This is a genomic window from Faecalimonas umbilicata, assembly GCF_004346095.1.
In the GTDB taxonomy this organism is placed as follows: Bacteria; Bacillota; Clostridia; order Lachnospirales; family Lachnospiraceae; genus Faecalimonas; species Faecalimonas umbilicata.
The window spans coordinates 1-57,671 of the sequence record NZ_SLZV01000015.1; the positions used below are offsets into that span (position 1 = coordinate 1).

The window sequence follows — 57,671 nt, forward strand, 5'->3', positions numbered from 1 at the left end:
AAATAAAACAAATCTAATACAAATGCTTGATTTTACAGTGTTTGTACACATTTCTAAATGCATAAAAATAGTTCAAGTTAAAAGAAGAATTCCCGGTAGAAAAAAACACAAAAGAAATCAGAAAAAATGCTTGAAATCAGTAGAATCTTATGGTATAGTATTGACTTGTGATATATTGTTGTTTGCAGACAAGCGTCCGCGAACGATATTTCCTTGTTCCTGACAAGGTTCAGGGACCAAGAGACCATAAGGAGGTGCAAGAACATGAACAAGTATGAATTAGCTGTTGTAGTCAGCGCAAAAGTTGAAGATGACGTTAGAGCAGGAGTAATCGAAAAAGTAAAAGAGCTTATCGCTCGTTTCGGTGGAAATGTGACAGACGTTGATGAATGGGGTAAGAAAAGATTAGCTTACGAAATTCAGAAAATGAAAGAAGGATATTACTATTTCATCCACTTCGAATCTGATTCTACTGTTCCAGCAGAGCTTGAGAGCAGAATGCGTATCATGGAAAACGTTATCAGATTCTTATGCGTAAAACAAGAAGCATAGAGAAAAGAGGATAAATCGTATGAATAAAGTAATTTTGATGGGACGTCTGACAAGAGATCCAGAAGTGAGATATTCACAAGGTGACAGCGCAACTGCTGTTGCAAGATATACATTAGCAGTAGACCGCCGCTTTAAACGTGACGGAGAGGCAAGTGCCGACTTTATCAACTGCGTAGTTTTCGGAAAATCAGCAGAGTTTGCAGAGAGATATTTCCGCCAGGGATTAAAGGTTGTTGTAAGTGGTCGTATTCAGACAGGAAGTTACACAAACAGAGATGGTGTGAAAGTTTACACGACAGATGTTGTTGTAGAAGATCAGGAATTTGCTGAGAGCAAAGCTGCAAGCGAAAGCAGCATGGGAAGCTACCGTCAGGCAAGTCCAAGTCCATCACCAGCTCCAAGTGCAGATATTGGAGATGGGTTCATGAACATTCCAGATGGAATTGATGAAGAATTACCATTCAGTTAGACGATACAATGAGTAGATTTGTATAAATATAGGAGGTAATACCACAATGGCTTACGATAAAGGTAACAAAGCTGATTCTCCAATGAAGAGAAGAGGCGGACGCAGAAGAAAAAAAGTTTGTGTATTCTGCGGTAAAGAAAACAACGAAATCGATTACAAAGACGTAGCAAAATTAAGAAAATATGTTTCTGAAAGAGGAAAAATTCTTCCAAGAAGAATCACAGGAAACTGTGCAAAACATCAGAGAGCTCTTACAGTAGCAATCAAGAGAGCAAGACATATCGCTTTAATGCCATACGTTCAGGACTAAGAAATGCAGAGGCTAAAATCTCAGAAAAGAGGTTTTGGTCTCTTTTTTTGTCTATTTGTCAAAGGCTGGGGAGAAAGAAGCTCCCTTGCAGTTCGGTGTAAAAGTACATTTTGTATGAGATCGAGCAGCTTTCCCAGGTTTGTATTATCTAAATAATATTCGCTATTGAAATGAATGACAGATAAGTCTATAATAAATCCATATAACTCAAAAAAATCAGACAACTGCAAAATGTACAGGAGGTACTGCGTATGGTGAAATTATATAATCAAGGAGTGTATCTGTTAAATGGGTCAGAGATTGTGCCAGATGGAGCAGATGCTGTAAGGGAGATAGAAGGCAAGGTGGGACATGCTGTTTCCAAAGAGGAAGCGGCAAAGGAGACGATTGCATACCGCATTCTGAAGGAACACAATACGTCTCCGGATATGGAGCACCTCAGAATCAAATTTGATAAACTGACTTCGCACGACATCACTTTTGTGGGAATTATTCAGACGGCAAGAGCATCGGGACTGGAACGGTTTCCGATACCGTATGTGTTGACGAATTGTCATAACAGTCTGTGTGCGGTCGGTGGGACGATCAATGAAGATGATCATATGTTTGGACTGACCTGCGCGAAGAAGTATGGAGGAGTGTATGTTCCACCGCATCAGGCGGTAATCCATCAGTATGCAAGGGAAATGCTTGCAGGCGGAGGCAAGATGATCCTCGGCTCTGACAGCCATACACGCTATGGTGCGCTCGGTACAATGGCAATTGGCGAAGGAGGACCGGAGCTTGTCAAGCAGCTGCTGAATAAAACATATGACATCCGCATGCCAGAGGTGATCGCGGTATATCTGGATGGACAGCCGTCAATCGGTGTGGGTCCACAGGATGTAGCGCTTGCGATTATCAAGGCGACTTTTGCAAACGGATATGTGAATAATAAAGTCATGGAATTTGTAGGACCGGGAGTAGAGAAATTAAGTGCGGATTTCCGAATCGGAATTGATGTGATGACGACAGAAACGACATGTCTTTCTTCTATCTGGAAAACAGATGCTGTCATAGAGGAGTTTTTTGAGATTCACGGAAGAAAAGCGGATTTTGAGAAGCTTTCACCAGGTGAGACAGCTTATTATGACGGAATGGTATATGTAGATCTTGGCAAGGTTGAGCCGATGATCGCGATGCCGTTCCATCCAAGCAATGCCTATACAATCCGCGAACTGAATCAGAATCTGAGCGAGATTCTTCATGATGTGGAGCAGAAAGCGTTGGTGAGCCTTGGTAAAGATGTGAATTTTACATTGCAGGATAAGGTGCGGAACGGAAAGCTTTATGTGGAACAGGGTATCATCGCCGGATGTGCAGGTGGAGGATTTGAAAATATCTGTGCGGCTTCCGAGATTCTTTCAGGATGTGGAATCGGAGCAGATGAGTTTACACTCAGTGTGTATCCGGCAAGTACACCGATCTACATGGAGCTGGTAAAGAATGGGGCTGTTGCAAAATTGATGGAAGCCGGGGCAGTTGTGAAGACAGCATTTTGCGGTCCGTGTTTCGGTGCAGGGGACACCCCGGCAGATGGGGCGCTCAGCATCCGACATTCTACAAGAAACTTCCCAAATCGGGAGGGATCAAAATTACAGAGTGGACAGATTGCTTCTGTAGCTTTGATGGATGCAAGATCGATTGCGGCAACTGCGGCGAATAAGGGATACCTTACATCGGCGGCAGATGTGATGGACAGAGAATATCAGATGCCGAAGTATCATTTTGATAGTAATATTTATGCGAATCGTGTCTTTGACAGTAAAGGAATTGCAGATCAGTCGGCCAAGATTAAACTTGGACCAAACATTAAAGACTGGCCGGAGATGCCGCCGCTTCCGGAACATCTCCTTTTGAAGGTAGTATCAGAGATTCATGATCCAGTCACGACGACTGACGAACTGATTCCGTCTGGAGAGACTTCCTCCTATCGGTCCAATCCGCTTGGATTGGCAGAATTTGCCTTGTCGAGAAAAGATCCGGCATATGTAGGCAGAGCGAAGGAAGTGCAGAAGGCACAAAAAGCAATTGAGCAAGGACAATGTCCGCTGGAAGTGTTGGAAGAGCTGAAGGATGTGATGGAAGTTGTGCGCAGGAGATATCCGCAGGCAGGTGAGGGGACACTTGGAATCGGAAGTACGATATTTGCAGTGAAGCCGGGCGACGGATCTGCGAGAGAGCAGGCAGCCTCCTGTCAGAAAGTACTTGGCGGATGGGCAAATATTGCAGAAGAGTATGCTACCAAGCGTTATCGCTCAAACTTGATCAACTGGGGTATGCTCCCGCTTTTGACAGACGAAAAGGAAGAACAACTAGCGTTTCACAATGGAGACTATATTTTCTTCCCGGATATTTTAGAAAAAATCAAACAAAAGGAAAACAAGATTACAGCTTACATTGTAAAAGATGATCTGGTGGAGGTTACATTCCGGTTGGGAGAAATGACGGAGAATGAGCGAGAAATCATCCAGAAAGGCTGTCTGATCAACTATTACAGGGACCAGAACAGGTAAGTGCTATAGGATCCTGATTAGATTATGAGGAGAAAAAACAGATGAAAGAGAAGTTATATACGATTCCGGTAAATGATGCGTTTCGGGAGGACTGTGAATGTCCTCTCTGCAGTATTTACCACAAGCTGGAACAGGATGCTCTTGAATATACACTGCGTCCATCTACTTATATGGTAAGTGAGCGCAGGGAAGAGAGTGATAAAGTAGGATTTTGCAAAAGACATGCGGCGATGTTAAATGAGATGCCGGATCGGCTGGGACTTGCACTGATCTATAAGACGCATATGGATTCTTTTATCAAAGAAATTGAACAAAAGCAGAAAGAACCGGTAAAGCAGGCATCGTTTTTCAAGAAAAAGACAGAAGCATCAGGATTGGCTGCTTATATCGGGCAGTTGGAGAAATCCTGCTTTGTCTGCGAGAAGATCGAGAAGACTTTCCATGATTATTTAGGTACAATCTTTCATCTGTATAAGAAAGAGGAAGAATTCCGGAAATTGTTTGCCTCCTCGAAAGGATTTTGTACAAAACATTACGGGATGCTGTATGAGATGGCGCCGGAAAGACTTGGTGGCGCTTTGCTGGATTCCTTTATCAGTGAATTGAATCAGCTCTATCTGGAAAATATGAAGCGCGTGCGGGATGACCTTAGCTGGTTTGTCGATAAGTTTGATTATCGATTTAAGGACGAACCGTGGAAAAATTCCAAAGACGCGCTTCCAAGAACTTTGACAAAAGTAAACGGCTTATAAAAGCAGAGCTTTCAACCGCTTCTGGATCGTAAGACCGGCGAAGAGGGCAATCAATATTTTTGTAATATCAAAAAAGAGATAAGGAACTACTCCGATCATCAGACCTTCTGCAAAGGATAGGTGGAGTTGTACACAGAGCCAGACAGTTCCAAACAGATAGTTTACTGCGGAGCCGAGCAGCATTCCGATCAAGATGACTGCAGGTTTTTTTAAGAATCGCTCTGCAATCCACCCGGAGAGGATTGTGAGAAAGATCATTCCGACAAGGTAGCCTCCGGTCGGTCCTGCGAGTTTTCCGAGACCTCCTGCGAATCCGGAGAAGACAGGAAGACCAATAGCTCCGAGGAGAAGATAGACGAGATAGCTTACAGCGGCGGCTTTCCATCCCAGTATAAAGATACTGATGTATAAGACCAGGTTGGTCAGAGAGAGGGGAACCGGGCTAAATGGCAGCGGGATGGAAAGCGGCGCTAAAATACAGGTGATTGCGGTAACAAGTGCAATCCGTACAAGCAGGTGCGTCCGGACTTGTGGATGTTTGGTAGTTGCTGAAGGTATTGGATTCATAAGTGTTGTAAGTTCCTTTCTTTTGCTAAAATTTATGGAGATCAAATATATTGTGTATCCCATATGAAGCATATTATAATTTGAGGAAAACTAAATGTCAACATATTTAGAAATAAAGTTAACAATCAAAAACCGGAAGTGTATGCCAAAAAGTCTGTGACGGAATAGAAGTAAAATTAATTGATAATAAAATCAAAAAGAAGATAAAAACAGAAAATATAATTATATAAAAAGAAAAATAAAAAAATATATAAAAAGCTGTTGACAAAACAGAAAATATAATGTATTATAAACTCAACAAAAGAAATCCAAAGAAATTAAAAAAAGTAATTTTCATACAAAATTTTCTAAAGATTCTAGAAGAATTTGAATATGACAAGTAGACGGGAAAGGAACTTTTGAAAATATTTCGGATAACCGGAAGCGGATACTTGAATATAAAAGAAAAAATGAGAGTTTTGATTTATGAAGACTTGAAGAAATTTCAGAGGATAGATGATCGGAAGGAGGCTGTTACCATTGGATATGACATCGTTTACAATTCAATATGTGAGTGGTCGGGCAAATAAAAGTTCCTGCGAGAACGGCCTTTATCATAGATAGTTCGATGATGAAAAAATAATGAAGAAAGTAATCGGAGAAAGAAAAGCTACCATATGATTTAGAATTGCAGAACATATTGAATAAGGAAAATAGACCACAGAAGTTCGGAGAGTTTAGAGGATGTGTAAAGAAACATCTAATAAAAAATCAGAAACAATATATATAATCGGTACAGAGAGAATTAATTTTATATGAGTAGCGAAAAGGGTATTGATATGAAATGATTTGAAGGAGGAAAGCAATCCGATTATAAAAAACGAACGAGAAATGGTATCGAAGATTTGGAAATCGGAGATCTTAAGAAAAATCGAAATCAATTAAAGATTGATTATGAAAAGAATGAAGGCCGGCAGGAACAGAAAGTGTTAGCTTCTCCGCTGAGAATAAATAGAATGGATAAAGATAAGATTTAGATAGCCATTATAATTTCAAAGAAAATTATAATGGCTATTTTTTTGACAGAATGGAGTTGGTGTGATAAACTATGATAGTATTGGAGTAAGCAAATATAAGAATGGGAAGTAAATTATAATAGATGAGGTGATTGTATTGGATAAATATGAATATCGCGTAAAGACAGAGCAGATGCTCGAGTATATGGAACAAAAAGCATATGGGAAGGCGATGGAGATTGCAGATACGATTGATTGGCGTAAAGTAAAGAATGCGTCTATGCTCTGTTCTGTAAGTGAGATTTACGAGCAGAATGAAAAGTATGAAAAAAGCCGCGATGTCCTATTCATCGCATATGATCGCACCCCGGGAAGTAGAAAGATTATATACCGGCTTGGAATTTTAGCTCTCAAGCTTGGAGAGCCATCGGAAGCGATGGACTGCTATGAGGAATTTGTATCAGTCGCACCGAAAGATCCGAACCAGTATATTTTACGTTACAAGATTCTGAAAGCACAGAATGCTCCAATTACACAGCAGATTGAAGTACTAGAAGAATTTAAGAAAGCAGAATATATAGAAAAGTGGGCGTATGAGCTTGCAAAATTGTATGATGAGGCAGGGATGATCACGGAATGTCTGGAGGAGTGCGATGATCTGATTCTTTGGTTCAGTGAAGGGAAATATGTGTATCAGGCCATGGAACTGAAGATGAAGTATAAGCCTTTGACACCTTTACAGCAGGAGAAATACGATCAGAAACCTGGCGGACCGATGACGCCGAGCCAGAAGTTTGTTCAGAAATTAAGAGAGAACCAGTTGGATACGTCTACTGCAACGATTCCGACTGGGGAAGTGAAGGAAGCAATAAAGGAACCACAGCTTCAAAAGCAAGTGACAGGTCAGATGAAGATTGAAGAAATCCTTGCAAGCTGGGAAGAAAAGCAGAAAGAAGTCATGGAAGTCATCGAGCAGAAACGTCAGGAAGCAGAGGCCGACAAGGAGATTGTGGAACTGAAGTCCGAACCGGAAGCAGCAACTCCGGAGGATGTCCGCCGACTGATGGAAGAGCTGGAAGGAAAGAAAGAGGATGAAGCTTTAGAGGAAGCATCTTCTTCAGAGCCTATGGAAGAGGAAGCGGAACCGGAAGTCATCGAGGAACCAATTGAAGAGCAGACATTTGCAGAAGAAGATTTTGAAGAATGTTTTGATGATGAGATTGATGAGGAACTCGAAGAGTTTGAAGAACTGGATATTCCTGAATGGGATGAACAGGAGATGGAGGCGATGACAGAAGAGCCGGTGGAGGTGATTGAAGAATCTGAGGAGGAAGTGATCGAGGAACCGGAGAGTATTTTTGAAGAGATGTCGGAAGAGGATGCCGCTCAGGTGCTGTCGGAAGAAGCGGAAGTACACGAGGAGACAGAACTGTACGAAGAGGAAGAAATTTCGAGAGATCTGTCAGAAGGACAAGAAGAGATGGATCCGGAAGATGATGACGAAGATAGATTTGATCCGAATGATTTTGAAGAAGTAGAAGATGGATATGATATCCGTGACTTTGAAGAGGAAATAGCAGCTTTTGAAAGAGAGAGAAAGGAATCGGAGGAGGACGAAGACGACGATGATTTTGACCTTCTGAATGAGACAATCCCTCTTTCGAGAATTGAAGTGGCAAAAGCGGCAGCAACTGGTAAGACAGGAAAGATTCCAGTAGATGAGATCGCAAATGCACTGGGAGCTACGGGAACTTTTGGACAGGGAACAACCGGATTTACTGTTCAGGCAAAATATGATCTGGAAGCACAGAGTGAAGTGGGACTTCGTGCCGGATTGACCGAAGAGCAGAAGAAATTATTCTCTTATTTTGTACCGGTAAGAGGAATGAGCGAACAGCTGGTAGATGTTTTAGAGCAGGATAAGCAGTGTACGAATCGACAGGGAACGTCAAAGACAGGAAACTTGCTGATCATTGGACGAAAAGGTTCCGGTAAGACGGTTCTGGCTGTGGATGTGGTAAAAGCAATTCAGAAACAGAGAAAATTAAAGCAGGGAAAAGTAGCGATCATTACCGGAGATTCTCTGAATAAGAAAAAGATTAAAGAGATCGTATCGAAGTTATATGGAGGCGCTCTGATCATTGAGAAGGCCGGAAGAATGAATGAAAAGACAGTTCAGCGGCTGAATAAGGCTATGGAGAGAGATACCGGAGAACTTCTGATTGTTTTGGAGGAGCAGAGAAAGCCTTTGGATCGTTTGTTATCTTCTAATAAAGAATTCAGAAGAAAATTCACCTCTCGTCTGGAAGTGCCGATCTTTATCAATGATGAGCTTGTTACATTTGGTCAGACATATGCAAAGGAAAATGGATTCAAGATTGATGAAGTAGGTATTCTCGCACTGTACAGCCGGATCGATATGCTCCAGAGAGAGGATCATGTTGTGACAGTAGCAGAAGTCAAAGAGATCATGGACGAGGCGATTGAACATGTGCAGAAGACAAATGTCAAGAAAATCGTCAAGAGAGTGTTAGGAAAAGGAAGAGATGACGCAGACCGCGTGATCTTGTCTGAGAAAGATTTCAATATATAAGACGGGAAAGAGTCTGGATACAAAAGAAAAGGTAATTTTTCAAGAAAAAAAGAGAAGATTTTTGGAGAAAAATTACAAAAAAAGAGTTTTGGCAAGGTGAAAAATTGTCAAAACTCTTTCTTTTTGTATGGGTCTAAAGTATAATGAAAGAAATATCAGTAAATGGACTGGAAAGGTGAATGATATGGGAAAAGCAATGAAAAAGAATACGAAAATGTCGTATGAAATAGGAGAGCTGGATCAATATCTGTTTGGACAGGGTACACATTATGAAATTTATAAAAAGCTAGGTGCGCACAAAGCAAAGAAGGGAAAGAAAGAAGGAATCTATTTTGCAGTATGGGCGCCTCATGCACAGGAGGTATCTGTCATTGGTGAGTTTAATCAGTGGGATCGAACAGCCAGTCCGATGAAGCGACACGAACCTCTTGGAATTTATGACTGTTTTGTGCCGGAAGCAAAAGAAGGGATGTTGTATAAGTTCTGCATTCGGACACAAGAAGGAGAGTATTTATACAAGGCAGATCCATTTGCAAATTATGCGGAAGTAAGACCAGGTACCGCTTCCAGAATCGTAGATATCGAAGATTTGAAGTGGACAGACAGTAAGTGGATGAAAGACAGAGAAACCTGGGATCACAATCATGAGCCGGTGTCGATTTATGAGGCACATATCGGTTCCTGGAAGCGTCATCCGAGGGAAGAGGAAGATGGATTTTATACTTACCGGGAATTTGCCCATGAGGCTACCGCCTACATAAAAGAGATGGGATATACACATATTGAACTGATGGGAATTGCAGAGTATCCATATGATGGATCCTGGGGATATCAGGTGACCGGGTATTACGCACCGACTTCCCGCTATGGAACACCGGAAGATTTTGCGTATATGATCAATTATTTCCACAGGAATAAGATTGGGGTAATCCTCGACTGGGTTCCGGCACATTTTCCGAAAGATGCACATGGCCTCGCAAATTTTGATGGGGCACCATTGTTTGAATATGCAGATCCAAAGCAGGGAGAACATCCGGACTGGGGTACGAAGATTTTTGATTATAGCAAGGCGGAGGTAAAGAACTTTCTGATTGCCAATGCACTGTTCTGGGTGGAAAAGTTCCATGTGGATGGGCTTAGAGTGGATGCGGTTGCCTCGATGCTTTACCTGGACTATGGAAAGGAAGATGGACAGTGGATTGCCAATAAATATGGTGGAAATCAGAACCTGGAGGCGATAGAATTTTTCAAGCACTTAAATTCTGTTGTGCTTGGAAGGAATCAAGGGACGATGATGATTGCAGAAGAGTCGACAGCATGGCCGAAAGTGACTGCAGAGCCAGAGTATGATGGTCTTGGATTCAGCTTGAAGTGGAATATGGGTTGGATGCATGATTTTACAGAATATATGAAGTTGGATCCGTACTTTAGAAAAGGGTGCCACAATCAGATGACGTTTGCGATGAGCTATGCTTATAGTGAGAAATACGTACTTGTCCTTTCTCATGATGAAGTTGTTCATTTGAAATGTTCTATGATCAATAAAATGCCGGGACTTGGCTTTGATAAGTTTGCAAACTTGAAAGCGGGATATGCATTTATGATGGGACATTCCGGCAAGAAGCTATTGTTTATGGGACAAGACTTTGCACAGCTGCGGGAGTGGAGTGAAGAGAGAGAGCTGGACTGGTACCTGCTTGCGGAGGAAGAGCACAGGCAGATGCAGGCATTTACAAGAGATTTGCTCCATCTCTATAAGAAGAACAAAGCATTGTATGAATGTGATGTTATGCCGGAAGGGTTTGAGTGGATCAATGCAGATGACAGGGAGCGAAGTATTTTCAGCTTTATCAGACATTCGAAAGACGATAAAAAGAATTTGCTGTTTGTATGTAACTTCACACCGGTGGCAAGACCAGATTACCGCGTGGGAGTATCAAGAAGAAAACAGCTGAGATTAGTGTTAAACAGTGATGAGAAGCAGTATGGGGGAACCGGTGCAGAACGTCCGGTGATCTATAAACCGAAGAAACAAGAATGCGATGGAAGACCGTATTCCATCGGCTACGATCTTCCACCATATGGTGTGGCAGTATTTGAATTTTAATAGGTTAAGAACGGGTATAGGAGAGCATCTCCAGAATACGTTTTTTTAAGACTTGTCTGGAAAGAATCCCGCTCATCATACCGAGCGCTTCTCCGTGGGAAAAAAGAAGGAATGTGGGTACGATTTCGATCCCGCATTCCTTTGTCAGTTTTTCATATTTTTCTGTATCAATCCGGACTACTTTCAGGTCTTTGGCAAAGTCGTTCTCAATCTCATCGACAAGAGGAAGCATCATATTGCATTTGGGGCACCATGTCGCAAAAAAGACGACAAGTACAGGCTGTTTTTCTTTGAAAATATAGGAATGGAAAAAATTATTTTCCAGAGCAGCAGCCATGTGGATCACCTCCGGGACATCTGCATTTTGCATTTAAAATGTGATATACTTCCACCCAGGATCTGCGGAGCGCGCAGAGCTTTTTCTTTAGAAATGGCTTGTCATACAGATAACAGTTCATCTTACATTTCATACGGTTACAGCATTTCATAAAAAGATTCCTTTTCTTCTTACTATATGCATTGGAAAGAACTGCGTGATGCGATCAGTTTGTGGATCGGGTTGCCCATGGATGAGAATTTCTGTTCATATTCCGTCATTACATTTCCTTCATTCATGACAGGATCATGGTGAAGGTCGAAAGTGTGAGCATTCAATGTCCATCCTGCTTCGGCCACTTGTTCCAAAGAGAAGTCAAAGAGCGGACGGTTGTCTGTCTTAAATTCTACTGTGCCGTCGGCTGCCAGCACACGATCGTAGCGGGCAAAAAACTCTTTGGAAGTCAGTCTTCTTCTTGCATGGCGTGCTTTCGGCCATGGATCTGAGAAATTCAGATAGATCTTTTCCACTTCTCCTTTTTCAAATACCTCAGAGATATCTGCAGCATCCATGCAGATAAAGCGGCTGTTCGTCAGTCCTTCGTACTCCTCGGAGTCGAGCTTTTCAAGAGCGCGCAGAAGAACACTGGAGTAGCGCTCAATCCCGATGTAGTTGATCGTTGGATATTTCTTTGCGAGGGTAAGCAGGAACTGTCCCTTTCCCATACCGATCTCGATGTGGATCGGGTGGTTGTTTCCGAAAAGTGTATGCCAGTTTCCCTTCTGTTCTGTCTCATTTTTGATCGCAGCAGCATGTGCTAAAATCACATCATCTGCATGCGGTATATTTCTAAGTCTCATAGATATCGTTTCTCCTTCTGTTTCAAATCGGATTTTATTATACCATTTTTGTGTGAAAAAGCAAAGAAAATCGCATCAGTGGAAGTGTGAAATTATACAAAAGAAATTTTATGTCAAAAAATAAATTTGTTAAATTTCCCGATGGATATTTTCGAAAATGAGAGTATGATAATACAATAGATAAAATAAGGAAAGGGAGGCAGAGTATGGATTCGATTATTAGTAAACTGTCAGAAGTAGAATCTGCAGCAGAGTTGATCGTGCAGCATGCAGAGGAACAGAAGCAGATACTTGATGAGCAGATGAAGGAAAAAACGGACAAGTTTGACCGGGAACTCGCTGCGGATACAGAAAAGAAACTAAGTGAAATACGTGCCGGTATGCAGGGCAGCATGGACTCCGAGCTGGAACGGCTCAGAGAAGAAAGTGCAAAAACGATCAATGCATACAAGAGAGAATATGAGTTGGAGCATGAGCGGTATGCGCAGGAGATTATAAAACGTATAACTGAGGTATAAGACATGGGAAATTTGCTTGTATATAGTGGGATCACTACAAAGATACGTGCTATGAGATCGAGACTCTTGTCTGAGAAAGATTTTGAGGAAATATCAGCGCTCCACAATGTACCAGAAGTAGTCGCTTATTTGAAGAAACACTCGGCATATGCAGATGATTTTGCCCAGATTGATGAGAACAAACTTCACCGCGGAGACGTAGAGAAGATATTAGTTCAGTCACTCTATGATGATTATTCAAGACTGTACCGTTTTTCGGGAATAGAAGTACGGAAGTTTTTGAAACTATATCTGAAGAGGTATGAAGTCGATCTGATCAATTATTGTCTGCGGATTATTTTTAATCATTATGAACAGCCGTTTGATTTGAATTATAAGCGAACTTTTTTTGACAGATATTCACAGATTTCTATTGAAAAACTGATTACTTCCAGAACGATTGAGGAGTTCGTGGACAATTTGCAAGGAACTGAGTATTATGAACCGCTCAGAAAGCTTAGAGATTCCAATGCGTCCACACTGTTTGATTATGATCTGGCACTGGATCTGTATTACTACACAACGCTGTGGAAGGAGAAGAAAAAGGTCTTAAAGAAAAGTGAATTAGAGATCTTTACAAGAGATATTGGTTCTAAGATCGACCTTCTGAATCTTCAGTGGATCTACCGCGCAAAGAAATATTTTAAGATGCAGCCGGCAGATATTTATTCGATGATCATCCCGATTCATTTCAAGATTCATCGGGATACGATGAAAGAGCTGGTGGAGACTGCTTCGGTGGAGGAGTTCATCGCGCATGTTGCCAGCACATATTATGTGAAAAGATATGATTTCGATGATCATCATACGATAGAAAGAGTCTATTTTGAATGTATCCAACGGTTATATACGGTGGATGAAAGACGGAATCCATATTCCATTGCTTCAATTAACACATACCTTTTCTTAAAAGAAGAGGAGATTAAGCGATTGACCAGTACATTAGAATGTATCCGTTATGGATTGACGCCGAAAGAAACATTAGATTATACAGGGGGTGTTATACAGAAATGATAGTAAAGATGAAGTTCATAAGTATTACAGGACCGAAAAATGACATCGACCGTGTAACTGACCAGTATCTTTCCAAATATGAGATTCAACTGGAAAATGCGCTTTCTGAGTTGAAAACTACAGAGAATCTTCAGCCGTTTGTGGAGATCAATCCATACCGGGAAGCATTGGAAAAGGCGAAACAGCTCGCCTTGTATGTCAAGGATCAGAAGCCGGAAGATACACCGGAACTTTCCATTGAGGAGATATTCCACACAGTGCGCGATGCGAATCATGATTATATGGAACTGCGTGCAAAGGAAAATGACTGGAAGGTAGAGCGGGAGATGTTAAGAGAACGTCTGCTTGCACTTGCACCGTTCCGTCCGTTGAATTTTAACCTGCACAATGTTCTTCAGTTCCGCTATATTAAGTTTCGGTTCGGAAGGGTTCCGGTGGATTATTACCATCGCCTTGAAAAATATGTGTACAGTGACATGGATGCATTGTTCATTGAAGGCGGGAAAGATGACAGCTATGTATACGGAGTGTATTTTGTAGCGAATAAGGCAGCCGACAAGACCGATTCGATCTTCCAGTCGCTGCATTTTGAACGGATTTATCTGCCGGATGAATATCAGGGAAATACAGAGGAAGCCTACCAGAAGCTGGAGCGAGAGATTGAGGAGATCACAGCAAAAATCAATGGGATTGATGACGAGATCAAGCTGACGCTGTCAAAGAAGGCCGGACGTCTTTTGGAGGCGAGAAACCGGCTTGAGATGCTCTGTGAGAACTTCGATGTCCGAAAGGTTGCTGCTTGTGTAGAAGATCAGCATGAGGACTTTTACATTTTGTGTGGCTGGATGGCGGAAAAAGACGTGGAATCTCTTCTGAAAGAAGTGAAAAATGATCCGAATATTTTTATTTTTGTAGAGGAGGATAATTCTGGATACTTCGGAGCGCCTCCAACTAAGCTTGAGAATCCAAAGCTGTTTAAGCCGTTTGAGATGTTTATCAAGATGTATGGACTGCCGGCACACAATGAGATGGACCCGACGATCTTTGTGGCACTGACTTATACATTTATCTTCGGTGCGATGTTCGGAGATGTAGGACAGGGTCTCTGTCTGTTCCTTGGAGGAGCAATCCTTTATAAGTGGAAGAAACTGAACCTTGCGGGAATTGTATCTGTCGCTGGACTGTTTTCTACATTTTTTGGCTGGATGTTCGGAAGTATTTTCGGATTTGAAGATATTATCGAGGCAAAATGGTTAAGGCCAATCTCCCATATGACGAATCTTCCATTTATTGGAAAGCTGAATACAGTATTTATTGTCGCAGTTGCATTTGGTATGGGAATTATCCTGTTATCGATGGTGTTCCACATTATCAATGCCCTCAGGGCACACGATGCGGAAAACGCATGGTTTGATGCGAACGGACTTGCCGGACTTGTATTTTACGGTTCTGTGACAGCGGTTCTTGTGTTGTTTATGACAGGGCATAAGACACCGGCAGGAATCGTGATGGCAGTGATGTTTGGAGTGCCTTTGATTCTGATGGTATTGAAAGAGCCTCTGGCAAAGAAAATTGAAAAGAGCACTGAGAAGATGACAGAAGGAAAAGTGATGTTCTTTGTGCAAGGATTTTTCGAATTATTTGAAACATTACTGAGTTATTTCTCAAACACATTATCGTTTGTTCGTATCGGGGCATTTGCTGTCAGCCATGCGGCGATGATGGAAGTGGTCCTGATGCTTGCAGGCGCTGAGGCCGGGACACCGAACTGGCTGATCGTTGTACTCGGTAACCTGTTCGTATGCGGTATGGAAGGGCTGATCGTAGGGATCCAGGTACTCCGTCTTGAGTATTATGAGATGTTCAGTCGTTTCTACAAAGGAAATGGACGAGAATTTAAACCATACAAAATCATTAAGAAACAATAGGAAAATTTCATTAGGAGGCTATTATTATGACATTAGCAACAAAATTAATTCTGATCGCAACTTTAGTATTAAGTATCATTCTTCCATTCGGATATTATCTGATCGGAGAGAAAAACAAGAAGCGTTATAAAAGAGCAATCGGAACAAACGCATTCTTCTATTTTGGAGCATTTCTTGTGGCATCGATCATGATGTTCGGAGGAAATGTACAGGCTGCAGAAGCTGCTACTTCTGCTTCTATCGCAACAGGTCTTGGATATATCGCTGCCGCTCTTGTTACCGGTTTATCATGTATCGGTGGTGGTATCGCCGTTGCCAGTGCTGCTAGTGCTGCTCTTGGAGCAATCAGTGAAGATTCTAGCGTACTTGGTAAATCATTGATCTTCGTAGGTCTTGCAGAAGGTGTCTGCCTGTATGGTCTGATCATCTCCTTCATGATCTTAGGTAAATTATAAGCCGATGAAGATGTATTTGATCAGTGATAATGTAGATACCTACACAGGGATGCGTCTTGCGGGTGTAGACGGAGTCGTCGTGCATGAGCGCGGCGAACTCTATGAGGCGCTTCAGAATGTCATCAAAGATAAGGAAGTAGGAATTGTCCTTCTGACCGAAAAATTCGGACGGGAATTTCCGGAGATCATTGATGATATTAAATTGAAGAGAAAGATGCCTCTGCTCGTGGAGATCCCTGACAGGCACGGAACCGGCCGTAAGAAGGACTTTATCACATCCTATGTAAATGAAGCCATCGGGCTGAAACTATAATGAAACAGAGGGCGATGACATGACTTTAGAAGAAAAAATTGAAAACTTGCAGGCAGCTTCGATGGAAGAGGCGAGAGCCCAGGGAAATGCAATCATCCAGAATCACAAAGAAGCGCTGGAAAAACTTTATAACGAGCATACAGAGACTGCACTCAGACAGGCAGAACTGAAGCTGAAGGCAGAGACGGCAAATGCAAAGCATGAGGTCAACAAAGCCATGGCAAAATCCCAGATTGATCTGAAGCGTGAGCAGGGAAAATGCCAGACAGAGTTAAAGAACAGACTGTTCCGCAGAGTGCATGTTCTTGTAGATGAATACATGCAGACAGAAGCGTACACAGAACTTCTGTCTTCTTATATCCACAAAGCAATGGCATTTGCCGGCGGGGAACAGGTGACGATTTATATTAATCCGACAGATGAAGATAAAAAAGCAGAATTAGAAGAGCGCACGGGAGCTTCCTTGACCGTCAGCAGAGAAGACTTTATCGGAGGGATCCGGGCAGTCATCCATGCGAAGAACATTCTGATCGATCACTCCTTTAAGGCGTCCCTTGCAGAAGAATACGAGAAATTCTTGTTTTTAGGAGGGAAAGAAAATGCTTAGAACGGGAAAGATTTACGGGATCAATGGTCCGGTTGTTTACCTGAAAGGAAACACGGGATTTAAGATGTCGGAAATGGTATATGTTGGGAAGGAAAGACTTGTCGGGGAAGTGATCGCCCTTGATAAAGAACGGACAACGATCCAGGTGTTTGAGGAGACGACAGGGCTTCGGCCGGGTGAAACGGTTGAGGCGAGTGGAGATGCGATCTCTGTCACACTGGCACCAGGAATCCTGAACAACATTTTTGACGGAATTGAAAGACCGTTGGAGCGTATCGCTGAAAACTCCGGTGCATATATCAGCAGGGGTGTCAGCGTAGACTCACTTGATAAGACAAAAAAATGGAGCACACATATGACGGTTTCTGTCGGGGACGAGGTTCACGGCGGACACATTATCGCGGAAGTTCCGGAGACGGCGGCGATCGTGCACAAATGTATGGTTCCTCCAAATATCAGCGGAATGATCACAAAGGTAGTGCCAGATGGAGAATACACGATCGATGAGCCACTTGTGACGGTGGAATTGGAGAGCGGAAAGACGATCGACCTTACGATGACACAGAAATGGCCGATTCGTGTGCCGAGACCGACACATCACAGATTTCCGGCATCCAAGCCGCTTGTGACCGGACAGCGTATTCTGGATACGATGTTCCCAATCGCGAAGGGCGGAACAGCCTGTGTGCCTGGTGGATTTGGTACTGGAAAGACAATGACACAGCATCAGATCGCAAAATGGTCGGATGCCGACATTATCATTTATATCGGATGTGGAGAGCGTGGAAACGAGATGACACAGGTATTGGAAGAGTTTACTCAGCTTGTAGATCCGAAATCAGGAAATCCGTTGATGGATCGAACAACATTGATCGCCAATACATCCAACATGCCGGTGGCTGCCCGTGAGGCGAGTCTTTACGCAGGTCTGACACTTGCAGAGTACTACCGTGATATGGGATATGATGTCGCGATCATGGCAGATTCCACTTCTCGTTGGGCGGAGGCGCTTCGTGAGTTGTCAGGACGTCTGGAGGAGATGCCGGCAGAAGAAGGATTCCCGGCTTATCTTGCATCAAGACTTTCTGCATTCTACGAGCGTGCCGGAATGATGCACAATTTAAATGGAACAGATGGGTCTGTATCGATCATCGGTGCGGTATCTCCACAGGGTGGAGATTTCTCTGAGCCGGTCACACAGAATACAAAGAGATTTGTCCGCTGCTTCTGGGGACTGGATAAGAGTCTTGCATACTCCAGACATTTTCCGGCGATCCACTGGCTGACAAGTTACAGTGAGTATCTGATGGATCTTGCACCGTGGTATGCAAAACATGTCTCAGATAAATTTATTGATTACCGGAATCAGATGATGGCACTTCTCAATCAGGAGAGCAGTCTGATGGAAATCGTAAAACTGATCGGAAGCGATGTGCTTCCAGATGATCAGAAGCTGGTACTGGAGATCGCAAAAGTGATCCGTCTTGGATTTTTACAGCAGAATGCATTTCATGCAGATGATACATGTGTCTCTCTGGAGAAACAGTTCAAGATGATGGAGGTCATCCTTCACTTATATGATAAATCAAAGGCATTGATCACGATGGGAATGCCAATCTCGGTATTGAAAGAGGAAGACATCTTTGAGCGTGTCATTGCGATCAAGTATGATGTCCCGAATGATAAACTGGAAATGTTTGATGACTATATGAAAGCCATCGATCAATTTTATGACCGTATTATGGAAAAGAACGCATAAGGAGGCTGTGTCATGGCAATAGAATATTTAGGACTGAGTAATATCAACGGCCCTCTTATCGTACTTGAGGGCGTAGAAAATGCTTTCTATGAAGAAATCGTAGAGTTTGTTGTAGAGGGCAATCAGAAAAAGATCGGACGTATTGTCGAGATCTACGAAGACAAAGCGGTGATCCAGGTGTTTGAGGGGACAGAAAATATGTCCCTGACTAATACGCATACAAAGCTGACTGGACATCCGATGGAAGTTGCATTGTCACCGGATATGCTGGGACGTACATTTAACGGTATCGGAGAACCGATCGATGATCTCGGACCGATCACTTCCACACTCCGCAGAAATATCAACGGACTTCCGTTAAATCCGGTAAAGAGAGAATATCCGCGTAACTACATTCGCACAGGAATCTCCGCGATTGACGGACTCACCACACTGATCCGCGGACAGAAGCTGCCGATTTTCTCCGGAAATGGACTTCCGCATGACCAGCTGGCGGCACAGATTGTAAAACAAGCGTCTCTGGGAGATGATTCGGATGAACAGTTTGCGATTGTATTTGCAGCGATGGGTGTGAAACATGATGTTGCAGAATTTTTCCGCAGAACATTTGAAGAGAGCGGGGTTGCCGATCACGTTGCGATGTTCTTGAATCTCGCAAATGATCCGGTAGTAGAACGTCTGATCACACCGAAGGTAGCATTGACTGTGGCAGAGTATCTTGCATTTGAGAAGAACATGCACATTCTTGTTATTCTCACAGACATGACATCTTTTGCGGAGGCGATGCGAGAAGTATCTTCCTCCAAAGGAGAGATTCCAAGTAGAAAGGGATTCCCAGGATATTTATACAGCGAACTGGCAACAATCTATGAGCGCGCCGGAATCGTGGAAGGTGTCAACGGTTCTGTGACACAGCTCCCGATTCTGACAATGCCAAACGATGATATTACGCATCCGATCCCAGACCTTACAGGATACATTACCGAGGGGCAGATTGTTCTTGATCGAAACCTTCATGGACAGTCTGTCTATCCGCCGATCAATATCCTCCCATCTCTTTCCCGTCTGATGAAGGATGGTATCGGAAAAGGATATACGAGGGAGGATCATCAGGATCTTGCAAATCAGCTGTTCTCTTCTTATGCAAAAGTAGGAGAGGCGAGAAACCTTGCATCGGTTATCGGTGAAGATGAACTTTCGCCGATTGATAAAAAATATCTCGAATTCGGTAAGGAATTTGAGGCAAGATATATCGGACAGGGTATGGAAGAAAACCGGACGATCGAGGAGACACTGGATCTTGGATGGGAACTGCTTCGCATGCTTCCAAGAGAAGAGCTTGACCGAATTGACACGAAGATTCTGGAACGCTTCTACGAGAAGAAGGAAGCATAAAAAAAGAAAGAGAAGAAGATTAGAATATCTGGAAAGGAGCCGAGTGTGTTATGGATCCACGTACATTTCCCACAAAAGGAAATCTGATTCTTGCAAAAAATTCTCTGGCACTTGCGAATCAGGGATATGAGCTGATGGACAAGAAACGAAATATTCTGATCCGTGAGCTGATGGATCTGATTGATCAGGCAAAAGAGATTCAGGAGAAAATTGATTCGACATTCACATATGCTTATAAATGTCTGCAGCGTGCGAACATCGAACATGGGATCAATCTCGTATCTCAGATTGCCTACACCGTTCCAATTGAAAAATCAATCCGGATCAAAAGCCGAAGTATTATGGGAACAGAAATTCCATTGGTCACTTATACGCCGGAGATGGAGGCGCCGACTTATTCTTTCAGTACGACAAAAGAATCCATTGATGTGGCGCGTGAGGCCTTTAAGCAGGTAAAAGATCTGACGATCAAATTGTCGATGGTAGAGAATGCTGCGTACCGCCTTGCGGGAAATATTAAGAAGACACAGAAACGTGCCAATGCATTAAAAAATATCACAATACCGACTTATACAGCGCTTGTGTATTCTATTTCCAATGCGCTGGAGGAAAAGGAGAGGGAAGAATTTACCCGTCTGAAAGTGATTAAGCGGATGAAAGAGTAGGATCGTTTCCGAAAATAATTTTGGGAAGTCCGATTTCGTTCTTGAATATTTGAATTGAAAATGATAGAGTATACTTTAGAAAAGCAGAAGAAGGTATACTGTCATGAGAAGAGTCGGAAAAGTCAGAAGTGAATATAGAGAAAAGAAGCAGGTCGGGAAGGCTTGCTTCTTTTCACTTTATCCGGCTAAATGATTAAAGAGAAGGAGTGGGACCATGAAAGAGGCGACAAAAGCAGAGTTAAAAGAAGTCTTCAGCTTAAAAAGAATTATGTGGGTGCTGATCGGAAATACGATCTATTCTTGCGGAATTGCCGCATTTGTATTGCCGAATGACTTGATCACAGGAGGAACAACAGGAATTGCGTTGATACTGGAACATTATTTCGGTCTGCCGATCGGATTGTCTGTTGCAATTTTTAATATAGTAATGTTTATCCTGGCAATCTTGATTCTCGGGAAATCATTTGCGCTCACAGCGCTGATCAGTACGTTTTATTTTCCGTGGATCTTATCGCAGTTTCAAAAAGTACAGTTTATTCAAAATATGACGGATGATTTTCTGCTCGGAAGTATTTTTGCAGGACTGATGCTGGGACTTGGAGTTGGGCTTGTCATCAGAGCCGGCGCTTCCACCGGAGGTATGGACATCCCACCGCTGATCTTAAATAAGAAATTCGGACTTCCGGTATCTATTGGGCTCTATGTATTTGATTTTACAATTTTGATCATTCAGATGTCCTTCAGAGACAAAGAGCGGATCTTATACGGAATTTTACTTGTTCTGATTTATTCAACACTGGTAGATAAAGTGCTTCTTATGGGTAAGACACAAATGCAGGTGAAGATCATCAGCGATCATTACGAAGAGATCAATAAAGTGATCCAGGAGAAACTGGACAGAGGTTCTACCTTCTTCAAGACGGAGTCTGGATATCTCAGAAAAGATTCTTTTGCAATCATGACGGTCGTATCGTCAAGAGAATTGCCGAAGCTGAACGAACTTGTGCTTGAGATTGATAAGCAGGCATTTATTGTGATCAATCAGGTCAATGAAGTCATGGGACGAGGATTTACACTGCATAAGCAGGCAGAGTAATTGTCTGAGAAATAGTTTGCGGACGGTCGGAGATTATACGGAAGAAATGTGATCTCCGACCACGCAAAAAATTTGAAAAATTTTAAAAAATTACTTGCATTCTCTAAAAAACTGTTATATAATATCACTTGTGTTAAGGAAACACAAAAACAAAATAAAGAAAATGCGCGATTAGCTCAGTTGGTAGAGCACCTGACTCTTAATCAGGGTGTCCAGGGTTCGAACCCCTGATCGCGCAGTCAGGAAGCACTGTTTTTGCAATCTTTGAATTGTGGGGGCGGTGCTTCTTTTCGATATTTTTCATAGATTTTTAAGAAATTTCTCAACATTTTAGAATGCAGTTATGATATAATGCTGAACAGTGGAGTGAAAGGAGACAGAAATGTTCGGATATGTGACGGCATATAAGCCGGAGATGAAGATGAAAGATTTTTATAAATATAAGGCATACTACTGTGGACTGTGTCATGTGCTGGAAGAACGACATGGACTCAGAGGTCAGGTTACACTCACATATGATATGACATTTCTTGTGACGCTGCTCACTTCCTTGTATGAGCCGGAGACGGTTCATGAGAAGCATCGGTGTATGGTGCATCCGCTAAAAGAGCATGACATGCTTTTCAATGAGATTACAGAATATGCAGCGGATATGAACATTGTGCTGACGTATTACCATTTTCTAGATGACTGGAAGGATGAGAAGAGCAAGACGGCGCTTGTAGGACTTCATACTTACCGGAAATTGTACCGGCAGGTAGAAGAGAAGTATCCGGAGAAATGCAGAGTGATCCGGAAATGCCTTGCAAAGCTTCAGAATTATGAGAAGGCGGGCGAGACGGATATCGATGCGGTTTCAGGCTGTTTTGGGAAATTGATGGGAGAACTTTTCTTATTTCGAAAAGATGTCTGGTCGAAGAATCTCTGGAAGATGGGGTTTTATCTTGGGAAATTTATTTATATTTTAGATGCCTATGACGACTTGGAGAAAGACCGGGCGCAGGGCAGTTATAATCCGCTTTTGCAGATGGCAGACGAAGAAGGATATGAGGAGAGATGCAGGCAGATGCTCACGATGATCCTTGCAGAGTGCAGCAACTGTTTTGAAATGTTGCCATGTGTGGAAAACATAGATATTCTGCGAAATATTCTGTACGTTGGCGTCTGGAATAAGTTTGAGGAAAAGTCTGCGGCCGAGGACACGGCAGGAAAGAGTAGATTAGAGGAAGAAATAAAAGGAGAAGACAGAGGAGAATTATGATTACAGATCCATACAGTGTGCTGGGAGTGCCGTCGAGCGCTTCCGATGATGAAGTAAAGAAAGCGTACAGAGAATTGATCCGGAAGTATCATCCGGATTCCTATGTGAACAATCCGCTTTCTGATCTGGCGGAGGAGAAGTTTAAAGAAGTGCAGGAAGCTTATGACCAGATTATGAAGCAGAGGGAGAATGGAGGATATTCTGGAGGCTATGCGGGAAATTATTCCGGAGGGTATTCTGGAGGATATTCTAGTGGTCAATCTTATTCTTCCGGCAGTGAGGATGATGTGAAGATGCAGGCGGCATGCAATTATATCAATGCAAGACATTACCGGGAAGCTTTAAATGTACTGTCAAGCATGTCGAATCAGAATGCGCGCTGGTATTATTGTAGTGCGATTGCCAACTATGGTGTGGGAAATAATCTTGTGGCAATGGAGCATGCGCAGCGTGCAGCATCGATGGAGCCGGGCAATCCGGAATATACAAATCTGGTCAATCAGTTCCAGTGGAGGGGACAGCGTTATCAGAACACCGGATATGGTTATGGCAGACCGACATTTGGAACTGGAAATATGTGTTGTGATCTGTGGTGTGCGGATCAGATGTGTGAATGTATGGGAGGCGATCTTTGCTCATGCATGTAAATGCAAGAAAAATAGCATTGTCAGGAGTACTGGCTGCATTTGCAGTCGTGCTGATCGTGCTGGGGAGCATATTTGAAACAAGTACCCTGTTTCTGCTGGCGGCAGCGGCATTTTGTGTTGGAATAGTGGTCAGAGAGTGGGGGATTGCTTACGGCGCAGCATTTCTTACGGCATGTACTCTGCTTGGTGTGATCGTTTCTCCGCAGAAGATGTACTGTGTGACGTTTGCGGCAATGGGAATCTATCTTCTGCTGGCGGAGGCCGGATGGGAAGCGCTTGCGAAAGCAGAACGCATTCAGAAGAAAAAGATAATTTTGTGGGTGTGGAAATATCTCGTATTTAATAGTATGTTTCTTCCGGCATTGTATTTTTTTCCATCCTTATTGGTTGCCAAGAAGATGACGAAGACGTTGTTTTTCGTTATGGCAGCAGCGGGACAGGCCGGTATTTTTATTTTTGACAGAGCATACATTTATTTTCAGGCAGAAGTATGGGGCAGGCTTAGAGGAAAGGTAATGAAACAGTAAGGGAAGCCGGTGAGGAGCTTTGTTTACAGAAGTTCCCATGAAAAGTTTTCGGCACGATTCTTTAAAAAAACGAAAAAACATGGTATAATAAAAATGTTACAGGAAAATCAGCAGGAAAAGGAAAAAATTATGTGGATAGATGATGAAGCACTGGCGAGGAAGGACAGGAATCAGAAGCGCAAGTTTGAAATGCTGAAGAAGATTGCGATTACTCTCGCAGGGATCGCACTTGTGGCAGGGCTCGTAGCAGGAGGAGCTGTCGGTATTTTCGTTGGAAAGAGGACAGAAGCAAAAGCAGTTGATGCCAAAGTTGCGAAGGCAGTCAAAGAAAGTGAAGCCAAAGCGGCAAAGCAGAGTTCGGATAAGGAAGAGAAGAACGCTGTCGATGAAGAGAAGAAAAAAGAGTGGAATTTGACATTGGTGAATAATACACATCCGCTGGATGAAAATTATCAACCGGAACTTGCAGAAGTGGAGAATGGTTATACATTTGATGCAAGAGCAGCAGAGTCGCTCAAGGAGATGCTTGCAGCGGCCAGAGAAGCGGGACTTAGTCCTCAGATTTGCTCGGCATATCGTACGATCGAGGAGCAGAAGGCAATCTATAATCAGACGATGCAGGAGTGGATCGATCAGGGAATGACCTATCTGGAGGCATTTGAGGAGACAGGAAAGTCGGTGGCATACCCGGGAACGAGTGAACATGAGCTGGGACTTGCTGCGGATATTGTATCTTCTTCTTACGGGATGCTGGATGAAGCTCAGGCAGACACCGAAGAGGCAAAATGGCTGGAAGAGAACTGCTATAAGTATGGATTTATTTTAAGATATCCACCGGATAAGATTTCGGAGACAGGGATCATCTATGAATCGTGGCATTACCGGTATGTCGGAAAAGAAGATGCAAAGAAGATTATGGACAGTGGTGTGACACTGGAAGAATACCTGGGAGAAACTTATTAAGAATCGTTCCCAAGGGGAAATGTCTGCAATGGCAGAGAGAAAAAATTCGCATGCAGACAGAAAATGGGCAGTAAAAATAGGCATAGAAACTTGTATAGGCAGGCAGTATAAGGGGAAACTACACTTATACTGCTGCTTTTTTTGAAGAGGAAGTCATAAAGAATTTACGTTCTGTTCTCTTTACCTTTTTTCTATTGTCTGATAAAATAGAACCCAAAGAATTGGCGATAGATTTCATATCCTTAAATTTTTTAGAAAAGAAGCGAGTGTGAACAAAGTGAAAATAGAGGTAATCGATACGCAAAAAGAAGACCGGACGGAAAACCTGCAAAAGAAGCTCAGCGGTAAGACGATGTTGGAGAGGAGATATGAGCAGGAATTGATGAAGGTGAAAGCGGCGGCAGACGCAGAACTGGAAGACCGTGACAAAGGAGAAGTAAACCCGTATACAGGCAGAGAATATGATACAAATACAGTCCGGGTACACGCAGATAAGATTGGATATGTGCAGGTGTATGACCGCAGTATCCATGGGTGGGAGACTATGACGGAATGGGCATTTCTTGGGAAGGAAGAACAGAAGAAAGTGACGATGGGGGATGCCTATGAACCACCAGTATTCGTGTAATCCGGCAAGAGAAGAGGAAAAGGAGCAAATATGGAAAGTTACAAAGAGTTTTAAAAAAGTGAAGTACAAGAATTTAGAAAAGCAGGACACAGATTTTTGGAGAAGGAGATCAGCAAGGCAGAATTTAAAGGTATTTCGGGTGGGATGGGTGTATATGCGCAGCAGGATCAGAAGTCCTTTATGATCCGTCTGCGGACACCGTCGGGATTGATTTCCAAGGAACACTTAAATCTGATTCTTTCTTATGTGCACAAGTATGGTCTGGAGAAAGTACATTTGACGACGAGACAGGCAGTGCAGCTTCATGATCTGGATATTGACAGTGTATGCGATATTATGGAAGATGGGATCGATCATGATCTGTTTACAAGAGGAGGCGGCGGTAATTTTCCGCGGAATGTCTCCTTGTCTCCGCTTGCGGGAGTGGAAAAAGCAGAGGAATTTGATGTGACACCGTATGCGCTGCAGGTTGGAAACTATTTCCTTGGAAATGCTCCTTCATACAAGCTTCCGAGAAAATTGAAGGTGGCATTCTCTTCGGATGAGAAAGATACGGCGGCTGCTTCTATCAATGATATGGGATTTATGGCAGTGTCTGAGAAGGGGATTCCGATGTTCCGCATGTGGCTTGCCGGTGGGATGGGACAAGGTCCGGCAGTAGCAGTTACTTACCCGTCACTGGTCCGTCCACAGGAAGTGCTGTATTACGTTGAGGCGATGATCCAGCTGTTCATTGCAGAAGGGGATTATGAGAATAAGGCGAAGGCACGTACGCGTTTTATTCCGAGAAGAATGGGGACAGAGGCGTTCTTAGAATGTTTTGAGAAACATCTGGAAGAAGTGAAAAAAACACATCAGTTCGAGGAGATTGCGCCGGTTGTGGCAGAAGGAATGTCTTCTTGTGAAGACTTGAATGGTACTTGCATCGCACAGCGTCAGGAAGGTCTTTATACAGTGATCCTTCACCCGGTATGTGGTCAGCTTGCCGCGCAGGATCTTGAGAAGATCGCAGCATTTGTGGAGCGAGTGGAAGCGGCTCAGATTAGATTGAGCATGGAAGAAGAAATGTATGTCCGCAACTTGACACGGGAGCAGGCGGAAGAGCTTCAGGCGATGATGGCGCATATGATGCAGACACCGGTTGCACGTACACTGAGTTGTGTCGGAACTCCATCTTGCCAAATGGGAATTTTGCAGAGCCAGAAGCTTTGCAGGGGAATCCTTGCGGCAGTGAAAGAAGCCGGACTTTGCGAAAGCCGGCTGCCAATGATTCAGATCAGTGGATGTCCGAACAGCTGTGCAAGGCATCAGGTGGCAGAGATTGGATTTGCGGGAAGAAAAGTAAAAGTCGGAGATCGGTCGGAAGATGCGTTCCAGCTTTTCGTAGGAGGTTCTGTTTCCGGAGCAGATACACATATGGGAGAACTTCAGGGAGTAATGCTTGCAAGTGAGATTCCACAATACATTGTAGAATTAGGAAAGCTTTTGGAGCAGGAAGAGAAGAGTGTGACAGAGATCGCAGAGTGTGAGTGCTTTAAAGAACTGACAGAGAAATTTTTAGTTTCATAGAAGGACAGAGCGTGTTTGAAGGTACAGAGGAGCTGAAGTTCAGACACGCTCTGGTTCTTTTTTCCCTGGCTTGTGCATAGATTAAGAAAAAGACAAGTTGAGGGATGTTGCGGAAATATGGGACAGCAAATCTGTTATTTATATGAATATAAAGAATCTGTACCAGTGAGAAATGTTGGCTTTATCCGGGCAGAGCAGAAAAGAGACGGAGCTGTTTTTAGCATCAGTGCGAAAGGAATCGTGGAACATGCAAATGAGAAATTGGAGATTTTTGGATTTTGCATGAAACATGGCAGTTGTGAAATAGTCTCTCTTGGGGAGCTTCCGATCGTGCATGGGAGTGTATCGCAGATGGTGGAGACAGAGGAACGGCTGGATGGTCTGGATGGGATTTTGATCAAGTGTGAAGAGAAGGTTCTCTACGCGGCGGTATGGCAGCCGGTAAAAGTAAATTTTACCGGATGCGTCAGAAGAGAAAGCCAAAAAGAAGAGATAGCAGAAAAGTCAAGTGAAGAAAAGGACGCAGAGGCGGAAGAAAGCTTTGCGGAAGAAAGTGTGCTGGAACAGGAGATTGATCCGGAGCAGTGTGCGTGTGCAGGGGGACAGACAGACGATGAGGAGTGCGGTGGAAAGGAACGCCTGCAATGCAGGAAAATTCGGAGAAATGATCTGGGGGAACTTGCGCGCGGAGAGTGGAAGCTGGCGAACAACAGTTTTTTGCTGCATGGTTACTACAATTATCATCATCTGCTTCTGATCGAGGAGGGGGATGACTGCATACTTGGTGTGCCGGGGATTTATCACCGGAGAGAGCGGCAGGCGGCAGAGTGCTTTGGTTTTTTGGAATTTCGGGAAGCAGAAGGATTGCCGGTCACACTTTCTGAGCAAGAGCGAAATGATTATGAGAGATTTGGATATTGGTGCAGAAAAGTAGAAAAAGGACAGTAGAAAGAGAGCAGAGGAAACAGGAAGATGAATCAGGATGAAAAGTACATGAAAGAGGCAATTCGGCAGGCGAAGAAGGCATATGCGCTGAAAGAAGTGCCTATTGGCTGTGTGATCGTATATCAGGATAAAATTATTGCAAGAGGATATAACCGGAGGACGATTGACAAGAATACGCTTGCCCACGCGGAGCTGATCGCAATCAGGAAGGCGAGCAGGAAGATGGATGACTGGAGGCTGGAGGATTGTACTATGTATGTTACGTTGGAGCCATGTCAGATGTGTTCGGGAGCAATCGTGCAGTCGAGGATGAAGAAAGTTGTTGTCGGATGTATGAATCCAAAAGCGGGATGTGCAGGGTCGATTTTTAATCTGCTGCAAGTGCCGCAGTTCAATCATCAAGTAGAACTGGAGATTGGAGTGTTGGAGGAGGAGTGCAGTCAGTTGATGAAATCTTTCTTTCGGGAGCTGAGAGAAGAAAAGGCAAGAAAGAAAGCGGAGGAAAACTCCGTGGAATAAGAGGGCGATTTGTGGAAAAGAAAGCAAAAAAACAGAAGGTACGTGGATAACTTTCCAGTGCCTTCTGTTTTTTTAAAAATTATAATGCGAGTGAGCCCATTGGATCCCAAGGTTCGAGGAGGATCGGTTCAGATTCATATTCTTTGACAAATTGTTCCGGAAGGTATTTTTTATGGACAACAACCTGGTACATATATTCGTCAAACCATGCATCACTCATGACGTAGTAGCCTTTCTTACCGGATTTTTCTCCCCAACTGTTCTCGACACGCCAGCGATCTGGGTTTCCGTTCTCGTCTAGATTCACACCCATAAATGTCATTGCGTGTGTCATAAGGCTCTCATGATAGTCCAGACGCTCGGCTTTTGTCATATGGTAGGTGGTACCGAGAAGCTCTTCCGTCTGATAGAGGTCAAGATCCATCACACCGTTCTCGCCGCAGGAATATTTTCCGACATCACAGCCGAACCATACCGGGGAACCGTCCTGCATCTGTGCGATTGCGGCTTTCTTTAACTCTTCAATTTCCAGATTTAGGTAGCGAACCGGGCGTCCTTCTTTGACATTTCCAAGATATTTGACGCTGTAGCTGCGGTGGTATGGTTTGTCGCTGGTTGGAGCGTTGATCAGGCTAATATAGTCATCGAGATTCAGACCGATGTATTTTTCGTAAAATTGCTGCGGGGTGATCTGTGCATCGCGATGGAAGTTCTTATCTTTGTCGCGCACTTCAAAATCGAATGTCTTCGGAGGTTCACCGAGACAGATGCAGAGGATGCGGTAGATTTCATTCATCATAGATTCTTTCTGCATGCGAAGTTCATCGATAGAAGCCCCGGATTCGTCCGCTTTGCGGAGGGTGCAGGCAAATTCACGAAGTTTTTTTGTCAGATATCCTGCCATTTCGCGTGTCGCAGAAGAGCAGGCTGTCTCCGGCATCGCATCCTTCGGGACGAGACCGTATTTGTGGATAATGCTGCACAACATATCCCATTGACCACCGTCTCCGAGCGGGTCTGTAAGAAGGTGGGAGATCAGTCTTCCATTTACAGGTTCCTTAAGTGTGTCAAGAATGCTTTCTAAGAAATAATTTGCTTTCTCAAGTTTGTCGTAGAATAAAGTATAATTCTGTGACAGCTCAAATGTCTCGAGATTCAGTTTTTTCATGACTTCAAAGCGGAATGTGTTGAGTGCGGCGAACATCCAGCAGCGTCCACTCTGCATCTGATTGGTAATCTCTCCTTGTTCAAGGGAGATGGAAAATTCGTGTCTTGTGCTGCGGGCTGCCTCGCTGTTTCTGGATGATTTTAAGAGTCCATTTACAGTGACGGCATTTTTCGCAACAGTGTGAAGTGTGTTTGCGCGGAAATCATTCTGAAATGCTTCCAGTGTTTCTTTTGTGAGTGATTCCTTCATTTGATAACCTTCTTTCTGCTCATTCGTTGTGTTAAAGATTTTGTCTATCTGTATTTTACCACCGGAGAAATCTAGTGTAAATGAGGAAATAAAAAAACGGTGAGCATCTGAAAGACACTCACCGCAAGTAAGTTCATATTTTTTCGTGCGTTACACTTCGAACTTACCTCCCGAACGTTACCTCGGTAGTTAACTCAGCCCAGGCACCCTTACGGCACCCGGAGGTCTCTGCTTAGTGCTGCTTCGTTCCCGACCTGACACGGTTCACAGAGTTCCGTCGCGTAAGACCCAAGCCTCAACGCCACTTTCCGAGGGCAGCTTCACAAGCATAAGCCCTCCGTGTAACATCACCCCCACTATAGCGGATTGTGGGTACAAGGTACCGCTAACACCCCGGCTGCACGAGTCTATATTTTACCTTGTTTATGTGAAAATGTCAACTGGGAATTGCGAAAAAGTACAATATATAGTAAAATAAAACAATATTTCAGGCGCAGATTTGCCGCAAGGTACAGTTGGCGCAGAAAAGAGGCGTATATGAACATTTTATTAACAGCGATCAATGCGAAATACATCCATTCCAATCTGGCCGTGTACAGTCTTCGGGCGTATGTGCCGGAATATCGGGAAGAGATACAAATTGCGGAGTATACGATCAACCAGCAGGTAGATAATATTTTGATGGATCTGTATCGGAAGAAACCGGATATTCTTTGCTTTTCCTGTTATATCTGGAATCTGGATTATGTAGAGCAGCTTGTGAGGGAGGCAGGAAAGATTCTTCCGGGAGTGCCAATCTGGATCGGAGGCCCCGAAGTATCTTATGACAGTCCGGCAGTTCTTCAGAGACTTCCGGAAGTATTCGGAGTGATGAAGGGAGAAGGGGAAGAGACGTTCCGGGAGTTGGTACATTATTATATGGAAGGTGGAAGTCTGGAGAAGATTGACGGGATCACTTACCGGGGAGAAAAAGGGCAGATTCTGGAGAATCCATGGCGCCCGGTAATGGATCTGAGCAAAGTCCCATTTGTCTACCATGACATGAAAGATTTTCAGAATAAGATCGTTTACTATGAGACAAGCAGAGGATGTCCATTTTCCTGTAGTTACTGCCTTTCTTCAGTAGACAAGTGCCTGCGTTTCCGTGATTTAGAGCTCGTGAAGAAGGAATTACAGTTTTTCCTTGATGAAAAAGTGCCGCAGGTGAAATTTGTAGACCGGACGTTTAACTGTAAGCACGGACATGCGATGGAGATTTGGAGATATTTGATTGAGCATGACAATGGGATTACGAATTTTCATTTTGAAGTGTCGGCTGATCTCCTGAATGAGGAGGAACTTTCTTTGATCAGTCAGATGCGACCGGGACTGATCCAGCTGGAGATCGGCGTACAGTCTACCAATGCGAGGACGATCCGGGAGATCCGCCGGACGATGAAGTTTGAAGAGGTGGCACGCATCGTCAGACAGATCAATGCTTACGGAAATGTCCATCAGCATTTGGATCTGATCGCGGGGCTTCCGTATGAAGATTACGAGAGCTTCCGAAGCTCTTTCAACGATGTCTATGCGCTTGCACCGGAACAGTTACAGTTAGGTTTTCTGAAAGTACTGAAAGGCTCCTATATGGAGGAACAGAAGGAACAGTATGGGCTTGTGTATAAGAGCAGACCACCGTATGAAGTGCTTTACACAAAGTGGCTTCCTTACAGCGATGTGCTTCGCCTGAAGAGGGTGGAAGAGATGGTAGAAGTTTACTATAACAGCAGACAGTTTTCGTACACACTTGGGGCGCTTGAAAAGGCATTTCCGGATTCCTTTTCAATGTATGAGCAGTTGGGCGCATATTATGATGAAGAGGGACAGACCTTTTTAAGTCACGCGAGGGTGACACGGTATGAGATTCTGTATGCATTTGCGAAGAGGATAGATCCGGAGAGGGAAGAATTGTATCGGGAACTGCTTATTTTTGATTTTTATCTCAGGGAAAATGCAAAAAGCCGACCGGCATTTGCAGGAGAAGAGACGGTGAAAAAAGAAGAGCAGCAGCAATTTTATGATGAAGAAGCAAAAGCACATAAGTATCTTGTCGGATATGAAAAATGGGACAAACGACAGTTGCGGAAGATGACACATATCGAACGGTTTGGCTATCGAGTGACCGAAGATGCTGCCAGAGGAGAGACGGTACTTTTATTTGATTATCAGAATCGGAATCCACTGAACTATGAGGCGCGTGTGGTAGAAGTTTGTGAGATGGAAGAAGAAACAGTATTTTAGAAAAAGATTCGGGAAAATCCGCTTTTGGTTTCTTGCAAAAGAGGAAGAAACGGTATAGAATGAAGAAATATCTTCCGGCAGGAAGGGAAGAAATGTGCAAGAGTAGTTGGTGGAAGAAAGGAAGAAGAACAATGAATTTTTATAATAAGAAATTTCGAAAGATTGCATCGGTGATCATTATCGTAATTATTGTAGCAATGATTCTGACCGGAGTTGTGCCATATTTGTTCTAATCATATAGGAGCAGAGAACAGATGATGGGCAGAACAAAAGAAAGGACTGGGAAAGCATGAAAATAGGGAATGTGTCAGGAACTGTGCTGAAGCGTTCTATTTTAAAACAATTACATACTGTCAGAGATGAGTCGATGTTTGAACCGGCTTCTGAGGAAATGTGTGCGGGGATCCGCGTAAAAGAGTCGGCTCCGGTGATTTTTTCCGGGACTTCCGTGTATGGAAGTGCGAAAAGTATCGGCATATTTGCGATGGCGCGAGCGGTAAATGATATTGCTGCCCGAGGTGCAGATCCAATCGGTGTGGATGTGCAGATCCAGCTTCCGCCTTATGCATACGAATCCAGATTGAAGGCGATGGTAGAATGGATGGAGCAGGCGGCAGAGAGGCAGAATCTTCAGATCCTCTGTGCCAAGGCAGAAGTGAGTCCCGCCATCTGCGAGGCGATTGTGCATGTCAATGCAGTTGGAACGGCGGAAGAAGAGATTCCTCAAAAGATGGTAGCAGAAGCAGGGCAGGATATTGTGCTTGCAGGATGGATCGGGCTTGAGGGAATGCTGCGGGTTGCAGGCAGGAAAGAAGAAGAGCTGGCGAAGAGATTTGTTCCGGCATTTTTGAATCGAATCAAAGGGATGGAGCAGGAATTGTTTGCGCTGGAACAGATCTGGACTGCCAGAGAGCATGGCGCTTCGGCAATCTATCAGATCGGTCCGGGAGGAATTCTGGCGACACTGTGGGAAGCAGCCGAGGCAGCTGATGTAGGGCTGGAAGCAGATATGAAGAAGATGTCTATTCAGCAGGAAACAGTAGAAATCTGCGAATATTTCCGCTTGAATCCGTATCAGATGACGTCAGTGGGAAGTCTTCTGATCTTTACACAGAATGGAGAGGCGCTTGTGCAGAAACTTCAGGAGGCAGGAAAGCAGGCAGCGGTCATAGGACATGCGACGAACCGGAAGGAGCGCGTGTTGTCTGGGGGAAGCGAGCGGCGTTTTCTGGACAGACCTCAGCCGGATGAGCTTGCAAGGATCTATGAGTCATTTATCGAACAGGACAGGAAAGAAGGGAAAGTATAATGAGAAGAGAGATTTTAAAATATCTTGAAAGGAACAGCAAAATAAATCTGCAGGAGTTAGCAGTACTGCTCGGCTCAGATGAGGTGATGATTGCAAATGAGATCGCGCAGATGGAGAAAGAGAAGATCATCTGTGGCTACCATACGCTGATCGACTGGGAGAAGACCGGTGAGGAGCAGGTGGTTGCTTTGATCGAGGTAAAAGTGACACCACAGAGAAATCAGGGATTTGACAGGATTGCAGAGAGAATTTACAACTATCCGGAAGTCAATGCGGTGTATCTGATCTCGGGGGGATATGATTTTCTGATCACACTGAAGGCAAGGACTTTAAAAGAAGTGTCTGAATTTGTGTCAGGAAAACTGGCGCCGCTGGATGCCGTGCTGAGCACAGCGACCCATTTCGTATTGAAGAAGTACAAAGATCATGGAGCAGTACTTGTGGCAAAGACAGAATCAGAAAGGATGTTGGTGACACCGTAATGAGGAATCCGTTAGCAAAAAAAGTAGTAGAAATAGAGCCTTCGGGAATCCGTAAGTTTTTTGATGTCGTCAATGAGATGAAAGATGCCATTTCTCTTGGAGTTGGGGAGCCGGATTTTGACACACCTTGGCGGATCCGGGAGGAAGGAATTTATTCTCTGGAAAAGGGAAGGACATTTTATACATCAAACTCTGGGCTGAAGGAATTAAAAGAAGAAATCTGTAATTATATTCAGAGAAAAACATCTGTCATATACGATCCAAAGTCAGAGGTAGTCGTGACAGTCGGCGGGAGCGAGGGAATTGATATCGCAATGCGTGCAATGCTCGATCCAGGTGATGAAGTGCTGATCCCACAGCCAAGTTATGTATCGTATCTTCCGTGTGCGGTACTTGCAGGCGGTGTGCCGGTTGTGATCCCTCTTCAAAATAAAAATGAGTTTAAGTTGACAAGAGAGGAGTTGGAGGCGGCAATAACACCTCGCACAAAGATTCTTGTCCTGCCATTTCCAAATAATCCAACGGGGTCGATCATGACAAGGGAGGATCTGGAACCGATCGCGGAAGTAGTAAAAGAGCATGATCTGTTTGTGATTTCGGATGAAATTTACTCAGAATTGAGCTACCAGGGAGAGCACGTATCGATCGCAGAGTTTCCGGGGCTTCGGGAGCGGACGATCATGATCAATGGATTTTCCAAAGGGTTTGCGATGACAGGGTGGCGGCTTGGGTATGCGTGTGGTCCGGCGGAGATTATTGAGCAGATGATTAAGATCCATCAGTTTGCGATTATGTGTGCGCCGACAAACAGCCAGTATGCAGCGATCGAAGGACTTAGAAACTGTCAGCCGGAAGTTGATGAGATGCGGGAAGCTTACAATCAGAGAAGAAGATTTCTCATGCATGAGTTCAGAAGGATCGGGCTGAAATGTTTTGAGCCGTACGGAGCATTTTATGTGTTCCCGGATGTTTCCGAGTTTGGAATGACATCAGAAGAATTCGCCACGAGATTTCTCGAGGAAGAGCGGGTGGCAGTTGTGCCGGGGACTGCCTTCGGGGCAAGTGGAGAAGGGTTTATCCGTATTTCTTACGCATATTCTCTGGAAGATCTGAAGGTGGCGCTTGGAAGGCTGGAAAGATTTATTGAACGTCTGAGGGAGCAAAAGAGATAAAGGAGGCAGAAGAAATGTTAAATATCGTGTTATTTGAGCCGGAGATCCCGGCGAATACAGGAAACATCGGGAGGACGTGTGTGGCAACAAACACACGCCTGCATCTGATCGAACCGCTTGGATTTCGACTAAATGAAAAAGCAATCAAACGGGCCGGTATGGATTACTGGGATCAGCTGGATGTGACAACCTATATTGATTACAATGATTTTCTGGAGAAAAATCCGGGGGCAAAGATCTATATGGCGACGACAAAGGCGCCAAATGTCTATACGGATGTAAAGTATGAGCCGGATTGTTATATCATGTTCGGGAAGGAGAGCGCAGGGATCCCGGAGGAGATTTTAGTCCACCATAAAGAAGACAGTATCCGTATTCCGATGGTAGGGGATATCCGCTCACTGAACCTTGGAAATTCTGTGGCAATCGTACTTTATGAGGCACTTCGTCAGAATCAGTTCGCAGGAATGAATTTAGAGGGGCATTTACACCGGTTAGAATGGGATATATAATCATAGGAAGATTCACTAAAATTATAGACAGAATTAATAAAGAAACTGTAAAAAACCTAGACAAGAACCCTAAAAATGTTATAATAAAAAGGACAGGAAAATATGAATTGAAAGTAGGGATCGAGTTATGAAGTATAAAAGAAGTGTGTATCGTACATTTGCACTTATTACACAGCTTGGATTAAGTATGATCACCCCTATTTTTTTGTGCGTTTTTCTTGCGGTGTTTTTGGAAAAAAAGTTCTCCATTTCACTGTTTATCCCATTGGTGATCATGGGTGTGCTGGCCGGAGGACGCAACACATATTACTTGGCAAAACATGCAAATGAAGATCCAGAAGAGAAAGAGGAACATCAAGATGAATAGTGCAGACAATACAGTGAAGGAACTGGCGGCTGGCATAATTGTATATGGAATTCTGGCACAGATCATCTGTCTGGTCGTGACGGATAATACGTTGTCTGTTGCGGTTGGTCTCTGGATCGGAATTGCAACGGCACTCGGTATGATGATACATATGAAGCGGTCGATCGAGGATGCTCTTGACTTTGGGGAAGAGGGTGCACCGAAGCATATGCGTAAGACATATGTGATCCGTCTTTTTGTTGTTGCAGTCGTATTTGGAGTGACAGCTTACTTTCAGGTAGGCAATATCATTGCGGCGCTGATCGGCGTTATGAGTCTGAAGATCTCGGCGTATCTCCAGCCGTGGACGCACAGAGTATTTGTAAGACTCCAAAAATCTAAGTAAAGGAGGGTGATCATGTGGGAACTGGCTTAGGAATTTTAGCTGCAGACGGACCTGATTTTATGATACACGGGCTTGTCAAATTTCACTTGTTTGGGCAGGAACTGTGGCTGACAACGACACATGTCAGTGTACTGGTTGTGTGCGTACTTCTTATCATTTTTGCACTCATTGTCCGCAGTAAGCTCCGGGATACCGAAGGGGAACCTGGAACATTGCAGAACATTGCAGAGATGGTTGTGGAAGCGCTGGACGGCATGGTAAAAGGCAGCATGGGAAAAAATGGAATCCCTTACCGGAATTATATCGGAACGCTGTTTTTATTCCTGATCGTCAGCAACCTGTCAGGGCTTCTTGGACTTCGTCCACCGACAGCGGATTACGGTGTAACACTTCCACTTGGTGTGATAACGTTTATACTGATCCAGTATAATAACATTCGTTACAACAAGGTCGGAGCATTCACCGGATTGTTTAAACCGCTGCCAATTTTATTCCCGATCAACTTGATCGGTGAGATCGCGGTACCGTTCTCGCTTTCATTGCGTCTGTTCGGAAACGTTGTATCCGGAACAGTTATCATGGGTCTTTTATATGGCCTGTTATCGAAGTTCGCAATCGGATGGCCAGGTATCTTGCACATATACTTTGACATCTTCTCAGGATGTATTCAAACATATGTGTTCTGTATGCTGTCAATGGTATTTATCAATGATAAATTACCGGAAGCAGAATAATCAGCCTCTTAGCAGGCAGGGAAATTTTACGAAAATGAATTGTAAAACAGGAGGAATTTATTATGAGTCAAATTACAAACGAAGCATTAATCTTAGCGTGTTCAGCAATCGGTGCAGGTCTTGCGATGATCGCAGGTATCGGACCTGGTATTGGACAGGGTGTTGCAGCAGGTCATGGTGCATCTGCAGTTGGTAGAAACCCGGGAGCAAAATCAGACATCACATCCACAATGCTTTTAGGACAGGCCGTAGCAGAGACAACAGGTCTTTATGGTCTTGTTATCGCGCTGATCTTATTATTCGCTAACCCATTATTAGGTCAGTTATAAAAAAGAGATTCCGTACAGAAGCAGATTGAAAAACGGAAGAGATGAAAATAATAGAAGGAAGGAGGCTGAACCTTGGAACGTTTATTTAACCTGGATGCACAACTGCTGTTCGATGCGTGTACACTTGCAATTGCGATGTTCGTACTTTTCACACTGTTGTCCTACCTGTTATTTGAACCGGTCAGAAAGATGCTTGATGAGCGTAAGAGACGGGTAAAGGAAGAACAGGATACTGCAAAGAAAGAGAGAGCAGATGCTGTCGTATTCAAAGAAGAATATGAGACAAAGTTAAAAGAAGTGGACAAAGAAGCGCAGGTCATCCTGAGCGAAGCCCGCAAGAAAGCGATGAAGACAGAGTCACAGATTGTTGCAGAAGCGAAAGAAGAGGCAGCCCGTATTATAGCGCGTGCAAACGCAGAGGTTGAATTAGAGAAGAAACGTGCATTGGATGAGATGAAGCAGGAGATGGTAGCAATTGCTTCTCTTATGGCAGGAAAAGTCGTAAAGGCTTCGATCGATACAAATGTACAGGAAAGTCTAATCGATGAAACATTAAAAGAAATGGGTGAACGTACATGGCTAAGTTAGTTTCTAAAACATATGGTGATGCATTGTTTGCCGTTGCTGTTGAGGAGAACAAGATGGATCTGTTCTTCACAGAGGTTCAGGATGTGCTGGAAGTTTTACGCACAAACGAAGAACTGAGCAGATTAATGAATCATCCGAAGATCATCAAAGAAGATAAAGTGAAGATCATCGAAGAAACATTCGGCGGTCATGTATCCCGCGAGATCATTGGACTGATGACATTATTGATCACAAAAGGTCATTACCCGGATACAGTGTCCGTATTTGAATACTTTATCGGACTTGTAAAGGAAGAAAAGAAGATCGGTATCGCAAATGTGACGACAGCTTTTGCGCTGAGCGACAAACAGAAAAGTGATATCGAGAAACGTCTGCTTGAGACAACACAGTATGAGACATTTGAGATGAATTACGATGTTGATGAAAGTCTGATCGGAGGCATGGTGATCCGTATCAAAGACCGTGTTGTGGACAGCAGTATTAAGACGAAGCTCTATGAATTATCAAAACAGTTGAGAAAGATCCAGATTCACTAGAGCGCAAAAAATAGAAGGAAGGTGGATTCGCTCCATGAATTTAAAACCAGAAGAAATCAGCTCTGTCATTAAAGAACAGATTAAAAGATATGCATCAGAGTTAGAAGTATCTGATGTTGGAACGGTTATTCAGGTAGCCGATGGTATCGCGCGTATCCACGGACTGGAAAATGCAATGCAGGGAGAGTTGTTAGAGTTCCCTGGAGAAGTATATGGTATGGTATTGAACCTTGAAGAAGACAACGTTGGTGCGGTTCTCTTAGGTGATAACAGAAACATCAACGAAGGTGATACTGTAAAGACAACAGGCCGTGTAGTAGAAGTGCCGGTCGGTGATTGCATGTTAGGCCGTGTAGTAAACGCGTTAGGTCAGCCAATCGATGGAAAAGGACCGATTCAGGCAACATCTTTCCGCCAGATCGAAAGAGTTGCTTCCGGAGTTATCTCTCGTAAATCCGTAGATACTCCATTACAGACAGGTATCAAAGCGATCGACTCCATGGTGCCGATCGGAAGAGGACAGCGTGAGTTGATCATTGGTGACAGACAGACCGGTAAGACAGCGATCGCAGTCGACACAATTATCAATCAGAAAGGTCAGGGCGTAAAATGTATCTACGTTGCGATCGGACAGAAAGCATCTACTGTTGCAAATATCGTTCAGACTTTTGAAGAACATGGTGCAATGGATTATACAACAGTCGTTGCATCTACAGCAAGTGAGCTGGCACCTCTTCAGTACATCGCACCATATGCAGGATGTGCGATCGGTGAAGAATGGATGGAAAATGGAGAGGACGTTCTCGTAGTATACGATGATTTGTCCAAACATGCGACAGCTTACCGTACACTCTCCTTACTGCTCCGTCGTCCACCAGGACGTGAGGCTTATCCGGGAGATGTATTCTATCTGCACTCTAGATTGTTAGAGAGAGCAGCAAGATTATCTGACAAATTAGGCGGAGGTTCTCTGACAGCACTTCCGATCATTGAGACACAGGCAGGTGACGTATCTGCATACATCCCTACAAATGTTATCTCTATCACAGATGGTCAGATCTTCCTCGAGACAGAGATGTTCAATGCTGGTTTCAGACCGGCGATCAACCCGGGTATTTCCGTATCCCGTGTTGGAGGTTCTGCACAGATCAAAGCGATGAAAAAGATCGCAGGACCGATCCGTATCGACCTTGCACAGTATCGTGAGCTTGCTTCTTTCGCACAGTTCGGTTCTGAGCTTGATGCAGATACGACAGAACGTCTTGCACAGGGTGCCCGCATCAAAGAGATGTTAAAGCAGCCACAGTATCAGCCAATGCCGGTAGAATACCAGGTTATCATCATTTATGCGGCAACACAGAAACATCTGCTGGATATTCCGGTAGAAGATGTGCTTCGTTTTGAAAAAGGACTGTTTGAATTTATTCAGACAAAATATCCGGAAATTCCAGAAGCAATCCGTACAGAAAAAGTAATTTCTGACAAGACAGAAGAAGCACTTGTAAAAGCAATCAATGAATTTAAAGCAGAATTTTAGTGCGGTAGCGATTACCATTCAGGTGAGAGGAGAACTATATCATGGCATCAATGAGAGAGATTAAAAGACGTCGAAGCAGTGTGCAGAGTACACAGCAGATTACAAAAGCCATGAAACTTATTTCTACTGTAAAGCTGCAAAAAGCAAGAACCCGCGCGGAAAATTCAAAAGCATATTTCGAATGCATGTATGCGACGGTGACTTCCATGCTTGCAAAAGCAGGAAACATTGAGCATCCATACTTGCAGAAGAGCGACTCTAAGAAAGTCGGAATCGTAGTTGTGACATCAAACAGAGGTCTTGCAGGCGGATACAATTCTAATATCGTGAAACTGATTACTGGAAGTGGAATCGAGAAAGAAAATATCCGTCTGTATACGGTCGGACATAAAGGTGCAGAAGCATTGGAGAGAAAGGGATATGAGATCGTGGAAGATTTCTCTGACGTGATCGAAGAACCTTCTTACAGTGATGCACAGGCGATCAGCAAAAGACTTCTGACTGATTTTGCGGCAGGGGAGATCGGTGAGATCTATGTGGCATACACATTCTTCAAGAATACTGTAAGTCATATTCCGACACTTACAAAATTACTTCCGGTAGACACCGCTGCAATCGCAGAGGAGGAAAAAGAGGGAGAAAGTTCTGTGGACAAACTGACACTGATGAACTTTGAGCCTGAGGAGGAAGTGGCAGTCGGACTGCTTGTTCCAAAATATATGACAAGCATTCTCTACGGAGCCTTTGTAGAGGCCGTTGCAAGTGAAAATGGTGCGCGTATGCAGGCGATGGATTCTGCGACAAACAACGCAGAAGAGATCATCGAAGACCTGGCATTGAAATATAACAGAGCCCGTCAGGGTGCGATCACTCAGGAACTGACTGAGATCATCGCGGGTGCAGAGGCATTGTAGTATTGGAAAACAGATTAGGAGTGAAAAGATGGCAGAGAGAAATATAGGTAAAATCACTCAGATCATCGGCGCGGTATTGGACGTAAAATACGCCGAGGGCCAGCTTCCTGAGATTAACGAAGCGATTGAGATCACAAGATCCAATGGCGAAAAGTTAGTTGTAGAAGTTGCGCAGCATCTGGGAGATGATACAGTAAGATGTATCGCCATGGGTCCGACAGACGGACTTGTGCGCGGAATGGATGCGGTTGCGACAGGTGCGCCGATCACAGTACCGGTTGGAGAACATACATTAGGACGTATCTTCAACGTACTTGGAGAAGCAATCGATGAGAAACCGGCTCCGACAGACGTGGAATATGAACCGATTCATAGAAAAGCGCCTACATTCGAGGAGCAGGCAACCGAAGCAGAAATGCTGGAAACTGGTATCAAAGTAATCGATTTACTTTGTCCATATCAGAAAGGTGGTAAGATCGGACTGTTCGGTGGTGCCGGTGTAGGTAAAACAGTATTGATCCAGGAACTTATCACAAACATTGCAACAGAGCATGGTGGATATTCTGTATTTACAGGTGTAGGAGAGAGAACCCGTGAAGGAAATGACCTCTACTACGAAATGACAGAATCAGGAGTTATCAATAAGACAGCCATGGTATTCGGACAGATGAATGAGCCACCTGGAGCTCGTATGAGAGTTGGTCTGACAGGTCTGACAATGGCAGAGTATTTCCGTGACAAAGGTGGAAAGGACGTACTTCTGTTTATCGATAACATCTTCCGTTTCACACAGGCAGGTTCAGAGGTATCAGCGCTTCTTGGACGTATGCCTTCAGCCGTAGGTTACCAGCCTACACTTCAGACAGAGATGGGAGCTCTTCAGGAACGTATCACATCTACAAAGAACGGTTCTATCACATCCGTTCAGGCTGTATACGTACCTGCCGATGACTTGACTGACCCGGCTCCGGCTACGACATTCGCCCATCTGGATGCGAAAGTCGTACTTTCCCGTGCGATCACAGAGCTTGGTATTTACCCGGCGGTAGATCCACTGGAGTCTTCATCAAGAATGCTTGATCCACATATCGTAGGCGAAGAGCACTATAATGTAGCCCGCGGTGTGCAGGAAATTCTTCAGAAATACAAAGAATTACAGGATATCATCGCAATGCTTGGTATGGATGAGCTTTCCGAAGACGATAAGCTTACTGTATCCCGTGCGAGAAAGATCCAGAGATTCTTATCACAGCCGTTCTTCGTTGCGACACAGTTCACAGGATTTGAAGGACGTTATGTACCGATCAGTGAGACTGTTCAGGGATTCAAGGAGATCCTCGAAGGAAAACACGATGATATTCCGGAAGGTTACTTCCTGAACGCAGGAAATATTGATGACGTACTTGCTCGCGTGAAGTAGGAGGGAGTTCCTATGGCAGAGAGATTTGAATTGAAGATCATCTCTCCGGATGAAGTATTCTACGAAGGCGAGGGGACATTCCTCGAATTTGTATCGGTCGAAGGAGAGATGGGTGTATATCAGAACCATATTCCGCTTACAACGATCTTAGAGCCTTGCGTTATGAAGATCCACAATGAATCGGAAGTGAAGAAAGCAGCAATCCTCGGTGGATTTGTTGAGATTCAGAAGGATAAGATCACGGTACTTGCAGAAGATGCACAGTGGCCGGAGGAGATTGACGTAGAGCGTGCAAAGAAAGCGGAAGAGCGTGCAAAAGAGAGACTTGCAAAGAAGGACGGAATTGACATACTCCGTGCAGAAGTCGCATTAAAGAAAGCGATTGCAAGGCAGAACGCAGTAAAATAACAAAGATTGACGAAACAGAATACGTTCTGAATGAGAGTAGATTTCATTCAGAACGTATTTTTTTGTATTTTTCACGCTTTGGATATTTTTTCATATAGTAAATTAGATGAAACAGGAAAGCGCAGGTATTTTTATGGATTATCGGTTACCATATTATATGGCATATCCTATGCCGCTTCAGTATGATGACGAAAGAATTGAACGCTACGATTTTGAGTATATGAAAAGTATGTATCCACAGACGGCAAAAAAGGTTCTGCCTTATGTAGAGGATGAGTGCGACCGGATGGAATATGAGGGGAGCATGATGTATGATGAATATCCTGACCAGCTTCAGCTCCGTTTGATGTGCAGGCGGGTATATGACAGAATGATGCGGGAAGAAAAAGAGGAACTGGAGATGGCAGATGAAGAAGATGTGGAACAGCAGTATCTGCAGATGGGGCGTCAGCAAAACGGAAGAAATCGGAGGGATAGAGATCAACATCTCAGGGAAATTATTGAGATTCTGTTATTCCAGGAATTGTTTAAGAGGAGAAGTGATCACAGAAAAAGAGGGAGAAGATACTATTAAAGTGCAGATGAAAATTGTATGCTGAAACATAGAAGAAAAAATTTTTCCTCGGCTGTCTGCGGACGAATGTGCGGCGTGCAAGAAAGATGAGCGGGACATGAGAACAAGTGTGCGCTGGACGGAGAGACAAAAATATGGTAAAATACTATAGAGATGCGGGACAAAACGAGAAAATGAAAATTTTAGAAACCGTTCCGGTATCGTATATTTGGAGAGTTCTTTTGACATGATAAGTATTAAGCAGAAAAAAGAGTGACAAAGAAGAGGCAAATTTCGGGGCTGAAAACAGAAGGACTGGGCGTCGGACCGATCAGAGAGAATGAAAATTGTTTTACAAATAAGAAATATGTGCTATAATACTCCGTGGACTAAAAAGAAATTACAGGTTATTGTCCCATAGATAAGAGATAGGGATTCGACAGTTAGGATGGCAGAAGGGGCGATAACGATCACTTGAAAATCAGATGAAGTAAAATAAATGGAACAATAGAGGTGCGATATGGAGCAATATATAATCAAGGGCGGCAGTCCGCTCGTAGGTGAAGTGGAGATTGGCGGCGCAAAGAATGCAGCACTTGCAATTCTTGCAGCAGCGATTATGACGGATGAGACTGTGACAATTGACAATCTACCAGATGTAAATGATATTAATGTACTTTTAGAGGCGATGGAGGGCATCGGAGCCCAGATCCAGAGAGTTGACAGACATACAGTGAAGATTAACGGAAGCACAATCGGTGATTTTAGCATAGACTATGACTACATCAAGAAGATCAGGGCTTCCTACTATTTACTTGGGGCTCTGCTCGGGAAGTACAATAAGGCAGAGGTTGCGCTTCCGGGAGGATGTAATATCGGTAGCAGACCAATTGATCAGCATCTGAAAGGATTCCGTGCGCTCGGTGCAGAAGTTGAGATTGAACATGGAAAGATTCTTGCAGAAGCAGAGACACTGAAAGGTACACATCTTTACTTTGACGTAGTATCCGTAGGTGCAACGATCAATGTTATGATGGCAGCGGCGATGGCAGATGGACTGACCATTCTTGAGAACGTTGCGAAGGAACCACATGTCGTTGACGTAGCGAATTTCCTGAACAGCATGGGAGCCAACATCAAGGGAGCAGGAACTGATGTGATCAAGATCCGTGGTGTGCAGAAGCTTCACAAGACAGAATATTCTATTATTCCGGATCAGATCGAAGCAGGAACATTTATGTTTGCAGCCGCAGCGACAAAGGGAGACATCACAGTATTAAATGTAATTCCAAAGCATCTTGAGGCAACGATTTCTAAATTAGAGGAGATGGGATGCCAGGTAGAAGAATTTGACGATGCAGTCAGAGTTGTGGCAAACAAGCGCTTAAAAAGCACACAGGTGAAGACACTTCCATATCCGGGATTCCCGACCGACATGCAGCCACAGATTGGCGTGACGTTAGCTCTGTCAAAAGGGACAAGTATCATTACAGAGAGTATTTTTGAAAATCGCTTTAAATATCTAGATGAACTTGCAAGAATGGGAGCTGTCATCAAAGTAGAAGGAAATTCTGCAACGATTGAAGGAGTAGAAAAATTCTCAGGTGCTCGTGTCAGCGCACCGGATTTAAGAGCAGGAGCGGCGCTTGTGATTGCAGGACTTGCGACGGATGGAATCACGATCGTAGATGATATTGTCTACATCCAGAGAGGATATGAACAGTTTGAGAAGAAACTGCAGGGGCTTGGTGCGATGATTGAGAAAGTCGCAAGCGAAAAAGAGATCCAGAAGTTTAAACTGAAAGTAGGATAAGGACTATTTCAAATAAAAAATAAATACAGATCATACAGCAGTGAAAAGCAGCCTGCCAGAGCAGATCGGTCGAGGAGACCGGGTGTTTTGGCAGGCTGTTTATTTTGGTTCTTTGTAAAGTGAAATTTATAGATAGTATAAATAAGCATTATAGAAATAAACAATTTTTCATCCATAAGGTTCCATGTTATAGTGAAGGTTAAAGAAAATCGGAGAAACTTTTCTTTGCAGTATACAAAATATGGAAAGAAAGAGGATACGAGGGATGAAAAACAAGAAGAAACTACTTTTAGTCAGCCATTGCATTCTAAATGTGCGTGCTAAGATTCAGTATGCAGTGGAGTTTGAAACGGAGGAGGAGAGAAACAGGAAAGCATTTTTGAAAAAAGTGATTGAGGAGGATATTCAGCTGATGCAATTACCGTGCCCGGAATTTTTGATGTACGGTGGAAGACGGTGGGGACATTCCTCGGAACAGTTTGATAATCCTTTTTTCAGAAGACAGGCGAGAAAGATGTTAGAGGATATTGTGCTTCAAGTGAAGGAGTATCAAAACTGTGCAGAGCGGGTGGAAGTGCTTGGAGTAGTAGGAATCAACGGCAGTCCGAGTTGTGGGATCGGATACACTTTCTCTGCGGATTGGGGAGGAGAGTTATCTTCACAACCGAATCTGGAAGCATATCTGAAAAAAGGAGAGCGGAAAGAAGCGATGGGAATCTTTATGCAGGTGCTGAAAGAGATGTTGGAAGAAGAAGGAATCATTCTTCGGATGGTTCCGCTGACAGAGAGGACACTGGAGGAACTGGAAGATGAGAATTAGACTGGAGAATCTTACTAAACGGTATCAGGAAGTGACTGCAGTAGATCACTTGAATTTGGAAATTGAGGATGGAGATCTTGTCTGTCTGCTTGGACCGAGTGGATGTGGGAAAAGCACGACTTTATCGATCATCGCCGGGCTGGAGCAGGCAACAGAAGGAGCTATTTATTTTGATGAGGAAAATGTCGGAGGACTGGAGGCGGAAGAGCGGGACATTGGAATGGTGTTTCAGGATTATGCGCTCTATCCTCATATGACTGTGCAGGAAAATATGGCATTTCCTCTGAAAATGCAAGGATGGAAGAAAAAAGACCGGATAGAAAAAGTAAAAGAAGCGGCTAAAATGCTTCAGATTGAAGAATACTTGAAGAGAAAGCCGGGGAAATTATCGGGTGGACAGCAGCAGAGAGTTGCGATTGCGCGTGCCATCGTAAAGAATCCAAAGATCTTACTTTTAGATGAGCCATTGTCAAATCTGGATGCAAGACTTCGCATTGAACTGCGAGATGAGATCCGGCGTGTGCAGAAACAACTGGGGATCACGACTATTTTTGTGACACATGATCAGGAAGAGGCGCTTAGTATCTCGGATAAGATTCTTTTGATGGAGAAAGGAAAGATCAGTCAGTATTCTTCTCCAAAAGAGATGTATATGGAGCCGCAAAATGTGTTTGCGGCGAAATTTCTTGGAAATCCACCAATGAACTTTGTTCCGGGAGAAAAAGTAGAGGATGGAATCAGTCTGCTGCTAGGTGATGAGAATATGACCGTGAAAAAAGGAACAATACACGAGGCAGGAGAACTGAAAGGAAGTGTTTGTGTTGGTATCCGTCCGGAGGCATTAGAGTTGTGCAGTACAGAGGAAGAAGAAGCGATTTCGGGAGTGATCACCGGAATACAGACACTTGGAAAAGATATGTACATTCATTTCCGAGCAGGTGAACAGATGCTGACGGCCTGCGTCGGATGGGAAAAGACATTTTCAGAAGGGGAACGTGTGTCATTTCGTGTCAAGCGGCTTCATTTGTTCCCATGGGAGGATGACAGATAATGAAGAGAAAATGGAAAATCAGAAATCCACAGTTTCGGGCATTTCTGTATTTGCTGCCTGCACTTTCTGTCATAGCAGTCTTTCAATTTTATCCAGTGCTGAAGTCTTTTTTTATGGGGTTTTATACGAAATTTGATTATCTGACAGATACGGTGGAAGCAGTCGGTCTCGACAATTTTCTCTACGTATTGAAAGATCCGGAGTTTGCTCTTGCTATGAAAAATACGGCAGTATTTGCGGTGATCTCGGTACCGCTTGGAATCATTACGGCATTGGTATTTGCCCTGATTTTAAATTCCAATATCCGGTTTCAGAAATTTTTTAGAAGTGCATATTTTCTTCCATTTGTCACATCGATGACCGCAGTGGCTGTTGTGTGGCGGTGGATGCTCAACAAAGACTATGGAATGGTCAATGCACTTCTCTCAGTGCTTGGGATGCCAAAAGTAGCGTGGCTTACAGATGCGCAGATGACTATCCCGATCTTGATTGTATTAAGTGTGTGGAAAGGGCTTGGCTATAAAATTATTATTTTGCTGGCTGCACTTCAAGGGGTAGATGAAAGATATGTGAAGGCAGGACGGATGGATGGCGCAGGGTCATTTAGAAGGATCTGCTATATTATTCTTCCAATTTTAAGACCGACGATTTTATTCTTATCTGTGACATCACTGATCGGAGCTTTTAAGATCTTTGATGAAGTTTATATCATGTACGGGCAGAAACCGGGGCCGCTTCAGAGCGGGCTTACGATTGTCTATTATATTTTTGATAAGTTTTACAGACACTGGGAGTTTACTACCGCATCGGCGGCAGCATTTCTTCTGTTTCTTGTGATTTTATTTTTTACGTTGCTCCAGTTTCTGTTTTCGTCAGAAAGGAGGAAGTCATGAGAAAAGGGAAAAAGATGGTGACAGTTCTGTCCTATGTCATTCTGGCTGCGGGACTTTTGTGGGTCAGCCTTCCGTTTGTCTGGATGGTTCTGACAGCATTTAAGTCGGCAAAGGAAGTATTATCGATGCCACCAAAATGGATCCCATCTGTCTGGCAGTGGGAAAATTTCAAGATGGCATTGCAGCAAGTACCGTATGCCAGATATTTTTTCAACAGTGTGTTTACAGCAGTGATGGTGACGGTGGGGGAAGTATTTACAACAGTACTTGCGGCCTATGCATTTGCATATATTCCATTCCAGTTTAAAAATGCTCTGTTTTTGGTTCTTGTAGCGACCATGATGGTTCCGGGAGAAATTCTGATGATCCCTAATTATATTACACTGAGCAACTGGGGATGGATTGACAGTTATAAGGCGCTGATCATTCCCTGGTGTGCAAGTATTTTTTCGATATTTTTACTGAAGCAGCAGTTTGAGAGCATTCCGATTTCTTATTATAAATCGGCGAAGATTAATGGTTGCTCGGAATTGCGATTTTTATTTACTATTTTAATTCCGTGTTCCGTACCGACACTTGCATCGATTGCTATTTTAAAATTCATTAACTGCTGGAATTCTTACATGTGGCCTCTGATCACAACAAATTCAGAGGAGATGCGGACACTTCCGGTAGGAATGGCAGCATTTTCAACCGAGGCGGGAACAAGATATCATATTTTAATGGCCTTTTCGATCCTGGTGATTGCGCCGGTGATCATTTTATATTTATTTACACAAAAATATATTGTGAAAGGGGTAAGCAAATCAGGACTGAAAGGATAAAACGAAAAGAGAGAGGAAAAGAAAGATGAAGAAAAAAGTATTGGCGGCACTTCTTTGCACGACGATGGCAGCATCTATGCTGACCGCATGTGGAGGGGAGAAAAAAGAAACGGAGAAGAAAGAAGAGACGAAAACAGAGTCGTCAACAGAGAAAAAAACAGACACAAAAGTGACGGAAAAAACAGAGATTACATTCTGGCATGCGATGTCAGGATCTAATGAGGAGGCAATCCAGAAAATTACAGATGATTTTATGGAGCAGAATGAAAATGTATCCGTAAAATTAGTGAATCAGGGAGGATACATGGATCTGTTTGACAAATTGATGGCCTCTGCAAAGGCAGATCAGCTCCCAACAATGACACAGATTTATTCCAACAGATTATCCTGGTATGTTTCCAAAGGGCTTGTGGCAGATCTGACACCATATATGGAAGATGAACAGACAGGATTTACTGAGGAAGACCTTGCAGATATTCCGGAGATGTTCCTTGCAGATGGAATCTGGGATGGAAAACAGTATGCAATCCCGTTTAACAAAAGTCAGATGGTTTTATATTACAATGAAACTATGTTCGAAGAAGCTGGTGTAGAAGTTCCAAAGACATGGGACGAGTGGACAGCGGCAGCTGAGAAACTGACGGTAGACGAGGACAAGGACGGCGAACCGGAAGTGTATGGATGTGTATTTGCAAATAACCTTTCCACAGATATTGCACCGTGGCTGAAGCAGGCAGGTGGAAGTACGATGAATGAAGAAACAAATGAATTGTATTTTGACACACCGGAGACAAAGGAGGCAATCGAATTTTTAAATGGTATGTTCCAGGCAAAGACAGCAAGATTTGCCGGAGATGATGAAAATGCAAATGTTCCGGTGCAGGATGGACGTGCTGCGATGTGCGTAGCTTCTACATCCGCACTGCCATACATAGAAGAAGGAACGATGGAAGGTATTACTATCAATGCCGCAGCGCTTCCAGGACATAAGACAGATGATCAGCTGTATTACGGAACAAATGTGGCAGTATTTGATTCTGCAACAGACATGCAGAAACAAGCTGCATGGGAGTATATTAAATTCCTGACAAATACAGAAAATACAGCATATTTTGCGGCAGAGACAGGATATATTCCAGTGCGTGTATCTGCACAGGAGGATCCGGTGTTCGCAAAAGTACTCGAGGAAAAACCGATCAAACAACTTTCGTTGGAATGCTTTGACAAAGGTTTCCAGGGAACAAGAAATATCGGCGGCAAGAATGCGTTAGATGAACTTGGAAAACAGCTTGATCTTGTATTCAGCGGAGAAAAAGGAATTGACGAAGCGCTCAAAGATGCCCAGACAAACGGAGAGCAGGCAATGAAAGAGGCACAGAGTAACTAGAAAAGTTTTCTCAAAAAGACTCTTGACGGTCCTGTCAATCAGTGTTATGATTTCTAACGGAACAAGAACAGAATAATAGAAACTTTCTCTTATTCAGAGCAGTGGAGATACAAAGGATCTGTGAAGCTGCGGCAACCCCGTGAACGGAAGGTGCCAGCCTGAGCGAGTAATCGAACAATAAGAGGATTGATTTATGAGTATAAAGCAGTCCGAATGTTGTCGGGCTGCTGTTTTTATCTCAGAGAGTTTTGATAAATGACTTTTTATCAGAGAAAGAAAGAACAGTCCGGCGAAAGAGAAAGAGAAAAAAGAAAGGAACGTACGAATGGAAAAATTATTATTTACTTCAGAATCAGTAACCGAAGGTCATCCGGATAAGATCTGTGACCAGATTTCAGATGCTGTGTTAGATGCGCTGATGGAGCAGGATCCGATGAGCCGTGTGGCATGTGAGACAGCGATCACAACAGGACTTGTCCTTGTTATGGGTGAGATTACAACAAATGCATATGTAGATATTCAGAAAATTGTAAGAGATACTGTGGATCAGATTGGATACAACAGAGGAAAATACGGATTCGATGCACATACTTGTGGTGTGATCACAGCAATCGATGAGCAGTCTTCTGACATTGCAATGGGTGTAGATAAAGCCTTAGAAGCAAAAGAAAACAAAATGTCAGACGAGGAGATCGATGCAATTGGAGCAGGAGATCAGGGAATGATGTTCGGATATGCTTCGGATGAGACAGAAGAATTGATGCCATATCCAATCGCGCTGGCACACAAGCTGACATTGCAGCTGACAAAAGTCCGCAAAGATGGAACACTTTCTTACCTCAGACCAGATGGTAAGAGCCAGGTGACAGTAGAGTACAACGAAGAGGGAATTCCGGTGCGTCTTGATGCGGTTGTATTATCTACACAGCATGATCCGGATGTAACTCAGGAACAGATTCATGAAGATATTAAGAAATATGTATTTGATCCGGTACTTCCGCAGGAGATGGTAGATGCGCAGACAAAATTCTTCATCAACCCGACAGGAAGATTCGTAATCGGTGGACCACACGGAGACAGTGGTGTGACAGGACGTAAGATCATCGTAGATACTTACGGCGGAATGGCACGTCACGGCGGTGGAGCATTTTCCGGAAAAGACTGTACAAAGGTAGACCGGTCTGCAGCATATGCAGCACGTTATGTTGCAAAGAACATCGTTGCAGCAGGAATCGCAAAGAAATGTGAGATCCAGCTTTCTTATGCAATCGGGGTGGCTCATCCGACATCGATCATGGTAGATACATTCGGAACCGGAAAACTTTCTAACGAGAAGTTAGTAGAGATCATCCGTGAGAACTTTGATTTAAGACCGGCAGGAATCATCAAAATGTTAGATCTTCGCCGTCCGATCTACAAGCAGACAGCAGCTTATGGACACTTTGGACGTAACGACTTAGATCTTCCATGGGAAAAACTGGATAAAGCAGAAGCATTAAAGAAATATTTATAAGAGACTTCGATCATCAGATGAGAAGGATAGCTGCTCCACAGATAAGAGAAAATCTGTGGAGCAGTTTTGCGTTTAAGTAAAGTTTAGAACCGAAATAACAGAGTTGAATTTCGTGAATCAGAAAACAAAAGTTGTCGGATGAATAAGATGTTAGTATAATAAAAATAATAAAGTTGCGGTCATTAGAAAAAAGACTAGAGGCGGAACCAGAAGAGCAAAGAGAATTCTATGAAGTGGTCGGTGATTTTTCACTTTAAAGAACAGAAAAAAGTGATTTTTTAAAATGGTCATAAAGGAGAGAGTGTTTATGATGACGAATGAAGAAATAAAAAATTTCAGTGAACTGGAGTTTGCTGTGTTTTGTATTGAAAATGTTGCGGCAAAGTTGGGTGTGGATGCGGAACGTGTCTATCAGGCATTTACGGAGAAAAGTGATATTCTGAATGGTTATATTGTGCCGGAATATGAAACGCTGCATACCCAGAGTCGGGAATATATTGTAGACGACCTCCTTGATGTGATGAAAGAAAGGAAGGTGGAAGTATGATTCTCTATCACGGTTCTTTTTTGGAGATTGTACAGCCGGATTTGGTTCATTCCCGTTCTAATGTAGACTTTGGGCGTGGCTTTTATGTCACACCGCTGCATGAGCAAGCTGTGAAGTGGTGTGGTAAGTTCAAACGTCGTGGAAAAGATGGCATTATCTCTCGGTATGAATATGATGAAAACCGGGAAATCGAATTGAAAACACTGAAATTTGATTCTTATTCTGAGGAATGGCTGGATTTCATTCTGAATTGCCGTGCAGGAAAAGATTCGACAGATTACGACCTTGTTGTGGGAGGGGTTGCCAATGATAAGGTATTCAATACAGTGGAACTATTTTTTGACGGACTGATTGATAAGACGGAAGCTATCAACCGCCTGCGTTATGAAAAGCCAAATCTGCAAATTTGTTTCCGTACAGAGAAATCACTGTCTCTATTACATTTTGAAGGGAGTGAAAGACTATGACAGCGAATCCGATTTTACTTCAGAAAAAATATAGCCGTGTCATCGAATGTTTTGCAAAAAAGCAGGGACTTTCACTCGATGCAGCGTTGAAATCCTTTTATTATTCTGAGACCTACCAGTTGATCCGTGACGGTGTATCTGATATGCACTGCATGAGCGATGCGTATCTGGCAGAAGAACTGGAGCAGGAATATATTGGGAAAATGACGGATAAGTGTCGTTGAAATACCGGGATTAAAAACGGCGATGCGCTTGCCGTTGTTATGCCAGGGTTTACAAAAATTTTATAAATGTTTATAGGTGTTTTGGTGTATTTAACAAGGTGGCATGATATAATAATGAAGTCAGATTGAGACAAGCATAGAAAGTATATAGAACAAGAGGTTGGACACGATGAAATTAAAAACACGACTGGTCATTGCTTTTATGACGATCATTATTTTGCCGGTGCTCTTGACGAGTGCCGTATTTTGTGGATTCGCACAACTTCAGATTCGTTCGATTGAGAAGACATATGGAATTACAGGAACCACCTATGAAGCACTGTTAAATAGTGTGCAGGTGCCGAGCCGGATTACGAAAGAGGCATATCATGAGCTGGAGAGGGCAGCGGATAAGGATCCGGAGAAGCTGGAAGATGCTTCTTATCTGGAGCAGTTTAACCAGAGGCTTCGTCAGAAAGGATCCTATCTTCTTGTGAGAAAGGATGATATTATCGTATATATGGGAGAAGATCCGCAGAAGACGGAGGCGGTGATCCCGGATTTACCGGCTTATGAAGAATACAATGCAGATTCCGAGAATGGTGTATATATTGGCGGAGAAGCACAGGTACTTGTAAAGCAGGTGGATTTTGTCAGTGATGACAAGAACAAGTGCAGTGCATTTATTGTAACAGATGTGACGAGCATGCTGCCGGAAGTATCACAATTCTTAAAAGACATTCTTGTGGCGGTCATTGTGATCCTTGTCATTACCGGAGCGCTGCTTGTTGTCTGGATTTACAGAGGAATCAAGATTCCGCTTGTGAAGATGCAGAAAGCAACGAAGAATATTAAAGAAGGGAATTTAGATTTCCGACTGATTCCGGATACCGATGATGAACTCGGACAGCTTTGTCAGGATTTTGAGGAGATGCGGAAGCGGCTGAAAGACAATGCGGAGGAGAAGCTTGCCTATGATAAGGAGAGCAAGGAGCTGATCAGTAATATTTCCCACGACTTGAAGACACCAATCACAGCGATCAAGGGATATGTAGAAGGAATTATGGATGGTGTTGCAGATACACCTGAGAAGATGGAGAAGTATATCCGGACGATTTATAATAAGGCAAATGAGATGGATCTTCTGATCAATGAACTGACACTTTACTCTAAGATTGATACGAATCGAATTCCATACAACTTTACAACACTGTCAGTCAATGAATATTTTGATGACTGTGCAGAAGATCTGAAGTTGGAACTGGAGCAGAGAGATGTCGAGTTTGGATATTTCAATTATGTAGAGGAAGATATCCGCATCATCGGCGATGCCGAGCAGTTAAAGCGAGTCATCAACAATATTGTGACGAATTCTTTGAAATATATGGATAAGAAGCGGGCGCGGATTAACTTGCGGGTGAAGGACGTCGGTGATTTTATTCAGGTGGAATTGGAGGACAATGGGAAAGGAATTGCCGCCAAAGATCTGCCGAATATTTTTGATCGTTTTTACCGGACAGATGCATCGAGAAATTCTTCTAAGGGCGGAAGCGGTATTGGACTTTCGATTGTGAAGAAGATCATCGAGGAGCATGGCGGCAAGATTTGGGCGACAAGCAGAGAAGGGACAGGGACGGTCATGTATTTTGTAATCAGAAAATATCAGGAGGTACCGGTAAATGAGTAGAATATTAATCGTAGAAGATGAAGAAACGATTGCAGATCTGGAGAGAGATTATCTAGAACTGAGCGGGTTCGAGGTAGAAGTTGCAAATGATGGGGAGACGGGGCTTGAGAAGGCGTTGACGGACCAGTTTGATCTGGTGATCCTTGACCTGATGCTTCCGGGAGTGGATGGATTTGAAATCTGCAGAGAAGTACGTCAGAAGAAAAATACACCGATCATTATGGTCTCTGCCAAAAAGGATGATATCGATAAGATCCGAGGACTTGGGCTTGGCGCAGATGATTATATGACAAAGCCGTTTAGTCCGAGCGAACTTGTGGCGAGAGTCAAAGCGCATCTTGCAAGATATGAGCGTTTGATCGGAAGCAATGTACAGACAAATGATATTATTGAGATCCGTGGCTTAAAGATTGATACGACAGCGAGAAGAGTGTGGGTCAATGGAGAAGAGAAGGCATTTACGACGAAGGAATTTGATCTTCTGACGTTTCTTGCAGGGCATCCGAATCACGTATATACAAAGGATGAATTATTCAGTGAGATTTGGGATATGGAATCGATCGGGGATATTGCGACTGTGACAGTTCATATTAAGAAGATTCGGGAGAAGATTGAGTACGATACTTCCAAACCGCAGTATATTGAGACAATCTGGGGTGTGGGGTACCGATTTAAAGTATAAGAGAAGAAAAGAAGGGCCGCAGTCCGGAAATAAGGGCTGTCGGCAGCGTGAGGGGTTCCTGTGCCGTTGGTACAGGGATTCTTTTTTTAGGACTGTTATCTTTTCGGGAAGTGTAGTATAATTGATTCAAAAAGCATAAAGGGAGAAAAGTGAAAGAAAATGTTTAAGTGGAAAGAAAAAAGTGTAAGATTAAGCACGATGCAGATGCTTGCAGCAGGCTTCTTGCTCGTGATCGTGATCGGCGGAATACTTCTATGGCTTCCGATCTGCAATCAGGAGCCGATTGCATTTACAGACGCACTTTTTACATCGACATCGGCAGTTTGTGTGACCGGGCTTATGACAGTTGTTCCGGCGGCGCAGTTTACGCTTCTTGGCAAGGTAGTATTGCTTGTTCTGATACAGATTGGAGGACTTGGTGTAGTCGCAGTATCGACATTTTTTCTTGTTGTGATCGGAAGGAAGATCACGGTAAAAGAGCGAGTGATGATTCAGGAAACGTATAACATGGAGTCTTTATCAGGTATGGTGAAATGGATCTTGCGGATTCTGAAGGGAACCTTCGTCGTAGAAGGAATTGGAGCAATCTTTTTTGCATTTCAGTTTATTCCGGAGTATGGATTTTTGAAAGGAATCTGGTATAGTGTGTTTCACTCTATCTCAGCATTTTGCAATGCGGGAATTGATATATTAGGGGCAGATAGTTTTGCGGCATATGCAAGAAATCCGCTGATCAATCTGACAACGATGATATTGATCGTTGCAGGAGGTATCGGTTATACCGTGTGGTTTGACATCACTGATAATATTAGAAACTTTCGCAAAAAGGGTGAGAGAAGACGTGGAATGTTTAGGATTTTAACCTTGAACTCCAAGGTTGCACTGACGATGACGGCAATTCTGATTGTGACAGGTACAGTCAGCTTTCTGTTTCTAGAATTTTCTAACCCGGATACGCTTGGAGAATTTTCTTTTGGAGACAAGGTGATGGGAGCGGCATTTCAGTCAGTGACAACGAGGACGGCCGGATTCTTTACCGTGCCGCAGGGAGATCTAAGAGAAGAATCGGTGTTCATTTCCTGCCTTCTGATGTTTATCGGAGGCTCCCCGGCCGGTACCGCCGGAGGGGTGAAGACGACAACGATTGCAATGTTATTCCTTACAGCGGTTACTGTCGTAAAAGGAAATAAGGACACGGAGTGCTTTGGAAGAAGAATTCCGGAAGAAAATATTCGGACGGGGATTTCGGTTATGCTGATGTCTTTTACAATCTTGATGATAGGGACTATAGCCGTTTCAGTGATAGAATCTGCGGGATTTCTTGATATTTTGTTTGAGACGACCTCGGCAATTGGAACAGTAGGTCTTTCCACGGGGCTGACTCCGGCGCTTCACACCGCAAGTAAATTTGTGATTATGATCTTAATGTATGCAGGGCGGATCGGACCGGTTACAATGGCGCTGGCATTCGGATTGAAGAGAAATCCGATGAGCCAGGTGAGACAGCTGCCGGCGAAACGTCTGATGATCGGATAGGGGGATAAGAAAATATGAAAAAGCAATATGCAGTATTTGGACTTGGAAAATTTGGTTCCAGTGTGGCAGTGACATTGGAGAAACTCGGATGCGAAGTGATCGCAGTAGATATTGCGGAAGAAAAAGTACAAGAGATCGCAGATCAGGTATCTTACGCAATGCGCGCGGATCTGCATGACACGGGAGTGATCCAGTCTCTGGGACTTCGCAATCTGGATGGTGCAGTCGTGGCGATTGCCGATAACATGGAATCTAGTATTATGGCTACGATTTTGTCAAAAGAGGCAGGGATTCCGTATGTGCTTGCAAAGGCGCAGGACGAGCTTCATGCATCCATCTTAAAAAGGGTCGGTGCAGATGCGATTGTATTTCCAGAGATGG

The 57,671-nt window shown here is 43.6% G+C and carries 61 protein-coding genes, 1 tRNA gene, 1 other RNA gene and 1 riboswitch (1 of these 64 running past the window's edge); of the genes, 57 read left to right on the forward strand and 6 right to left on the reverse strand.

What is annotated here, in order from left to right:
* The first annotated feature begins 264 nt into the window (after positions 1-264).
* The 5 genes from rpsF to EDD74_RS07960 all read left to right on the forward strand — a co-directional run bounded on the left by rpsF (position 265) and on the right by EDD74_RS07960 (position 4,638).
* Positions 265-552, forward strand: a complete 288-nt coding sequence (gene rpsF / locus EDD74_RS07940; protein ID WP_008976959.1) for a 30S ribosomal protein S6 — start codon at positions 265-267, stop codon at positions 550-552.
* A 19-nt stretch (positions 553-571) separates the two neighbouring features.
* On the forward strand, positions 572-1,021 hold the full coding sequence (locus EDD74_RS07945) for a single-stranded DNA-binding protein (protein WP_008976958.1): 450 nt from the start codon (positions 572-574) through the stop codon (positions 1,019-1,021).
* Positions 1,022-1,067: 46 nt separating this feature from the next.
* Positions 1,068-1,331: a 30S ribosomal protein S18 gene (gene rpsR / locus EDD74_RS07950; protein WP_008976957.1), complete on the forward strand. Its 264-nt coding sequence runs from the start codon at positions 1,068-1,070 to the stop codon at positions 1,329-1,331.
* Positions 1,332-1,582: 251 nt separating this feature from the next.
* Positions 1,583-3,886, forward strand: coding sequence for a hydratase (locus EDD74_RS07955; RefSeq protein WP_116441570.1), 2,304 nt, complete (start codon positions 1,583-1,585; stop codon positions 3,884-3,886).
* 41 nt (positions 3,887-3,927) lie between these two features.
* A complete protein-coding gene (locus tag EDD74_RS07960; RefSeq protein ID WP_008976955.1) occupies positions 3,928-4,638 on the forward strand; it encodes a DUF6062 family protein in 711 nt (236 codons plus the stop codon).
* Here the strand turns inward: EDD74_RS07960 and EDD74_RS07965 are convergent.
* Positions 4,633-5,205, reverse strand: a complete 573-nt coding sequence (locus EDD74_RS07965) for a biotin transporter BioY (protein ID WP_116441569.1) — start codon at positions 5,203-5,205, stop codon at positions 4,633-4,635. The genes EDD74_RS07960 and EDD74_RS07965 overlap by 6 nt on opposite strands.
* Positions 5,206-6,357: 1,152 nt before the next feature.
* Between EDD74_RS07965 and EDD74_RS07970 the strand changes: the two genes are divergently transcribed.
* The gene (locus tag EDD74_RS07970) at positions 6,358-8,793 is read left to right on the forward strand and encodes a P-loop NTPase family protein (protein WP_116441568.1); all 2,436 of its coding nucleotides are present in this window, start codon (positions 6,358-6,360) and stop codon (positions 8,791-8,793) included.
* 184 nt (positions 8,794-8,977) lie between these two features.
* On the forward strand, positions 8,978-10,900 hold the full coding sequence (glgB, locus tag EDD74_RS07975; protein ID WP_116441607.1) for a 1,4-alpha-glucan branching protein GlgB: 1,923 nt from the start codon (positions 8,978-8,980) through the stop codon (positions 10,898-10,900).
* 4 nt (positions 10,901-10,904) lie between these two features.
* On the opposite strand, the gene EDD74_RS07980 is transcribed toward glgB, so the two are convergent.
* The 3 genes from EDD74_RS07980 to trmB are packed head-to-tail and all read right to left on the reverse strand — an operon-like array spanning position 10,905 to position 12,076.
* Positions 10,905-11,237, reverse strand: a complete 333-nt coding sequence (locus EDD74_RS07980; RefSeq protein WP_242990113.1) for a thioredoxin family protein — start codon at positions 11,235-11,237, stop codon at positions 10,905-10,907.
* The gene (locus EDD74_RS15070; RefSeq protein WP_165919065.1) at positions 11,215-11,388 is read right to left on the reverse strand and encodes a hypothetical protein; all 174 of its coding nucleotides are present in this window, start codon (positions 11,386-11,388) and stop codon (positions 11,215-11,217) included. Before EDD74_RS15070 ends, EDD74_RS07980 begins: the two co-directional genes overlap by 23 nt.
* Positions 11,389-11,410: 22 nt before the next feature.
* The gene (gene trmB / locus EDD74_RS07985) at positions 11,411-12,076 is read right to left on the reverse strand and encodes a tRNA (guanosine(46)-N7)-methyltransferase TrmB (protein WP_116441566.1); all 666 of its coding nucleotides are present in this window, start codon (positions 12,074-12,076) and stop codon (positions 11,411-11,413) included.
* 206 nt (positions 12,077-12,282) lie between these two features.
* Here trmB and EDD74_RS07990 point away from each other — a divergent pair, with 206 nt between their 5' ends.
* From EDD74_RS07990 to tadA, 19 genes are all read left to right on the forward strand, one after another.
* Positions 12,283-12,594, forward strand: a complete 312-nt coding sequence (locus tag EDD74_RS07990) for a hypothetical protein (protein ID WP_008976947.1) — start codon at positions 12,283-12,285, stop codon at positions 12,592-12,594.
* Positions 12,595-12,597: 3 nt separating this feature from the next.
* A complete protein-coding gene (locus EDD74_RS07995) occupies positions 12,598-13,647 on the forward strand; it encodes a V0D/AC39 family V-type ATPase subunit (RefSeq protein ID WP_016441151.1) in 1,050 nt (349 codons plus the stop codon).
* Complete coding sequence (locus EDD74_RS08000; RefSeq protein ID WP_116441565.1) at positions 13,644-15,575, forward strand: V-type ATP synthase subunit I; 1,932 nt, start codon at positions 13,644-13,646, stop codon at positions 15,573-15,575. Before EDD74_RS07995 ends, EDD74_RS08000 begins: the two co-directional genes overlap by 4 nt.
* A 26-nt stretch (positions 15,576-15,601) precedes the next feature.
* Positions 15,602-16,030, forward strand: coding sequence for an ATP synthase subunit C (locus tag EDD74_RS08005; protein WP_008976943.1), 429 nt, complete (start codon positions 15,602-15,604; stop codon positions 16,028-16,030).
* A 4-nt stretch (positions 16,031-16,034) separates the two neighbouring features.
* Positions 16,035-16,343 (forward strand): V-type ATP synthase subunit F, encoded by a 309-nt coding sequence (locus tag EDD74_RS08010; RefSeq protein WP_008976942.1) that lies wholly within the window; start codon positions 16,035-16,037, stop codon positions 16,341-16,343.
* 19 nt (positions 16,344-16,362) lie between these two features.
* Positions 16,363-16,950: a V-type ATP synthase subunit E gene (locus EDD74_RS08015; RefSeq protein ID WP_008976941.1), complete on the forward strand. Its 588-nt coding sequence runs from the start codon at positions 16,363-16,365 to the stop codon at positions 16,948-16,950.
* Positions 16,943-18,709: a V-type ATP synthase subunit A gene (locus EDD74_RS08020; protein ID WP_009263293.1), complete on the forward strand. Its 1,767-nt coding sequence runs from the start codon at positions 16,943-16,945 to the stop codon at positions 18,707-18,709. Before EDD74_RS08015 ends, EDD74_RS08020 begins: the two co-directional genes overlap by 8 nt.
* Positions 18,710-18,721: 12 nt before the next feature.
* A complete protein-coding gene (locus EDD74_RS08025; protein WP_008976939.1) occupies positions 18,722-20,104 on the forward strand; it encodes a V-type ATP synthase subunit B in 1,383 nt (460 codons plus the stop codon).
* Between the two features lie 50 nt (positions 20,105-20,154).
* The gene (locus tag EDD74_RS08030; RefSeq protein ID WP_008976938.1) at positions 20,155-20,769 is read left to right on the forward strand and encodes a V-type ATP synthase subunit D; all 615 of its coding nucleotides are present in this window, start codon (positions 20,155-20,157) and stop codon (positions 20,767-20,769) included.
* Between the two features lie 214 nt (positions 20,770-20,983).
* Positions 20,984-21,865 (forward strand): YitT family protein, encoded by an 882-nt coding sequence (locus EDD74_RS08035; protein ID WP_008976937.1) that lies wholly within the window; start codon positions 20,984-20,986, stop codon positions 21,863-21,865.
* A gap of 165 nt (positions 21,866-22,030) precedes the next feature.
* Positions 22,031-22,103 (forward strand) — tRNA-Lys (locus EDD74_RS08040).
* Between the two features lie 144 nt (positions 22,104-22,247).
* Positions 22,248-23,126: a DUF5685 family protein gene (locus EDD74_RS08045; RefSeq protein ID WP_116441564.1), complete on the forward strand. Its 879-nt coding sequence runs from the start codon at positions 22,248-22,250 to the stop codon at positions 23,124-23,126.
* Positions 23,123-23,773: a J domain-containing protein gene (locus EDD74_RS08050; RefSeq protein WP_008976935.1), complete on the forward strand. Its 651-nt coding sequence runs from the start codon at positions 23,123-23,125 to the stop codon at positions 23,771-23,773. The genes EDD74_RS08045 and EDD74_RS08050 overlap by 4 nt, the downstream gene beginning before the upstream one ends.
* Positions 23,764-24,300, forward strand: coding sequence for a hypothetical protein (locus EDD74_RS08055; protein ID WP_008976934.1), 537 nt, complete (start codon positions 23,764-23,766; stop codon positions 24,298-24,300). Before EDD74_RS08050 ends, EDD74_RS08055 begins: the two co-directional genes overlap by 10 nt.
* 129 nt (positions 24,301-24,429) lie before the next feature.
* Positions 24,430-25,263: a M15 family metallopeptidase gene (locus tag EDD74_RS08060; protein WP_116441606.1), complete on the forward strand. Its 834-nt coding sequence runs from the start codon at positions 24,430-24,432 to the stop codon at positions 25,261-25,263.
* 268 nt (positions 25,264-25,531) lie between these two features.
* Complete coding sequence (locus EDD74_RS08065; RefSeq protein WP_242990112.1) at positions 25,532-25,891, forward strand: hypothetical protein; 360 nt, start codon at positions 25,532-25,534, stop codon at positions 25,889-25,891.
* 96 nt (positions 25,892-25,987) lie between these two features.
* A complete protein-coding gene (locus EDD74_RS08070) occupies positions 25,988-27,460 on the forward strand; it encodes a nitrite/sulfite reductase (protein ID WP_242990110.1) in 1,473 nt (490 codons plus the stop codon).
* A gap of 117 nt (positions 27,461-27,577) precedes the next feature.
* Positions 27,578-28,408, forward strand: coding sequence for a hypothetical protein (locus EDD74_RS08075; protein WP_116441563.1), 831 nt, complete (start codon positions 27,578-27,580; stop codon positions 28,406-28,408).
* A gap of 24 nt (positions 28,409-28,432) precedes the next feature.
* Entirely contained in the window at positions 28,433-28,924 is a 492-nt protein-coding gene (gene tadA / locus EDD74_RS08080) for a tRNA adenosine(34) deaminase TadA (RefSeq protein WP_008976929.1), read from the forward strand.
* 79 nt (positions 28,925-29,003) lie between these two features.
* Here tadA and EDD74_RS08085 read toward each other — a convergent pair whose 3' ends face one another.
* Both EDD74_RS08085 and ffs read right to left on the reverse strand, forming a co-directional pair.
* Positions 29,004-30,341: a C1 family peptidase gene (locus EDD74_RS08085; RefSeq protein ID WP_116441562.1), complete on the reverse strand. Its 1,338-nt coding sequence runs from the start codon at positions 30,339-30,341 to the stop codon at positions 29,004-29,006.
* A 143-nt stretch (positions 30,342-30,484) separates the two neighbouring features.
* Positions 30,485-30,746: signal recognition particle sRNA large type (ffs, locus tag EDD74_RS08090), an RNA gene on the reverse strand.
* Positions 30,747-30,878: 132 nt separating this feature from the next.
* Here ffs and EDD74_RS08095 point away from each other — a divergent pair.
* The 31 genes from EDD74_RS08095 to EDD74_RS08240 form a co-directional block, all read left to right on the forward strand.
* Positions 30,879-32,621, forward strand: a complete 1,743-nt coding sequence (locus tag EDD74_RS08095) for a B12-binding domain-containing radical SAM protein (RefSeq protein ID WP_116441561.1) — start codon at positions 30,879-30,881, stop codon at positions 32,619-32,621.
* 59 nt (positions 32,622-32,680) lie between these two features.
* The gene (locus EDD74_RS15075; protein ID WP_158547679.1) at positions 32,681-32,854 is read left to right on the forward strand and encodes a hypothetical protein; all 174 of its coding nucleotides are present in this window, start codon (positions 32,681-32,683) and stop codon (positions 32,852-32,854) included.
* Positions 32,855-32,910: 56 nt separating this feature from the next.
* The gene (locus EDD74_RS08100) at positions 32,911-33,930 is read left to right on the forward strand and encodes an AIR synthase-related protein (protein WP_116441560.1); all 1,020 of its coding nucleotides are present in this window, start codon (positions 32,911-32,913) and stop codon (positions 33,928-33,930) included.
* Positions 33,930-34,412, forward strand: a complete 483-nt coding sequence (locus EDD74_RS08105) for an Lrp/AsnC family transcriptional regulator (RefSeq protein WP_008976925.1) — start codon at positions 33,930-33,932, stop codon at positions 34,410-34,412. The genes EDD74_RS08100 and EDD74_RS08105 overlap by 1 nt, the downstream gene beginning before the upstream one ends.
* Positions 34,412-35,584 carry a pyridoxal phosphate-dependent aminotransferase gene (locus EDD74_RS08110; RefSeq protein WP_116441559.1) on the forward strand — a complete coding sequence of 391 codons (1,173 nt, stop codon included), beginning with the start codon at positions 34,412-34,414 and terminating at the stop codon, positions 35,582-35,584. The genes EDD74_RS08105 and EDD74_RS08110 overlap by 1 nt, the downstream gene beginning before the upstream one ends.
* A 14-nt stretch (positions 35,585-35,598) precedes the next feature.
* A complete protein-coding gene (locus EDD74_RS08115; RefSeq protein ID WP_008976923.1) occupies positions 35,599-36,096 on the forward strand; it encodes a tRNA (cytidine(34)-2'-O)-methyltransferase in 498 nt (165 codons plus the stop codon).
* A gap of 127 nt (positions 36,097-36,223) precedes the next feature.
* Positions 36,224-36,463, forward strand: a complete 240-nt coding sequence (locus EDD74_RS08120; RefSeq protein ID WP_008976922.1) for an AtpZ/AtpI family protein — start codon at positions 36,224-36,226, stop codon at positions 36,461-36,463.
* Positions 36,456-36,848 (forward strand): hypothetical protein, encoded by a 393-nt coding sequence (locus EDD74_RS08125; RefSeq protein WP_008976921.1) that lies wholly within the window; start codon positions 36,456-36,458, stop codon positions 36,846-36,848. Before EDD74_RS08120 ends, EDD74_RS08125 begins: the two co-directional genes overlap by 8 nt.
* A gap of 14 nt (positions 36,849-36,862) precedes the next feature.
* Positions 36,863-37,582: a F0F1 ATP synthase subunit A gene (atpB, locus tag EDD74_RS08130; RefSeq protein WP_008976920.1), complete on the forward strand. Its 720-nt coding sequence runs from the start codon at positions 36,863-36,865 to the stop codon at positions 37,580-37,582.
* Positions 37,583-37,644: 62 nt separating this feature from the next.
* On the forward strand, positions 37,645-37,911 hold the full coding sequence (gene atpE / locus EDD74_RS08135) for an ATP synthase F0 subunit C (protein WP_008976919.1): 267 nt from the start codon (positions 37,645-37,647) through the stop codon (positions 37,909-37,911).
* Positions 37,912-37,983: 72 nt separating this feature from the next.
* Entirely contained in the window at positions 37,984-38,499 is a 516-nt protein-coding gene (gene atpF / locus EDD74_RS08140) for a F0F1 ATP synthase subunit B (protein ID WP_008976918.1), read from the forward strand.
* Positions 38,487-39,035: an ATP synthase F1 subunit delta gene (gene atpH, locus EDD74_RS08145; RefSeq protein ID WP_008976917.1), complete on the forward strand. Its 549-nt coding sequence runs from the start codon at positions 38,487-38,489 to the stop codon at positions 39,033-39,035. Before atpF ends, atpH begins: the two co-directional genes overlap by 13 nt.
* Before the next feature lie 34 nt (positions 39,036-39,069).
* A complete protein-coding gene (atpA, locus tag EDD74_RS08150) occupies positions 39,070-40,572 on the forward strand; it encodes a F0F1 ATP synthase subunit alpha (RefSeq protein ID WP_008976916.1) in 1,503 nt (500 codons plus the stop codon).
* Between the two features lie 41 nt (positions 40,573-40,613).
* Positions 40,614-41,486 (forward strand): ATP synthase F1 subunit gamma, encoded by an 873-nt coding sequence (gene atpG / locus EDD74_RS08155; protein ID WP_008976915.1) that lies wholly within the window; start codon positions 40,614-40,616, stop codon positions 41,484-41,486.
* A gap of 28 nt (positions 41,487-41,514) precedes the next feature.
* Positions 41,515-42,906: a F0F1 ATP synthase subunit beta gene (atpD, locus tag EDD74_RS08160; protein ID WP_008976914.1), complete on the forward strand. Its 1,392-nt coding sequence runs from the start codon at positions 41,515-41,517 to the stop codon at positions 42,904-42,906.
* Between the two features lie 12 nt (positions 42,907-42,918).
* A complete protein-coding gene (gene atpC, locus EDD74_RS08165) occupies positions 42,919-43,314 on the forward strand; it encodes an ATP synthase F1 subunit epsilon (protein WP_009263271.1) in 396 nt (131 codons plus the stop codon).
* A gap of 133 nt (positions 43,315-43,447) precedes the next feature.
* On the forward strand, positions 43,448-43,888 hold the full coding sequence (locus tag EDD74_RS08170) for a hypothetical protein (protein WP_009263270.1): 441 nt from the start codon (positions 43,448-43,450) through the stop codon (positions 43,886-43,888).
* 499 nt (positions 43,889-44,387) lie between these two features.
* Positions 44,388-45,680, forward strand: coding sequence for a UDP-N-acetylglucosamine 1-carboxyvinyltransferase (locus tag EDD74_RS08175; protein ID WP_008976911.1), 1,293 nt, complete (start codon positions 44,388-44,390; stop codon positions 45,678-45,680).
* A 265-nt stretch (positions 45,681-45,945) separates the two neighbouring features.
* On the forward strand, positions 45,946-46,500 hold the full coding sequence (locus EDD74_RS08180) for a CD3072 family TudS-related putative desulfidase (protein WP_008976910.1): 555 nt from the start codon (positions 45,946-45,948) through the stop codon (positions 46,498-46,500).
* On the forward strand, positions 46,490-47,551 hold the full coding sequence (locus EDD74_RS08185; protein WP_116441558.1) for an ABC transporter ATP-binding protein: 1,062 nt from the start codon (positions 46,490-46,492) through the stop codon (positions 47,549-47,551). Before EDD74_RS08180 ends, EDD74_RS08185 begins: the two co-directional genes overlap by 11 nt.
* Positions 47,551-48,444, forward strand: a complete 894-nt coding sequence (locus EDD74_RS08190) for a carbohydrate ABC transporter permease (protein WP_116441557.1) — start codon at positions 47,551-47,553, stop codon at positions 48,442-48,444. Before EDD74_RS08185 ends, EDD74_RS08190 begins: the two co-directional genes overlap by 1 nt.
* Positions 48,441-49,268: a carbohydrate ABC transporter permease gene (locus EDD74_RS08195; RefSeq protein ID WP_116441556.1), complete on the forward strand. Its 828-nt coding sequence runs from the start codon at positions 48,441-48,443 to the stop codon at positions 49,266-49,268. Before EDD74_RS08190 ends, EDD74_RS08195 begins: the two co-directional genes overlap by 4 nt.
* A gap of 25 nt (positions 49,269-49,293) precedes the next feature.
* Positions 49,294-50,655, forward strand: a complete 1,362-nt coding sequence (locus EDD74_RS08200; protein ID WP_008976906.1) for an ABC transporter substrate-binding protein — start codon at positions 49,294-49,296, stop codon at positions 50,653-50,655.
* An 86-nt stretch (positions 50,656-50,741) separates the two neighbouring features.
* A riboswitch (SAM riboswitch) is annotated at positions 50,742-50,839 on the forward strand.
* Between the two features lie 141 nt (positions 50,840-50,980).
* Positions 50,981-52,168 (forward strand): methionine adenosyltransferase, encoded by a 1,188-nt coding sequence (gene metK, locus EDD74_RS08205; protein WP_008976905.1) that lies wholly within the window; start codon positions 50,981-50,983, stop codon positions 52,166-52,168.
* A gap of 307 nt (positions 52,169-52,475) precedes the next feature.
* On the forward strand, positions 52,476-52,715 hold the full coding sequence (locus EDD74_RS08210) for a DUF3791 domain-containing protein (RefSeq protein ID WP_008976904.1): 240 nt from the start codon (positions 52,476-52,478) through the stop codon (positions 52,713-52,715).
* Complete coding sequence (locus EDD74_RS08215) at positions 52,712-53,182, forward strand: DUF3990 domain-containing protein (protein ID WP_008976903.1); 471 nt, start codon at positions 52,712-52,714, stop codon at positions 53,180-53,182. Before EDD74_RS08210 ends, EDD74_RS08215 begins: the two co-directional genes overlap by 4 nt.
* Positions 53,179-53,406: a DUF3791 domain-containing protein gene (locus EDD74_RS08220; protein ID WP_008976902.1), complete on the forward strand. Its 228-nt coding sequence runs from the start codon at positions 53,179-53,181 to the stop codon at positions 53,404-53,406. Before EDD74_RS08215 ends, EDD74_RS08220 begins: the two co-directional genes overlap by 4 nt.
* A gap of 169 nt (positions 53,407-53,575) precedes the next feature.
* Entirely contained in the window at positions 53,576-55,072 is a 1,497-nt protein-coding gene (locus EDD74_RS08225; RefSeq protein WP_008976901.1) for a sensor histidine kinase, read from the forward strand.
* Positions 55,065-55,754: a response regulator transcription factor gene (locus EDD74_RS08230; RefSeq protein WP_008976900.1), complete on the forward strand. Its 690-nt coding sequence runs from the start codon at positions 55,065-55,067 to the stop codon at positions 55,752-55,754. Before EDD74_RS08225 ends, EDD74_RS08230 begins: the two co-directional genes overlap by 8 nt.
* Positions 55,755-55,913: 159 nt before the next feature.
* Positions 55,914-57,290 carry a TrkH family potassium uptake protein gene (locus EDD74_RS08235; protein ID WP_116441555.1) on the forward strand — a complete coding sequence of 459 codons (1,377 nt, stop codon included), beginning with the start codon at positions 55,914-55,916 and terminating at the stop codon, positions 57,288-57,290.
* Between the two features lie 14 nt (positions 57,291-57,304).
* Positions 57,305-57,671 carry the 5' portion of a potassium channel family protein gene (locus tag EDD74_RS08240; protein WP_008976898.1) on the forward strand. The gene runs 284 nt beyond the window's last position, so the window shows 367 of its 651 coding nt (coding positions 1-367); the start codon lies at positions 57,305-57,307; the stop codon falls past the right edge of the window.

Bases quoted from the DNA above. Each gene is read 5' to 3' on its own strand.
- EDD74_RS08075 (WP_116441563.1), top strand. From the start codon at position 27,578: ATGGGACAGCAAATCTGTTATTTATATGAATATAAAGAATCTGTACCA.
- EDD74_RS08060 (WP_116441606.1), top strand. From the start codon at position 24,430: ATGTGGATAGATGATGAAGCACTGGCGAGGAAGGACAGGAATCAGAAG.
- EDD74_RS08230 (WP_008976900.1), top strand. From the start codon at position 55,065: ATGAGTAGAATATTAATCGTAGAAGATGAAGAAACGATTGCAGATCTG.
- EDD74_RS08190 (WP_116441557.1), top strand. From the start codon at position 47,551: ATGAAGAGAAAATGGAAAATCAGAAATCCACAGTTTCGGGCATTTCTG.
- atpC (WP_009263271.1), top strand. From the start codon at position 42,919: ATGGCAGAGAGATTTGAATTGAAGATCATCTCTCCGGATGAAGTATTC.
- EDD74_RS07990 (WP_008976947.1), top strand. From the start codon at position 12,283: ATGGATTCGATTATTAGTAAACTGTCAGAAGTAGAATCTGCAGCAGAG.
- EDD74_RS08180 (WP_008976910.1), top strand. From the start codon at position 45,946: ATGAAAAACAAGAAGAAACTACTTTTAGTCAGCCATTGCATTCTAAAT.
- tadA (WP_008976929.1), top strand. From the start codon at position 28,433: ATGAATCAGGATGAAAAGTACATGAAAGAGGCAATTCGGCAGGCGAAG.
- EDD74_RS08025 (WP_008976939.1), top strand. From the start codon at position 18,722: ATGGCAATAGAATATTTAGGACTGAGTAATATCAACGGCCCTCTTATC.
- glgB (WP_116441607.1), top strand. From the start codon at position 8,978: ATGGGAAAAGCAATGAAAAAGAATACGAAAATGTCGTATGAAATAGGA.
- EDD74_RS08220 (WP_008976902.1), top strand. From the start codon at position 53,179: ATGACAGCGAATCCGATTTTACTTCAGAAAAAATATAGCCGTGTCATC.
- EDD74_RS07945 (WP_008976958.1), top strand. From the start codon at position 572: ATGAATAAAGTAATTTTGATGGGACGTCTGACAAGAGATCCAGAAGTG.
- EDD74_RS08010 (WP_008976942.1), top strand. From the start codon at position 16,035: ATGAAGATGTATTTGATCAGTGATAATGTAGATACCTACACAGGGATG.
- EDD74_RS15070 (WP_165919065.1), bottom strand. From the start codon at position 11,388: ATGAAATGCTGTAACCGTATGAAATGTAAGATGAACTGTTATCTGTAT.
- EDD74_RS08015 (WP_008976941.1), top strand. From the start codon at position 16,363: ATGACTTTAGAAGAAAAAATTGAAAACTTGCAGGCAGCTTCGATGGAA.
- EDD74_RS08195 (WP_116441556.1), top strand. From the start codon at position 48,441: ATGAGAAAAGGGAAAAAGATGGTGACAGTTCTGTCCTATGTCATTCTG.
- EDD74_RS08045 (WP_116441564.1), top strand. From the start codon at position 22,248: ATGTTCGGATATGTGACGGCATATAAGCCGGAGATGAAGATGAAAGAT.
- atpA (WP_008976916.1), top strand. From the start codon at position 39,070: ATGAATTTAAAACCAGAAGAAATCAGCTCTGTCATTAAAGAACAGATT.
- EDD74_RS08210 (WP_008976904.1), top strand. From the start codon at position 52,476: ATGATGACGAATGAAGAAATAAAAAATTTCAGTGAACTGGAGTTTGCT.
- EDD74_RS08215 (WP_008976903.1), top strand. From the start codon at position 52,712: ATGATTCTCTATCACGGTTCTTTTTTGGAGATTGTACAGCCGGATTTG.
- EDD74_RS08115 (WP_008976923.1), top strand. From the start codon at position 35,599: ATGTTAAATATCGTGTTATTTGAGCCGGAGATCCCGGCGAATACAGGA.
- EDD74_RS07965 (WP_116441569.1), bottom strand. From the start codon at position 5,205: ATGAATCCAATACCTTCAGCAACTACCAAACATCCACAAGTCCGGACG.
- atpH (WP_008976917.1), top strand. From the start codon at position 38,487: ATGGCTAAGTTAGTTTCTAAAACATATGGTGATGCATTGTTTGCCGTT.
- EDD74_RS08000 (WP_116441565.1), top strand. From the start codon at position 13,644: ATGATAGTAAAGATGAAGTTCATAAGTATTACAGGACCGAAAAATGAC.
- rpsF (WP_008976959.1), top strand. From the start codon at position 265: ATGAACAAGTATGAATTAGCTGTTGTAGTCAGCGCAAAAGTTGAAGAT.
- EDD74_RS08185 (WP_116441558.1), top strand. From the start codon at position 46,490: ATGAGAATTAGACTGGAGAATCTTACTAAACGGTATCAGGAAGTGACT.
- EDD74_RS08085 (WP_116441562.1), bottom strand. From the start codon at position 30,341: ATGAAGGAATCACTCACAAAAGAAACACTGGAAGCATTTCAGAATGAT.
- EDD74_RS08105 (WP_008976925.1), top strand. From the start codon at position 33,930: ATGAGAAGAGAGATTTTAAAATATCTTGAAAGGAACAGCAAAATAAAT.
- EDD74_RS08125 (WP_008976921.1), top strand. From the start codon at position 36,456: ATGAATAGTGCAGACAATACAGTGAAGGAACTGGCGGCTGGCATAATT.
- EDD74_RS08235 (WP_116441555.1), top strand. From the start codon at position 55,914: ATGTTTAAGTGGAAAGAAAAAAGTGTAAGATTAAGCACGATGCAGATG.
- EDD74_RS08170 (WP_009263270.1), top strand. From the start codon at position 43,448: ATGGATTATCGGTTACCATATTATATGGCATATCCTATGCCGCTTCAG.
- EDD74_RS08050 (WP_008976935.1), top strand. From the start codon at position 23,123: ATGATTACAGATCCATACAGTGTGCTGGGAGTGCCGTCGAGCGCTTCC.
- EDD74_RS08030 (WP_008976938.1), top strand. From the start codon at position 20,155: ATGGATCCACGTACATTTCCCACAAAAGGAAATCTGATTCTTGCAAAA.
- EDD74_RS08100 (WP_116441560.1), top strand. From the start codon at position 32,911: ATGAAAATAGGGAATGTGTCAGGAACTGTGCTGAAGCGTTCTATTTTA.
- EDD74_RS08005 (WP_008976943.1), top strand. From the start codon at position 15,602: ATGACATTAGCAACAAAATTAATTCTGATCGCAACTTTAGTATTAAGT.
- EDD74_RS15075 (WP_158547679.1), top strand. From the start codon at position 32,681: ATGAAGAAATATCTTCCGGCAGGAAGGGAAGAAATGTGCAAGAGTAGT.
- EDD74_RS08200 (WP_008976906.1), top strand. From the start codon at position 49,294: ATGAAGAAAAAAGTATTGGCGGCACTTCTTTGCACGACGATGGCAGCA.
- EDD74_RS08020 (WP_009263293.1), top strand. From the start codon at position 16,943: ATGCTTAGAACGGGAAAGATTTACGGGATCAATGGTCCGGTTGTTTAC.
- EDD74_RS08225 (WP_008976901.1), top strand. From the start codon at position 53,576: ATGAAATTAAAAACACGACTGGTCATTGCTTTTATGACGATCATTATT.
- EDD74_RS08110 (WP_116441559.1), top strand. From the start codon at position 34,412: ATGAGGAATCCGTTAGCAAAAAAAGTAGTAGAAATAGAGCCTTCGGGA.
- EDD74_RS07955 (WP_116441570.1), top strand. From the start codon at position 1,583: ATGGTGAAATTATATAATCAAGGAGTGTATCTGTTAAATGGGTCAGAG.
- EDD74_RS07960 (WP_008976955.1), top strand. From the start codon at position 3,928: ATGAAAGAGAAGTTATATACGATTCCGGTAAATGATGCGTTTCGGGAG.
- metK (WP_008976905.1), top strand. From the start codon at position 50,981: ATGGAAAAATTATTATTTACTTCAGAATCAGTAACCGAAGGTCATCCG.
- EDD74_RS08035 (WP_008976937.1), top strand. From the start codon at position 20,984: ATGAAAGAGGCGACAAAAGCAGAGTTAAAAGAAGTCTTCAGCTTAAAA.
- EDD74_RS07980 (WP_242990113.1), bottom strand. From the start codon at position 11,237: ATGGCTGCTGCTCTGGAAAATAATTTTTTCCATTCCTATATTTTCAAA.
- atpG (WP_008976915.1), top strand. From the start codon at position 40,614: ATGGCATCAATGAGAGAGATTAAAAGACGTCGAAGCAGTGTGCAGAGT.
- trmB (WP_116441566.1), bottom strand. From the start codon at position 12,076: ATGAGACTTAGAAATATACCGCATGCAGATGATGTGATTTTAGCACAT.
- EDD74_RS08175 (WP_008976911.1), top strand. From the start codon at position 44,388: ATGGAGCAATATATAATCAAGGGCGGCAGTCCGCTCGTAGGTGAAGTG.
- rpsR (WP_008976957.1), top strand. From the start codon at position 1,068: ATGGCTTACGATAAAGGTAACAAAGCTGATTCTCCAATGAAGAGAAGA.
- atpE (WP_008976919.1), top strand. From the start codon at position 37,645: ATGAGTCAAATTACAAACGAAGCATTAATCTTAGCGTGTTCAGCAATC.
- EDD74_RS08120 (WP_008976922.1), top strand. From the start codon at position 36,224: ATGAAGTATAAAAGAAGTGTGTATCGTACATTTGCACTTATTACACAG.
- atpD (WP_008976914.1), top strand. From the start codon at position 41,515: ATGGCAGAGAGAAATATAGGTAAAATCACTCAGATCATCGGCGCGGTA.
- EDD74_RS07995 (WP_016441151.1), top strand. From the start codon at position 12,598: ATGGGAAATTTGCTTGTATATAGTGGGATCACTACAAAGATACGTGCT.
- EDD74_RS08055 (WP_008976934.1), top strand. From the start codon at position 23,764: ATGCATGTAAATGCAAGAAAAATAGCATTGTCAGGAGTACTGGCTGCA.
- EDD74_RS08095 (WP_116441561.1), top strand. From the start codon at position 30,879: ATGAACATTTTATTAACAGCGATCAATGCGAAATACATCCATTCCAAT.